At 74.7% G+C, this 53,051-nt stretch carries 58 protein-coding genes (2 of these 58 running past the window's edge); 25 read left to right on the top strand and 33 right to left on the bottom strand.

Features of this window, described 5'->3' with window-relative positions:
• From ACFVSN_RS22355 to ACFVSN_RS22370, 4 genes are all read right to left on the bottom strand, one after another.
• Positions 1-347, bottom strand: partial view of a MerR family transcriptional regulator gene (locus ACFVSN_RS22355; RefSeq protein WP_387956468.1) — the 5' end (the start) only. 415 nt of this gene lie to the left of the window's left edge; the window shows 347 of its 762 coding nt (coding positions 1-347); its start codon is at positions 345-347; its stop codon lies off the left edge, out of view.
• A 298-nt stretch (positions 348-645) separates the two neighbouring features.
• Complete coding sequence (locus ACFVSN_RS22360) at positions 646-1,020, bottom strand: hypothetical protein (protein WP_380437465.1); 375 nt, start codon at positions 1,018-1,020, stop codon at positions 646-648.
• Between the two features lie 224 nt (positions 1,021-1,244).
• Positions 1,245-2,459 carry an SUKH-4 family immunity protein gene (locus ACFVSN_RS22365; protein ID WP_387593202.1) on the bottom strand — a complete coding sequence of 405 codons (1,215 nt, stop codon included), beginning with the start codon at positions 2,457-2,459 and terminating at the stop codon, positions 1,245-1,247.
• A 93-nt stretch (positions 2,460-2,552) separates the two neighbouring features.
• The gene (locus tag ACFVSN_RS22370) at positions 2,553-3,551 is read right to left on the bottom strand and encodes a hypothetical protein (protein ID WP_387593199.1); all 999 of its coding nucleotides are present in this window, start codon (positions 3,549-3,551) and stop codon (positions 2,553-2,555) included.
• A gap of 190 nt (positions 3,552-3,741) precedes the next feature.
• On the opposite strand from ACFVSN_RS22370, the gene ACFVSN_RS22375 reads away from it, so the two are divergent.
• Together ACFVSN_RS22375 and ACFVSN_RS22380 are read left to right on the top strand one after the other, a co-directional pair.
• Positions 3,742-4,152, top strand: a complete 411-nt coding sequence (locus tag ACFVSN_RS22375; RefSeq protein WP_387593196.1) for a hypothetical protein — start codon at positions 3,742-3,744, stop codon at positions 4,150-4,152.
• A gap of 120 nt (positions 4,153-4,272) precedes the next feature.
• Positions 4,273-4,470 carry a hypothetical protein gene (locus ACFVSN_RS22380; protein WP_387593193.1) on the top strand — a complete coding sequence of 66 codons (198 nt, stop codon included), beginning with the start codon at positions 4,273-4,275 and terminating at the stop codon, positions 4,468-4,470.
• On the opposite strand, the gene ACFVSN_RS22385 is transcribed toward ACFVSN_RS22380, so the two are convergent.
• Complete coding sequence (locus ACFVSN_RS22385) at positions 4,463-5,050, bottom strand: DinB family protein (protein ID WP_387593190.1); 588 nt, start codon at positions 5,048-5,050, stop codon at positions 4,463-4,465. The two genes, ACFVSN_RS22380 and ACFVSN_RS22385, sit on opposite strands and share 8 nt — an antisense overlap.
• Positions 5,051-5,161: 111 nt before the next feature.
• Here ACFVSN_RS22385 and ACFVSN_RS22390 point away from each other — a divergent pair, with 111 nt between their 5' ends.
• The 5 genes from ACFVSN_RS22390 (at position 5,162) to ACFVSN_RS22410 (ending at position 13,308) form a co-directional block, all read left to right on the top strand.
• Positions 5,162-6,034: a class I SAM-dependent methyltransferase gene (locus ACFVSN_RS22390; RefSeq protein ID WP_387593187.1), complete on the top strand. Its 873-nt coding sequence runs from the start codon at positions 5,162-5,164 to the stop codon at positions 6,032-6,034.
• Positions 6,035-6,043: 9 nt separating this feature from the next.
• Positions 6,044-6,649 carry a hypothetical protein gene (locus ACFVSN_RS22395; RefSeq protein ID WP_387593184.1) on the top strand — a complete coding sequence of 202 codons (606 nt, stop codon included), beginning with the start codon at positions 6,044-6,046 and terminating at the stop codon, positions 6,647-6,649.
• A gap of 202 nt (positions 6,650-6,851) precedes the next feature.
• Complete coding sequence (locus ACFVSN_RS22400) at positions 6,852-7,820, top strand: hypothetical protein (RefSeq protein ID WP_387956448.1); 969 nt, start codon at positions 6,852-6,854, stop codon at positions 7,818-7,820.
• Position 7,821: 1 nt separating this feature from the next.
• Entirely contained in the window at positions 7,822-9,852 is a 2,031-nt protein-coding gene (locus tag ACFVSN_RS22405; RefSeq protein ID WP_387593178.1) for a hypothetical protein, read from the top strand.
• A gap of 312 nt (positions 9,853-10,164) precedes the next feature.
• Positions 10,165-13,308 carry an error-prone DNA polymerase gene (locus ACFVSN_RS22410; RefSeq protein ID WP_387593175.1) on the top strand — a complete coding sequence of 1,048 codons (3,144 nt, stop codon included), beginning with the start codon at positions 10,165-10,167 and terminating at the stop codon, positions 13,306-13,308.
• 22 nt (positions 13,309-13,330) lie between these two features.
• Here ACFVSN_RS22410 and ACFVSN_RS22415 read toward each other — a convergent pair whose 3' ends face one another.
• The gene (locus ACFVSN_RS22415) at positions 13,331-13,888 is read right to left on the bottom strand and encodes a Uma2 family endonuclease (protein WP_387593172.1); all 558 of its coding nucleotides are present in this window, start codon (positions 13,886-13,888) and stop codon (positions 13,331-13,333) included.
• 65 nt (positions 13,889-13,953) lie between these two features.
• The gene (locus tag ACFVSN_RS22420; RefSeq protein ID WP_387593169.1) at positions 13,954-14,838 is read right to left on the bottom strand and encodes a TIGR03084 family metal-binding protein; all 885 of its coding nucleotides are present in this window, start codon (positions 14,836-14,838) and stop codon (positions 13,954-13,956) included.
• 197 nt (positions 14,839-15,035) lie between these two features.
• On the opposite strand from ACFVSN_RS22420, the gene ACFVSN_RS22425 reads away from it, so the two are divergent.
• The gene (locus tag ACFVSN_RS22425) at positions 15,036-15,824 is read left to right on the top strand and encodes a LuxR C-terminal-related transcriptional regulator (protein ID WP_387593166.1); all 789 of its coding nucleotides are present in this window, start codon (positions 15,036-15,038) and stop codon (positions 15,822-15,824) included.
• A 94-nt stretch (positions 15,825-15,918) separates the two neighbouring features.
• Here ACFVSN_RS22425 and ACFVSN_RS22430 read toward each other — a convergent pair whose 3' ends face one another.
• From ACFVSN_RS22430 to ACFVSN_RS22440, 3 genes are read right to left on the bottom strand one after another with little or no spacing between them, the layout of a single operon-like run.
• Positions 15,919-17,454 carry an AMP-binding protein gene (locus ACFVSN_RS22430; protein ID WP_380437438.1) on the bottom strand — a complete coding sequence of 512 codons (1,536 nt, stop codon included), beginning with the start codon at positions 17,452-17,454 and terminating at the stop codon, positions 15,919-15,921.
• A gap of 51 nt (positions 17,455-17,505) precedes the next feature.
• Positions 17,506-17,973 carry a MerR family transcriptional regulator gene (locus tag ACFVSN_RS22435; RefSeq protein ID WP_387593255.1) on the bottom strand — a complete coding sequence of 156 codons (468 nt, stop codon included), beginning with the start codon at positions 17,971-17,973 and terminating at the stop codon, positions 17,506-17,508.
• A gap of 35 nt (positions 17,974-18,008) precedes the next feature.
• The gene (locus tag ACFVSN_RS22440; RefSeq protein WP_380496903.1) at positions 18,009-18,776 is read right to left on the bottom strand and encodes an SDR family NAD(P)-dependent oxidoreductase; all 768 of its coding nucleotides are present in this window, start codon (positions 18,774-18,776) and stop codon (positions 18,009-18,011) included.
• A gap of 127 nt (positions 18,777-18,903) precedes the next feature.
• On the opposite strand from ACFVSN_RS22440, the gene ACFVSN_RS22445 reads away from it, so the two are divergent.
• Genes ACFVSN_RS22445 through ACFVSN_RS22455 form a run of 3 tightly spaced genes read left to right on the top strand, consistent with a single transcriptional unit; the run spans position 18,904 to position 20,320 of the window.
• Entirely contained in the window at positions 18,904-19,365 is a 462-nt protein-coding gene (locus ACFVSN_RS22445; protein WP_380437435.1) for a group II truncated hemoglobin, read from the top strand.
• Positions 19,362-19,928: a GNAT family N-acetyltransferase gene (locus tag ACFVSN_RS22450; RefSeq protein WP_387956449.1), complete on the top strand. Its 567-nt coding sequence runs from the start codon at positions 19,362-19,364 to the stop codon at positions 19,926-19,928. Before ACFVSN_RS22445 ends, ACFVSN_RS22450 begins: the two co-directional genes overlap by 4 nt.
• A 5-nt stretch (positions 19,929-19,933) precedes the next feature.
• Entirely contained in the window at positions 19,934-20,320 is a 387-nt protein-coding gene (locus tag ACFVSN_RS22455; RefSeq protein WP_380496905.1) for a VOC family protein, read from the top strand.
• A gap of 84 nt (positions 20,321-20,404) precedes the next feature.
• On the opposite strand, the gene ACFVSN_RS22460 is transcribed toward ACFVSN_RS22455, so the two are convergent.
• On the bottom strand, positions 20,405-20,800 hold the full coding sequence (locus tag ACFVSN_RS22460) for a peptidoglycan-binding protein (protein WP_380437429.1): 396 nt from the start codon (positions 20,798-20,800) through the stop codon (positions 20,405-20,407).
• Between the two features lie 407 nt (positions 20,801-21,207).
• Between ACFVSN_RS22460 and ACFVSN_RS22465 the strand changes: the two genes are divergently transcribed.
• Positions 21,208-21,855 (top strand): NAD(P)-dependent oxidoreductase, encoded by a 648-nt coding sequence (locus ACFVSN_RS22465; RefSeq protein ID WP_380505368.1) that lies wholly within the window; start codon positions 21,208-21,210, stop codon positions 21,853-21,855.
• Positions 21,856-21,866: 11 nt separating this feature from the next.
• Here ACFVSN_RS22465 and ACFVSN_RS22470 read toward each other — a convergent pair whose 3' ends face one another.
• Complete coding sequence (locus tag ACFVSN_RS22470) at positions 21,867-22,649, bottom strand: dioxygenase (protein WP_387593156.1); 783 nt, start codon at positions 22,647-22,649, stop codon at positions 21,867-21,869.
• Positions 22,650-22,772: 123 nt separating this feature from the next.
• Between ACFVSN_RS22470 and ACFVSN_RS22475 the strand changes: the two genes are divergently transcribed.
• Complete coding sequence (locus ACFVSN_RS22475; RefSeq protein WP_380496909.1) at positions 22,773-23,249, top strand: MarR family winged helix-turn-helix transcriptional regulator; 477 nt, start codon at positions 22,773-22,775, stop codon at positions 23,247-23,249.
• On the opposite strand, the gene ACFVSN_RS22480 is transcribed toward ACFVSN_RS22475, so the two are convergent.
• Positions 23,215-24,849, bottom strand: coding sequence for a PucR family transcriptional regulator (locus ACFVSN_RS22480; protein ID WP_387593153.1), 1,635 nt, complete (start codon positions 24,847-24,849; stop codon positions 23,215-23,217). The genes ACFVSN_RS22475 and ACFVSN_RS22480 overlap by 35 nt on opposite strands.
• A 284-nt stretch (positions 24,850-25,133) precedes the next feature.
• Here ACFVSN_RS22480 and ACFVSN_RS22485 point away from each other — a divergent pair, with 284 nt between their 5' ends.
• Positions 25,134-25,586: a molybdopterin-dependent oxidoreductase gene (locus tag ACFVSN_RS22485; protein WP_380437419.1), complete on the top strand. Its 453-nt coding sequence runs from the start codon at positions 25,134-25,136 to the stop codon at positions 25,584-25,586.
• Between the two features lie 35 nt (positions 25,587-25,621).
• Here the strand turns inward: ACFVSN_RS22485 and ACFVSN_RS22490 are convergent, their stop codons facing one another.
• Both ACFVSN_RS22490 and ACFVSN_RS22495 read right to left on the bottom strand, forming a co-directional pair.
• Positions 25,622-26,041: a molybdopterin-binding protein gene (locus ACFVSN_RS22490; protein WP_380437417.1), complete on the bottom strand. Its 420-nt coding sequence runs from the start codon at positions 26,039-26,041 to the stop codon at positions 25,622-25,624.
• A gap of 226 nt (positions 26,042-26,267) precedes the next feature.
• On the bottom strand, positions 26,268-27,410 hold the full coding sequence (locus tag ACFVSN_RS22495) for a hypothetical protein (protein WP_387593148.1): 1,143 nt from the start codon (positions 27,408-27,410) through the stop codon (positions 26,268-26,270).
• Between the two features lie 89 nt (positions 27,411-27,499).
• On the opposite strand from ACFVSN_RS22495, the gene ACFVSN_RS22500 reads away from it, so the two are divergent.
• Together ACFVSN_RS22500 and ACFVSN_RS22505 are read left to right on the top strand one after the other, a co-directional pair.
• Entirely contained in the window at positions 27,500-28,018 is a 519-nt protein-coding gene (locus ACFVSN_RS22500; protein ID WP_359974278.1) for a GNAT family protein, read from the top strand.
• Positions 28,019-28,290: 272 nt separating this feature from the next.
• On the top strand, positions 28,291-29,328 hold the full coding sequence (locus tag ACFVSN_RS22505) for a sphingomyelin phosphodiesterase (protein ID WP_380496912.1): 1,038 nt from the start codon (positions 28,291-28,293) through the stop codon (positions 29,326-29,328).
• A 99-nt stretch (positions 29,329-29,427) separates the two neighbouring features.
• On the opposite strand, the gene ACFVSN_RS22510 is transcribed toward ACFVSN_RS22505, so the two are convergent.
• Complete coding sequence (locus ACFVSN_RS22510; protein ID WP_387593145.1) at positions 29,428-30,456, bottom strand: LacI family DNA-binding transcriptional regulator; 1,029 nt, start codon at positions 30,454-30,456, stop codon at positions 29,428-29,430.
• A 168-nt stretch (positions 30,457-30,624) separates the two neighbouring features.
• On the opposite strand from ACFVSN_RS22510, the gene ACFVSN_RS22515 reads away from it, so the two are divergent.
• Positions 30,625-31,575, top strand: coding sequence for a DUF4436 family protein (locus ACFVSN_RS22515; protein WP_387593143.1), 951 nt, complete (start codon positions 30,625-30,627; stop codon positions 31,573-31,575).
• A gap of 46 nt (positions 31,576-31,621) precedes the next feature.
• On the opposite strand, the gene ACFVSN_RS22520 is transcribed toward ACFVSN_RS22515, so the two are convergent.
• Complete coding sequence (locus ACFVSN_RS22520; protein ID WP_387593140.1) at positions 31,622-32,800, bottom strand: alpha-hydroxy-acid oxidizing protein; 1,179 nt, start codon at positions 32,798-32,800, stop codon at positions 31,622-31,624.
• A 111-nt stretch (positions 32,801-32,911) separates the two neighbouring features.
• On the bottom strand, positions 32,912-33,775 hold the full coding sequence (locus tag ACFVSN_RS22525) for a MurR/RpiR family transcriptional regulator (protein WP_387593137.1): 864 nt from the start codon (positions 33,773-33,775) through the stop codon (positions 32,912-32,914).
• 62 nt (positions 33,776-33,837) lie between these two features.
• Between ACFVSN_RS22525 and ACFVSN_RS22530 the strand changes: the two genes are divergently transcribed.
• Positions 33,838-34,692 (top strand): EamA family transporter, encoded by an 855-nt coding sequence (locus ACFVSN_RS22530; protein WP_387593134.1) that lies wholly within the window; start codon positions 33,838-33,840, stop codon positions 34,690-34,692.
• Positions 34,693-34,727: 35 nt separating this feature from the next.
• Here the strand turns inward: ACFVSN_RS22530 and ACFVSN_RS22535 are convergent, their stop codons facing one another.
• The 5 genes from ACFVSN_RS22535 to ACFVSN_RS22555 form a co-directional block, all read right to left on the bottom strand.
• Positions 34,728-35,501 carry a GNAT family N-acetyltransferase gene (locus ACFVSN_RS22535; RefSeq protein WP_387593131.1) on the bottom strand — a complete coding sequence of 258 codons (774 nt, stop codon included), beginning with the start codon at positions 35,499-35,501 and terminating at the stop codon, positions 34,728-34,730.
• A gap of 233 nt (positions 35,502-35,734) precedes the next feature.
• The gene (locus ACFVSN_RS22540) at positions 35,735-36,829 is read right to left on the bottom strand and encodes a WD40/YVTN/BNR-like repeat-containing protein (protein ID WP_387593128.1); all 1,095 of its coding nucleotides are present in this window, start codon (positions 36,827-36,829) and stop codon (positions 35,735-35,737) included.
• 162 nt (positions 36,830-36,991) lie between these two features.
• A complete protein-coding gene (locus ACFVSN_RS22545) occupies positions 36,992-38,434 on the bottom strand; it encodes a dihydrolipoyl dehydrogenase family protein (protein ID WP_387593125.1) in 1,443 nt (480 codons plus the stop codon).
• A complete protein-coding gene (locus ACFVSN_RS22550; RefSeq protein WP_387593122.1) occupies positions 38,431-38,877 on the bottom strand; it encodes an OsmC family protein in 447 nt (148 codons plus the stop codon). Before ACFVSN_RS22550 ends, ACFVSN_RS22545 begins: the two co-directional genes overlap by 4 nt.
• 185 nt (positions 38,878-39,062) lie before the next feature.
• A complete protein-coding gene (locus ACFVSN_RS22555) occupies positions 39,063-39,797 on the bottom strand; it encodes an alpha/beta fold hydrolase (RefSeq protein ID WP_387956450.1) in 735 nt (244 codons plus the stop codon).
• A gap of 353 nt (positions 39,798-40,150) precedes the next feature.
• Between ACFVSN_RS22555 and ACFVSN_RS22560 the strand changes: the two genes are divergently transcribed.
• Complete coding sequence (locus ACFVSN_RS22560; protein ID WP_387956469.1) at positions 40,151-41,101, top strand: helix-turn-helix transcriptional regulator; 951 nt, start codon at positions 40,151-40,153, stop codon at positions 41,099-41,101.
• Between the two features lie 8 nt (positions 41,102-41,109).
• Here the strand turns inward: ACFVSN_RS22560 and ACFVSN_RS22565 are convergent, their stop codons facing one another.
• Entirely contained in the window at positions 41,110-41,499 is a 390-nt protein-coding gene (locus ACFVSN_RS22565; RefSeq protein WP_387593117.1) for a thioredoxin family protein, read from the bottom strand.
• A gap of 198 nt (positions 41,500-41,697) precedes the next feature.
• Here ACFVSN_RS22565 and ACFVSN_RS22570 point away from each other — a divergent pair, with 198 nt between their 5' ends.
• From ACFVSN_RS22570 to ACFVSN_RS22580, 3 genes are read left to right on the top strand one after another with little or no spacing between them, the layout of a single operon-like run.
• Complete coding sequence (locus ACFVSN_RS22570; RefSeq protein ID WP_380503663.1) at positions 41,698-42,324, top strand: hypothetical protein; 627 nt, start codon at positions 41,698-41,700, stop codon at positions 42,322-42,324.
• Positions 42,325-42,357: 33 nt separating this feature from the next.
• Entirely contained in the window at positions 42,358-42,930 is a 573-nt protein-coding gene (locus ACFVSN_RS22575; protein WP_380437389.1) for a sigma-70 family RNA polymerase sigma factor, read from the top strand.
• Positions 42,927-43,658 (top strand): anti-sigma factor family protein, encoded by a 732-nt coding sequence (locus tag ACFVSN_RS22580; protein ID WP_387956451.1) that lies wholly within the window; start codon positions 42,927-42,929, stop codon positions 43,656-43,658. Before ACFVSN_RS22575 ends, ACFVSN_RS22580 begins: the two co-directional genes overlap by 4 nt.
• A gap of 44 nt (positions 43,659-43,702) precedes the next feature.
• Here the strand turns inward: ACFVSN_RS22580 and ACFVSN_RS22585 are convergent, their stop codons facing one another.
• The 4 genes from ACFVSN_RS22585 to ACFVSN_RS22600 form a co-directional block, all read right to left on the bottom strand.
• A complete protein-coding gene (locus ACFVSN_RS22585; RefSeq protein ID WP_387593111.1) occupies positions 43,703-44,365 on the bottom strand; it encodes a hypothetical protein in 663 nt (220 codons plus the stop codon).
• A gap of 25 nt (positions 44,366-44,390) precedes the next feature.
• A complete protein-coding gene (locus ACFVSN_RS22590; RefSeq protein ID WP_387593249.1) occupies positions 44,391-45,011 on the bottom strand; it encodes a hypothetical protein in 621 nt (206 codons plus the stop codon).
• A 79-nt stretch (positions 45,012-45,090) separates the two neighbouring features.
• On the bottom strand, positions 45,091-45,600 hold the full coding sequence (locus tag ACFVSN_RS22595; RefSeq protein WP_387593108.1) for a DUF1990 family protein: 510 nt from the start codon (positions 45,598-45,600) through the stop codon (positions 45,091-45,093).
• Positions 45,601-45,613: 13 nt separating this feature from the next.
• On the bottom strand, positions 45,614-46,489 hold the full coding sequence (locus ACFVSN_RS22600; protein ID WP_380503654.1) for a YndJ family protein: 876 nt from the start codon (positions 46,487-46,489) through the stop codon (positions 45,614-45,616).
• Positions 46,490-46,698: 209 nt separating this feature from the next.
• On the opposite strand from ACFVSN_RS22600, the gene ACFVSN_RS22605 reads away from it, so the two are divergent.
• Complete coding sequence (locus tag ACFVSN_RS22605; protein ID WP_380437379.1) at positions 46,699-46,968, top strand: DUF1876 domain-containing protein; 270 nt, start codon at positions 46,699-46,701, stop codon at positions 46,966-46,968.
• Between the two features lie 277 nt (positions 46,969-47,245).
• Here ACFVSN_RS22605 and ACFVSN_RS22610 read toward each other — a convergent pair whose 3' ends face one another.
• The 3 genes from ACFVSN_RS22610 to ACFVSN_RS22620 all read right to left on the bottom strand — a co-directional run bounded on the left by ACFVSN_RS22610 (position 47,246) and on the right by ACFVSN_RS22620 (position 50,326).
• Positions 47,246-47,686: a PPOX class F420-dependent oxidoreductase gene (locus ACFVSN_RS22610; protein WP_380496934.1), complete on the bottom strand. Its 441-nt coding sequence runs from the start codon at positions 47,684-47,686 to the stop codon at positions 47,246-47,248.
• 267 nt (positions 47,687-47,953) lie between these two features.
• Entirely contained in the window at positions 47,954-49,483 is a 1,530-nt protein-coding gene (locus ACFVSN_RS22615; protein WP_380503648.1) for an MFS transporter, read from the bottom strand.
• A gap of 159 nt (positions 49,484-49,642) precedes the next feature.
• Positions 49,643-50,326 (bottom strand): TetR/AcrR family transcriptional regulator, encoded by a 684-nt coding sequence (locus ACFVSN_RS22620; protein WP_380496936.1) that lies wholly within the window; start codon positions 50,324-50,326, stop codon positions 49,643-49,645.
• A gap of 152 nt (positions 50,327-50,478) precedes the next feature.
• Here ACFVSN_RS22620 and ACFVSN_RS22625 point away from each other — a divergent pair, with 152 nt between their 5' ends.
• Both ACFVSN_RS22625 and ACFVSN_RS22630 read left to right on the top strand, forming a co-directional pair.
• The gene (locus tag ACFVSN_RS22625) at positions 50,479-51,054 is read left to right on the top strand and encodes a Uma2 family endonuclease (RefSeq protein WP_387593103.1); all 576 of its coding nucleotides are present in this window, start codon (positions 50,479-50,481) and stop codon (positions 51,052-51,054) included.
• 124 nt (positions 51,055-51,178) lie between these two features.
• A complete protein-coding gene (locus ACFVSN_RS22630) occupies positions 51,179-51,967 on the top strand; it encodes a VOC family protein (RefSeq protein WP_380437371.1) in 789 nt (262 codons plus the stop codon).
• Here ACFVSN_RS22630 and ACFVSN_RS22635 read toward each other — a convergent pair.
• On the bottom strand, positions 51,951-52,424 hold the full coding sequence (locus ACFVSN_RS22635; RefSeq protein ID WP_387593100.1) for a hemerythrin domain-containing protein: 474 nt from the start codon (positions 52,422-52,424) through the stop codon (positions 51,951-51,953). The genes ACFVSN_RS22630 and ACFVSN_RS22635 overlap by 17 nt on opposite strands.
• 95 nt (positions 52,425-52,519) lie before the next feature.
• Positions 52,520-53,051 carry the 3' portion of a TIGR03086 family metal-binding protein gene (locus tag ACFVSN_RS22640; RefSeq protein WP_387593097.1) on the bottom strand. 65 nt of this gene lie beyond the right edge of the window, so only the last 532 of its 597 coding nucleotides appear in the window; its start codon lies beyond the right edge, outside the window — the gene reads right to left on this strand; its stop codon occupies positions 52,520-52,522.

Here is a 53,051-nt window from a genome sequence, read left to right on the forward strand (position 1 = left end):
GGTGTGCCGTCCTTCCTGGATCGTTCCAGTTCGGCGATCGTGCGGGAGACGGTGGTGGCCAGGCCGTCCAGCCGGTCCCGCTCGGCGACCAACCGGTGGTGGTGGCCGCGCAGGGCCTCCAGTTCGTCCACCTGCTCGCCGAGGATCCGGGCGATCTCGGTCAGCCCGACGCCCAGTGCCCGCAGCACGAGGATCTGCTGCAGATGCAGCAACTGCCGCTCCTCGTAGTAGCGGTGACCGTTGGAGCCGATCCACGCCGGGGGCAGCAGCCCGATCTCGTCGTAGTGCCGCAGGGTCCGGGCGGTGACGCCCGACATCCGGGCGACCTCCGCGATCGGCCAGGCCATGGCCGCCTCCTCCAGGTTGTGTTCCCGCACGTTCGCCGTTCCCGGGCCGGTTGCTCCGGCCCTGGTCACGACGGTAGGAGCTGCCGTTGCGGCAACTTCAAGTCGGCGACGCTGCTTCGTGGCGGCGGTGTCGTTTCAGGGCGTCGTTTCAGGGCGCCGCTTCGAGCGGTCCGCCGTCCGCACGAGTGTGGGGACCGCCTGCCGAGCCGCACCACCGGCGCACCTGGCGAGACGTCAAAAACGTTCTCCAAAACGTCTGAAGGAGGAATTCGTCCGCGCCTACCAGCTCCGTCGGCGTCTACCAGCCCCGCCCGTGTCCCACCTGCCACTCAGCCCCGGGCAGCGGGTGCGGACGGCGGACCCGCGCCAGGGCGGTCAGGGCCCACACTGCCGTCGTCAGCAGTGCGTAGAAGAGCAGCAGTGCCCAGAACGGCGTGGTGGACACACTCCCGTCCTCGAACCGGCACCACGCGTCGGGCGGGAGCCACGAGGCGCCCGTCTCCAGCAGCTGTCCGCTGCCGGTCACCAGGCCCCGCTCGCAGCGCTCCGCGAAGTCCAGTGACCGTGCGTACAGCACCCCGTACACGACGCCCGCGCCGACGAGCGACAGTGCCGCGCCGACGCCGAGCAGGACCGCCCGTCTTCGCGCGGTCGCCGTACGGATGTTCGTCACCGAGGCAGCGTACCGGCCTGCGAGCAGGCACGACCGGTTCGCCGCAGGGTGTGCCTCGGATTGTGCGGCGCAGCGTGTGGCAGGGCGCGGAGCAGGACGTGCGGCGGGGCGGCCACCCTTCGTGTTCGCACCGCCGCGGGGCCGCTCCCGCAGGGCGGCCGCGAACCCCGTGACGGCGGCCCCCAAGGCCCGGGTTCACCCCAGCCGCCGCCCAAGGCCCGGGTTCACCCCAGCAGGCCGCCCATGTGCGCGTCCTCGGCGAGCAGCCGCCACGACCGCCCGGGCGCGAACGCCTCCGGGTCGAGGGCCTCGACCACGCCGTCGACGGCGGTGCTCAGCAGCGACTGCGGGTCGAACACCGCCCAGGTGTCGCGGCCCAGGCCGTAGTCCCAGCGCTCCCACTCGGCGCGCATGCGCTCGTACGTCCACAGCGAGTAGAGCAGGGCGGAGAGGTCGCGGTTGAGGTAGGCCTCGGGTTCGCCGTCGTCGTACCAGTCGGGCAGCTCCAGCAGGCCGGTCGCGCCGTCCAGCGCGATCACGAGGTCCGTCGGCCAGTGCCCGAGGGCGACGAAGTCGCGCTGGTAGGGGCGCTCCTCCTCGCCGTCGAAGTACTCCGGGTACGCCTCGCCCATGGTGACCAGCGGTTCCTCGGACACCCCGAACATCGCCCCGCCCAGCGGCAGGCCGATCCCGGTCAGCAGCCGGCGCGTCGGCTCGTGCACGAGGCCGGGCGGCAGTTCCTCGGGACGGTAGCGGTGCACCAAGCCCTCGTCCGTCAGCGTCGCGATCTCCGCGACCAGGTCCGCGCCGATCTCGTACGCGGGCCCGTCCGGGCCGCCGGGCAGCGCGCCCCAGCCCAGGGCCCGCACCAGCAGCGTCGTGCCCCAGTGCGCGGGCGGGACGTCCGAGCGGCCGAACAGCCCGGGGTCGAGCTCCCGCAGTCGGCGGTCCGCCGCCGCCATCACCTCGGCCACGACGGCCGGACCGCGCCGCCCGTCCAGCGCGTCGGGCCGGCGGGCGGTCTCCGCCACCGACTCGACCTCCCGCACCATCGCGGCCAGCGCGGGCAGGTCGGAGGCCAGGAGGTCGCGGTCCAGGTGCTCGCCCGACGGCTTCGCGAGGAACACCTCGCCGGTGACACCGTCCAGCAGCACCGTGTTCCCGGCGCGCGCGAACGGTGCGCAGTACTCCGTCTCGCCCAGCACGAACAGCGGCCCGGCCGCCTGGGCTCCAGCGGCCGGAGCCCCGGCGGCCTCCGCCAAGGCGGACGGTTCCGCAGACGACGACAGCTCCACCGACTCCAGCGGTCCGTCCCCGAAGCGCCCGAAGTCCAGGAACGCCCCCGTCCGCGGCAGGCCCTCCCGCTCCAGGAACTCCCGGCTCCCCGTGTGCACCACCCCGGCCGGAAGCTCCCCGGCCATCACCAGCCCGTACCCCACGAGCCCACCACCCTCCCCGTACGACCCCCGACCACCCCGGCTGACCACCCCGACCCTAACGGCCGTCGCCGACACCCCCGCACCGGGCCCGCACTACACCCGTGATCCGTCGTCCACGTTCCACCGGACCGGCAGGTCGCCGTCGCAGAACACGCACACGAAGGAGCCCTCGCGGACGATGTTGACGCCCCGGCAGCCCGGGCAGCGCCGGAACACGATCCCGTGCGTGAAGCCGCCCGGGCGGCGCACGCCGATCCGCTCCAGCGCCGCGGCGACGGCAGGCCAGGACACGACGTCCGGACAGTATCCGGTGGACTGGTTGCTGACCTCCTCGGCCGTCCAGCCGTCGAAGCCCGCGTCGTCACCCCGCTCGAAACGGACCTCCCCGGCGCTCAGCACCAACTCGCCGCCCGCGCAGACCACGTGCTCACTGCGGCGCGGGGCGAGGCGCAGGAAGCCGGCGAGGTCGACGACGAAGGTGAACGGTTCCGCGAGCTCCGCGGCGGTCCGTTCGCCCAGCCAGTCGGCAAACTCGGGCTCCGTCCGCACCAGTTGCCCACCCGGTCCGCCGCCACCCCACAACTCCGGCGGTCCTACGTACCGGTACGCCCGCCCCGGGCCGGTCGACACCTCGGCCGGAACGCCGTGATCCCGCAGCAGCAGACCCAGGACGGTCATCTCGGCCTCCGTCCCGACCAGGCCGAAATCACGGAACTCGCCGAGCAGTTCACGCGCCCGACCGAGCGGGACGGCCCCGTCGCCCTCCGGGAGCGCCGGGGAAGCCCGAAAGGTCCGGAACACCCGCAGTGCCGCCACCGCATCGACCGAAGCCCCGACCGGCCGCAGCCGGAACGGCCCGTGCGCGGTCAGCAGCGCCTCCCGGACGGCCTCCGGCGCCGGCTCCGGCCCCGCGTGCTCGCACCAGGCGGCGCCGCAGTCCCGGCAGGACCCTTCGGAGTCCCACCACAGCTCCCAGTCCGGGCCTCGCCCCTGCCTAGGCCCCCGCTCCTGGACGAACTGTCGCACCCACCGCGTAGCCGTGCCCCCGCACCCGTCGCAGCGGGCGGCCAGTTCCACGCCCTGCATCGTCATGCCGGGAAGCCTAGGTGTTCTGTCCCGTGAGGTTGGGGATACGGCTGGAGGGTGGCTTGCCCGCAAGCGAGGTGCCGTGAACCCCGTCCACCTCCGTGGTCGGTGCCCCTGGGGCGTCTGGTTGCATGTGCGGCATGAATGCCATGGTCACGAGCATCATCGCGGTCCTCGGCACGCTCCTGGGTCGACGGTGACGCACGTCTTCCAGCGGCGCGCCGCACTCCGCACGGAGTACAACGCCCGCCTGGAGCGCGGTCGGCAGGAGCGGCTGGAGGCCTTCGGCTCGTACGCCGGACTGCTCGTGGAGTACCGGCAGGCCGCACTGCACCACTGGTTCTGCGTGCACGAGGGGCGTGACGCCGAGGACGAGGTCGAGTTGCGCAAGCGGTCGTTCGAGACGCGCTCCGGGGCGCAGCGGGCCCTGTTCCAGCTCCAGTTGCTCGTTGACGAGCCCGAGCTTCTGGCCGTTGCCGGGGAGGCCTTCGAGCGGATCGGCAGGATCGACCGGGCGGCGGTGGACCGGCAGGACGTCACCGCCCGGCGGGACGGCAGCCGGGAGTCGATCGACGCCTTCGTCGCGACGGCGCGCCGGTACGTGTAGCCGGTGCTCGGCGGACGTAGGCCATGGCCCATCAAATCCCGTTGCGGGCCGTCTCGTACCCGATCAGGGTGAGGACCTGCGGAAGCACACCCGCACCCATGCCCACTGATGGAGCGCCACATGACCGACGACGCCGACACCGGCACGAGCGCCGACACCAGCACCGGCACTGGCACCGGCACTGGCGCCGACGACGGCATCGACGAGAGCCATCTGGCCATGTACAGCCTGCTCGGCAGCCGGCTGCTGCGGGTGACCACGGCCCGGCGCCACGCCGCCGGCGGTCTCCGGCTCGCTGCGGACGCCGAGGTCAGCTGAGCCCGGCGTCCCGCGCGGCGCGCTCCACGCGGGCGTGGTGGGCGGCCCACCAAGGGGCGTCGCCCGGAGCCGTGTTGGCGCCGTCGGGGCGCTGGCCGGTGGCGCCGTCGACGAGTTCGCGGACGAGGTCGGCGTGGCCGGCGTGCCGGTGGGTCTCGGAGACCATGTGGACCAGGACCCGGTGGAGCGTCTGCTTCGACCGTGCGCCGAACGGCACCTGGCCGACCGCGTCGAGGGGCAGCGCCTCGATCGTCTCGTCCGCGTGCGCGCAGGCCCGGCGGTAGCGCCCGACGACGTCCTCCGTGGTCTCGTCGGCCCTGGCCCAGAGGTCGGCGTTCGGTTCGGCGGCGCCGGTGATCCAGAGCGGGGTGGGTTCGGGGAAGGGGCGGCCGAAGGTGTCGCCGAAGTAGAGCGCCTCGGCGCCGGTGAGGTGCTTGACGAGGCCGAGCAGGTTGGTGCCGGTCGGGGTGAGCGGGCGGCGGAGGTCGTACTCGGAGAGGCCGTCGAGCTTCCAGAGCAGGACGTCGCGGGCGTCCTGGAGGTAGACGCGGAGATCGGCCTTGGGGTCGGTGGCGGTCATGGGACCAGTCTGTGGACGGCCCCGGGGCTGTCCACCGGTTTTCGCCGGACGGATGTGGCGTAGCGTCACATCCGCGGATCCGAGGCGGGCGAACCCTGGAAGGCGGCGGCCATGATCGACGGCTGGACGTGGGACGAGACGCTGTTCGCGGGCACGGCCGCGTACTACGAGCGCGGCAGGCTGCCCTACGCGCCCGGCCTGGCGGACGCGCTGGCCGGGGTGCTGCGGCTGGACGGCCGGGGGCGGCTGCTCGACGTGGGCTGCGGGCCGGGGACGTTGGCGCTGCTGCTGGCGCACCGGTTCGAGGAGGTCGTCGGGGTGGATCCGGACGCCGGGATGATCGCCGCGGCCCGTCGGGCGGCGAAGGCGGCCGAAGTGGCCGGCCGCAGCACCTGGTTGCGAATCCGGGCGGAGCAACTTCCGGCCGGGCTGGGAACGTTCACGGTGGCGACGTTCGGCCAGTCCTTCCACTGGATGGACCGTGACCTGGTGGCGGCGACCGTCCGCGGCATGCTGCGTCCCGGCGGAGCGCTCGTGCACGTCTCGGACCTGAAGCCGGACCTGAAACCTGGCGCGGAGTTTCGCGACCCCCGCCCCGCCGAAGGCCTCCCGCACCCGCCCGTCCCCGACGCGGCGATCGGCGAGCTCGTCCGCCGCTACCTGGGCCCGGTCCGGCGCGCGGGCCGGGGCCTCCTGGCCGCCGGCACTCCCGGCAACGAGTCCGCCGTCCTCGCCCGGGCGGGCTTCGCGGGCCCGGAGCGCGTGGTCGTCCCCGGCGGGCTGGTGCTGGAGCGGACGGTGGACGACGTGGTGGCCGGGGTGTTCTCGATGTCCTTCTCGGCGCCGCACCTGTTCGGCCCCGGGCGGGCGGCGTTCGAGGCCGACCTGCGCCGGCTCCTGGCCCGCGCCTCCGCGGCGGGCCGCTTCTCGGTCCGTCAGCCGGCCACCGAGGTGTTCGTCTGGCGGCCCGTCGGCGTGCCCTAGCCTCGCCGCATGGGTGTTGACATCACGGTCCTGGTCGTCGACTGGGACCACCTCATGGGCATCGCGCCGGACGACCGGGCGGACGCACTCCAGGACGCGGCGTACCCGGACGACGACGACCGCGTCGTCCACGCCGGCTGGGTGTGGTTCGAGCCGGGCCCGTCGTGGCTGGGACGGTTCGAGTTCGACGGCATCAGCGGCTCGTACAAGTCGCACTTCTGCGCCGCGGACGGCTGGGACCACGCCCGGCGCGGCGTGGGACGCGAGCCGCGGGCGCTGCTGGACGACTTCCTCGGGGCGCTGATCTGGTGGGGTCCCGAGATCGAGACCGACACCGAACAGGTGGAGGCCGGCGTCTTCCCGCCCGACGACCCGGTTCTGCGGTCCGGGCCGCTGATCGCGTGGGGCCCGGCTGAAACGGCGCGGCTCAGCCGCCGCTGGCGGGAGATCGTCCCGGTCCTGCCGAGGGTGCGGGAGCCGTACGACCGCCTCGCGGCCTCCCCCGGCGGCAGGATCGAGGGCTTCGACGACTTCGCGGGGCTGCTGTCCGGGTGGGGGGAAGTGGTCGGCGAGGCCGAGCGGCGCGGGTGGGGGATCGTCGGGCTCCCGATCTGAGGCTTGCAGGGCGCGGAGGCCGTGCGCACGGCTCTCACCTCGCCTTTCGGCGCTGCTTGTCATGTCCCCAGCAATACGGAGCGTGACGGGTGGGGTGGCCCATTCGGACTTGAATCTTTGCGAACGAATGTTCGATCCTGGGGGTGTGCTCGTTATCGAACCCGTTTTCGAATCCACCGGAGGGCGGCCCACGCTCCGACCGGTGGTGCCGACGGCTGCGCCGACGGAGGCCACGGCCGCCGAACGGGGACTGCTGCCGGTGGTGCCCGCCCTGCGGGAGCTGCTGCCGGAAGGCGGGCTGCGCCGGGGCACCGCCGTGTCCGTCGCGGGCGGGGACGCCGGGCTGCTCCTGGCGCTCGCCGCCGGGGCGAAGGACACCGGAGGCGGCTGGGCGGCGGCCGTCGGCCTGCCCGACCTGGGGCTCGCCGCCGCCGAGGGGTACGGGCTGGACCTGCGGCGACTGCTGGTCGCGGACGACCCCGGGCCGCACTGGGCCGAGGTGGTGTCGGTGCTGGCCGGCGCCGTCGAACTGGTGATGCTCCGCCCGGACGGCCCCGTCCCGCCCCGCCTGGCCGCCCGGCTGGCGGCGGTCCTGCGGCGCAGCGGCTGCGTGCTGCTGGTGGCCGGACCGTGGCCGGGGGCCGCCCTGCGGCTGGGCGTGCGCTCCGGGCGCTGGTTCGGACTGGGGGACGGGTACGGGCAGCTCGCCGGGCGGCAGGTGGAGGTGGTGGCCGAGGGCCGCGGCTCGGCCGCCCCCGGCCGCACCGCCCGCCTCTGGCTCCCGGACGAGCACGGCGCGGCCCGCCCGGTCGGCGAGCCCGCGGGGGGCGCAGGGGAGACGGACGCGTTCGAAAACGGCGCGGCCGACGCCTCCGATGGGGTGCACCCGCTGGGGGAGGTGGCCGGAGCGGTCGTCGGGACGGAGCCGTTCGGACGTGTGCGCCGCCTGCCTGGCGCGTCCGGCGCCGCCGGGGCGGTGCATCCGCTCGGGGAGGCGCACCCGCGCGGGCGCCGCCGTCCCGCCGAGCCCGCCGAGCCCGTTGCTGCCCTTCAGGCCGCGCGGGTTGCCAAGGTTGCCAAGGTTGCCCAGGTCGTGCAGGTCGCGCAGTCGGCCGAGATCGGCGAGATCGGCGAGGTCGGCGAGGCCGCCGAGCGCGTGGCGGTGGTGTGAGATGGCGGGCGGAGGCACGCCGCGCGTGCTGGTGGTGTGGTGCCCGGACTGGCCGGTGGTGGCCGTCACGGGCGACGACCCGGTGGCGGTGACCGAGGGCGGGCGGATCCTCGCGTGCTCGGCGGGAGCCCGGGCGGCCGGGGTGCGGCAGGGGCAGCGGCTCAAGCTGGCGCAGCGGCTCTGCCCGGCGCTGGAGCTGCGTGACCGGGATCCGGAGGCGGAGACACGGCGGTTCGAGCCGGTGGTCGCGGCGGTGGCGGGGTTCACGCCCCGGGTGGAGGTGATCCGTCCGGGCCTGTGCGCCATCCCGGTGAAGGGGCCGGGCCGCTACTTCGGCGGCGAGGAGGCGCTGGCGTCGAAGGTCCGGACGGCGGTCGCGGCGGCGCTGGCCGAGGAGCCGGTCCCGGACGCCGTCCCCGGTGGGGACGCGGTGCCCGTGCGTCGGGACGCAGAACCCGTGCGCCGGGACGCGGAACCCGCGACGGCCACCGCCCCCCACGCCCAGGTCGGCGTGGCGGACGGCCTGTTCGCCGCCGTGCTGGCGGCCAGGGCCGGGGTGCTGGTGCCGGCCGGCCGGACGGCGGAGTTCCTCGCGCCGTACCCGGTGAGCGCGCTCGGCGACGAGGACCTGGCGGAGCTGCTGGGGCGGCTCGGGCTGCCCACCGTCGGGGCGTTCGCCGCGCTGCCGCCGGAGGCCGTCGCGGACCGGTTCGGCCCCACCGGGACGGCCGCGCACCGGCTGGCCCGGGGCCTCCACCCGCGCCCGCTGGTGCCGCGCGGAGAGGGGCCCGACCTGGCCGTCGAGCAGCGCTTCGACCCGCCGGAGACACTGGCCGAACCACTGGTGTTCGTCGCCCGCACGCTGGCCGAGCAACTGCACCGGCGACTGGCCGCGGCGGGACTGACCTGCCAGCGGGTGGCCGTCGAGGTGGAGTGTGCGGACGGCCGGACGGCGTCGCGACTGTGGCGGCACGAGGGCCGGCTTTCGGCGACGGCACTGGCCGAGCGGGTCCGCTGGCAGCTCCAGGCCTGGCAGAGCGCTGGCGCCTTCACCCCCGCACCCGGCCACGCCGCCGACCGGACCTGGCCCGATGGCACCTCCGGCACCGACCACCCCCGACGGGACAGCGGCGCGGCCGGACCCGACGGCCACGCCGCCGTTCGGGCCCGACCTGATGGCACCTCCGGCCCCGGAACCAGGCCCGGCGGTCCCGCTGACGCTCCGGCCGCCGGCGGCGCTCGCTTCGGCGGCAGCTCCGGACCTCGGCCGGGCGGCCCCGACGCCGGCCTCGCCCGCCCCGACGCCGGCCTCGCCCGCCCCGACACCGGCCGCACACGCCCCGACACCGGCCCAGTCCGGTCCGTCGGCCCCACCCGCGGGTCCGTCGGCCCCGCCCGCAGGTCGGCCGACCCCATCCGCCCCGACGGCACCGCCGACGCGGCCACCCGGCCCCCCGCCCCCGCCCCCGACACCGGCTTCGTCCTCCTCCGCCTGGCCCCCGACGGCCTGTCGCCCGACGAGGGGCGGCAGTTGGCGCTGTGGGGCCAGGCGGTCGCGGACGACCGGGTGGAGCGGGCGGTGGCGCGGGTGCAGGCGGTGCTCGGGCATGCCGGGCTGCGGCGGATCGAGCCGGGGGGCGGGCGTGGTCCGGCGGAGCAGGCGGTCAGGGTGCCGTGGGGCGAGCCGTACGAGGCGGCGGCGCCGGCCGGTGCGCCGTGGCCCGGGCGGTTGCTGGACGTGTGGCCGGCCGTGGTGCTGCGGGAGCCGGTGCCGGTGCGGGTGCTGGACGAGGACGGGCGGCCGGTGGCGGTGGACGGCCGGGCGGGGGTGTCGGGCCGGCCGGCCGTGGTCGTGGTGCGGGGGCGGGAGGAGCGGGTGGACGGCTGGACCGGGCCGTGGCCGGCGGTCGAGTACTGGTGGGACCAGTCGCTGGCCCGCCGTCGGGCGCGGTTCCAGGTGGTGGTGGGCGGCCGGGCGCTGCTGCTGACCGTGGAGGGGGGTGGGTGGTACCTGGAGGCCGGCTACGACTAGCGGCCACCGAACCGACCCGAGGGGGGAGCGAGAGCACGAGAACGAAGGCGATCCCCGATGGGCTTCACCAGCCACCCCACCGTCCCCTGGAGTGAGCTGCGCCGCCGCATGACCGGCGAAGCGTCGGACAAGGTCGTCCCGCTGCACCGCCCCACCCGGGACGGGGAGGCCCGAGACGGGGAGGCCCGAGGCAGAGAGGCCCGGAACGGAGAAGAGGCCCGGAACGGGGAGGAGGCCCGGAACGGAGAGGGACGCGACGGAGACGTTCCCCGTCCCGCCCCCCGCCCGAGCGAGCCCTGGGCCGAGTTGCACGTGCACTCCGCCTTCAGCTTCCTCGACGGCGCGAGCGACCCGGAGGATCTGGTCGCCGAGGCGCTGCGGCTGGGCGTGGAGACGCTGGCGCTCACCGACCACGACGGTCTGTACGGTGCCGTCCGGCTCGCCGAGGCCGCCCGGGGGACGGGGCTGGCCACCGCCTTCGGCGCAGAACTGACGATCCGTCACGAGGGGGGCCGTGCCGAGCACCTGCTCATCCTCGCCCGCGACCCCGAGGGCTACCGCCGCCTCTCCGCCGCGATCGCCGCCGCACAGATGGCCGGTGGCGCGAAGGGCCGGCCGGCGTACGACGTGGAGGCGCTGGCCGGGGCGCACGACGGCCACTGGGCGGTGCTCACCGGCTGCCGCCTCGGCCGGGTGCCCGCCGCCCTGTCCGCCACTCCGCCGGCGAATCCGCCCACCACCCCGTTCAGGCCTTCGCTCGCGCCACCGCCCGCCACCCCGTCCGCGCCTCCGCCCGCCCCCGGCAGCCCGGCACGCCAACTCCACACCCTCACCGAGCTGTTCGGCCGCGAGAACGTCCACGTCGAGCTGATCGACCAGCGCCTGCCCGGCGACGACCGGCGCAACGACGCCCTCGCCGCGCTCGCGGCCCGGCTGCGCCTGCCCGTCGTCGCGTCCACGAACGCGCACCACGCCGGCCCGGCCCAGGGCCGCCTCGCGCAGAGCCTGGCCGCGCTGCACGAGCGCCGCACGCTGCAGGACGCGGCCGGCTGGACGCAGGCGTCCGGCACCGCGCACCTGCGCTCGGGGCGGGAGATGGCGGCCCGCCTGGCGCGTTTCCCCGGGGTGCAGCGGGCGACCGCCGAGCTCGGCCGGAGCTGCGCCTTCGACTTCGCGAAGCTGGATCCGGAGCTGCCCGGCTACCCCGTCCCCGAGGGCGGGAGCGAGATCGGCCACTTGCGCGCCCTGGTCGCGGCCGGCGGCCCGGCCCGATTCGGAGCGGGCAACGCCGCCGCCCGGCGCCAGCTCGCCAAGGAGCTGGACGTCATCGAGGACCTCGACCTGGCCGGCTACTTCCTGATCGTGCACGACATCGTGGACTTCTGCCGCCGCGAGGACATCTGGTGCCAGGGCCGGGGGTCGGCGGCCAACTCGGCGGTCTGCTTCGCCCTCGGGATCACCGCCGTCGACCCGATCCACTACAAGCTGCTGTTCGAGCGCTTCCTGTCCACCGCCCGGGACGGGCCTCCCGACATCGACCTGGACATCGAGAACCGCCGCCGCGAGGAGGTCATCCAGTACGTCTACCGCCGTTACGGGCGCGAGCACGCCGCCCAGGTGGCCAATGTGATCACCTACCGGCCCCGCCTGGCGATCCGCGACGCGGCCCGGGTGCTCGGCTACCCGCAGGGGCAGGTGGACGCGTTCAGCCGGCAGACCGACTTCCGCTCGGCGCCCGGCGCGGACGCCGTCATCCCGGCCGACGTGCTGTCGCTGGCTGAGCAACTCCACGGATTGCCCCGCCACTTGGGCATCCACTCGGGCGGCATGGTGCTCACGAAGGAGCCGATCGGCCAGATCTGCCCGACCGAGTGGGCCCGGATGCCCGGGCGTTCGGTCCTGCAGTGGGACAAGGAGTCGACGGCCGGGGCCGGACTGGTGAAGATCGACCTGCTCGGGCTCGGCATGCTCGCCGCGCTGCACGACGCGTGCGACCTCATCGCCGAACACCACGGCCTGCGCTACGACTTGGCGTCCATCCCGGACGACGACAAGGGCGTGTACGCGATGCTGCGGCGGGCCGACACCGTCGGGGTGTTCCAGGTCGAGTCGCGGGCGCAGATGGCGACGCTGCCCCGGCTCAAGCCGGACCACTTCTACGACCTGGTGGTCGAGGTGGCGCTGATCCGCCCCGGCCCGATCCAGGGCGGTTCCGTCCACCCGTACCTGCGCCGGCGGGCCGGGGCCGAACCGGCGGGCTGCCCGCACCCGTTGATGGAGAACGCGCTCGGCAAGACGCTCGGGGTGCCGCTGTTCCAGGAGCAGATGATGCAACTCGCCATCGACTGCGCCGGGTTCACGCCCGCGGAGGCGGACCTGCTGCGGCAGGCGATGGGGGCCAAGCGGTCGCACGAGCGGGTCGCCCGGCTGCGCGAGCGGCTGCTGACCGGCATGGCGGAGCGCGGCATCCCGCCCGAGGTGGCCGAGGACGTCTACGGCAAGATCGAGGCGTTCTCCAACTACGGCTTCCCGGAGAGCCACGCGATCAGCTTTGCCTACCTGGTGTACGCGAGCGCCTGGCTCAAGTACCACTTCCCGGCGGCCTTCGCCTGCGCCCTGCTGGCCAACCAGCCGATGGGCTTCTACTCGCCGCTCAGCCTGGTCTCGGACGCGCGGCGGCACGGGGTGCGGGTGCGCGGGGTGGACGTCAACGCGAGCGGGGCGCGGCCCGGCCTGGAGCCGTACCGGGGGCCGACGCCGGCGCCGCCGCTGACGGCGGGCCGTCCCCAGCCGGCGATCCGGCTCGGGCTGGAGACCGTCCGCGGCATCGGTTCCCCGCAGGCCGAGGCGATCGTGGCCGGGCAGCCGTACGCCGGCCTGGAGGACTTCGCCCGCCGGACGGGTCTGACCGCGCCCGTGCTGGAGGCGCTGGCGACGGCCGGTGCGTTCGACTGCTTCGGGCTGACGCGACGTCAGGCTCTGTGGTCGGCGGGCGCGTTCGCCGGAATCTCGGCCGATCTGCTGCCCGGCACCACCCCCGGCACGGAGGCGCCGGAGCTGCCCGGCCTGAGCCCGGTCGAGGAGACCATCGCGGACCTGTGGGCCACCGGCACCTCCGCCACCAGCCACCCGCTCCAGCACCTGCGCGCCCACCTGGAGCGCGGCGGCGCGCTCTCCGCGGCCCAACTCCCGGACGTCCCACCGGGGACGGCGGTGGTGGTCGGCGGCCTGGTCACCCACCGGCAGCGGCCGCCGACGGCCGGCGGGGTGCTGTTCCTCAGCCTGGAGGACGAGACCGGTCTGATCAACGTGATCTGCAACCGCCCGGTCTGGGAGTCCCAGCGCCGCACCGCCCTCGACCGGGCCGGCCTCCTCGTCCACGGCCACATCGAACGCGACCGCGGCGCCACCAACCTGATCGCCACCCGGCTCACACCACTGCGGATCGGCCTCTGAGGCCTCAGAGCCCTCGGGTCACTCAGTCGGGGTAGCGCACGAGCCCGCTCAGGTCCAGATCGAAGCCGAAGGGATCGGGGATGCGCATGCTGTCGCCGAACTTCCGGTCGTGCCGTGCGTGGTAGCGGTCGTGGTTCGGTTCGGAGAACAGCGTGACCGTGCCCTCCCGCGGATCGATGATCAGGTAGAGCGGAATGCCCATCACCGCGTAGTCGCGGAGCTTGTCCACCCAGTCGTTCCCCGCATTGGACGGCGAGACCACCTCGACCGCGATGAGGGCTTCCTCAGCGGGAGTGGTGTTGCCCTCCCGAGCGAAGGAGGCGATCGGAAGATAGGTCAGATCGGGGGAGCGCTCCTTCGTCACGTCGGGGGTGGTCAGCGCGCTGTTGCCGCTGAAACCGTAGTCGTCCGGGACGTGGCGCTCGAACTGCCGCTGGACGAGCATGATGCTCAGCTGGTGAATGTTGGGCGGAGCCGCCTGCATGATCAGCGTGTCGCCGGACCATTCGACGCGGACGCCGTCGGGGGCCGTGCGCAGCACCTCCTCGACGAATTCGCGGTGCCGCTCGTAGAAGCTCATGGTGCCTCCTCCGGTAGGTGCGTTCGGCGGCCTCGCAGTCTATGCGCGAAACCACCCCGGGCCGTTCAGGCGCCGGAGGCCGGCCCGCGTCCCTTGCCCGGGGGGCCGGCGAAGACCTGGGCGATGGGGAGCCAGGCGGTGGCGGTCGGGCCGGTGGCGGTGAGGGCGAGGTCGTCGTGGTGGCGGCGCTGGGTGACCAGGAGGCAGAAGTCCAGTGCCGGGCCGCGCACCACGTCGGTGGCGTCGGCCGGGCCGAAGGTCCACGACGTGCCGTCGGGGGCGGTCAGTTCGAGGCGGACCGGGCTCTGCGGGGCGGGGCGGCCGTGCAGGGTGAAGGCGAAGCCGAGCGTGCGCAGGCCCAGGTGGGCGATGTGCCGCAGGCGGGCCGAGGGCTCGCGGGTCACCCCGAGGGCGTCGGCGACGTCCTGGCCGTGCGCCCAGGTCTCCATCAGGCGGGCGGTGGCCATCGAGGCGGGCTTCATCGGCGGGCCGAACCAGGGCAGCTTGACGTCGGCCGGGGTGGCGGCGAGCGCGGTGTGCACCGCGTCGCGTCCGGTGCGCCAGCGGGCGAGCAGGGCGGTGGGCTCTTCGGCGGCGCCCGCGACCGCGCCCTCGTCGACCGGGTCGCGGCCGGCCGCGAGGAGGTCGCCGAAAGCGGCGCCGGCGGCCGCGGTGAAGGCCTCGCCGTCGTGGGCGGCGCGGACCGTCCAGTCGTCGGTCCAGGCGAGGTGGGCGATCTGGTGCGCGACCGTCCAGCCCTCGGCGGGTGTGGGGCGGGCCCAGTCGGCCGCGGGGAGGTCGGCCACGAGCGCGTCCAGGACGGCGCTCTCGGCGCCGAGGTCGGCGAGCAGGCCGCGCAGGACGTCCTGCGGGCCGTCCTGTGGGCCGTCCTGCGCGGCGTCCTGTGGGCCGTCCTGCGCGGCGTCCTGCGGGGCGTTCGGATCCGTCATCGGTTCCCCTTCCTCCGGTCCCGGCGCATTACCCGCCGGTAATCCACGGCCACGGCCGCACCCTACGCCGGGCGCGGCCGCCACGCCCGCCACTCCGCCGAATCAACGCTGCCGGACCCGCACACCGGAACCCTCGCCAGCGCCCGTGCCGCGTGTGACAATCTCGCGATGCACGCGATGCGAAGGGCAGTCTCGCGATGACAGGGGCCGCGGAGATCCTCACCGCCGCGCCCCCGGACGACCCCGGGCTCGGGGCGCGCGCCGCCGAGTTGGTCAGGGACGCCGTGCTCGGCGACCTCGCCCGCCGGGTGGTGGCGGAGTGCGGTGCCGACGTCGGCCTGGTGGGCGTGCCGGAGCCGTTGCCGGTGGCGCTGCCGGGGCACCGGGCGGGCGAGGACGGACTGGTGCTGCGGCACTGGGCCGGCACCAGGGCGGACCTGCTGCACGACCGTCCCGTCCCGGCCGGCACCGGACTGGGCGGGCGGGCGCTCGCCGAGCGGGCTCCCAGCTGGGTGCCCGACTACCGGGCCGCCACCACCATTTCGCACCACCACGACGCGGCCGTCAGCGCCGAGGGCCTGTACGCCATGCTCACGGTGCCCCTGCTGCACGGCGGCACCGTGCACGGCGTGGTGTACGCCTCGCTGCGCGCCGTCGTGCCGTTCGGGGACGTCAGGATCGCGGCCGTCGGCGAGCTGGCGGCGACCGCCACCCGGGCACTCGCCGGCGCCGCCGCCTGGAGCCGCGCGGAGCCCGGCCCCGCCGGGAAGGACCGGGCCGCCGCCCCCGCACGACCCCTGACCCCGCGCGAGCACGAGGTGCTGCGCTGGGCGGCGACCGGCCGGACGAACCCGGAGATCGCCGCCCGGCTGGGGCTGACCTGCAACACCGTGACGGGCTACCTGAAGTCCGCCATGCACAAGCTCGGCGTCCGCAACCGGACCGAACTCGCCGTGGCGGCCAGGGAGTCGGGACTGCTCGGCTGACCCGGACCGCCCGCGGCCCCGCCGACTCGGTCGACCTGCCCGCCCGGTCGACCAGCCTGCTCGGTCGGCCTGCCTGCTCAGTCGGCCTGCCCGCTCAGTTGACCTGCCGCTCCTGCCCGCTCCAGTACGGCTCGCGCAGCCGGAACTTCTGCAGCTTCCCGGTGGCGGTGCGCGGCAGTTCGTCCCGGAACTCCACGGAGGTGGGCGACTTGTAGCCGGCCAGCCGCTGCTTGCAGTGCGCGATCAGCTCGGCCGCGGTGACGCCGCCGTGCCCTTCCCGGAGCACCACCAGCGCCTTGACGGTCTCGCCCCACTTCTCGTCCGGCACGCCGATCACCGCGGCCTCGGCCACCGCCGGGTGGGCGTAGAGGCAGTCCTCCACCTCGATCGAGGAGACGTTCTCCCCGCCGCTGATGATGACGTCCTTCTTGCGGTCGGAGATGGTGAGGTAGCCGTCGGTGAGGAAGCCGCCGTCGCCGGTGTGGAACCACTCGTCCCGCAGGGCCTCGGCGGTCGCCTCGGGCTGCTGCCAGTAGCCGTCCAGGACGGTGTTGGAGCGGACGAGCACCTCGCCGGACGGGTCGACCCGCAGCTGGGTGCCGAGGGAGGGGGCGCCGGCCTGCACGAGCTTCTCCGCCCGTTCGGCGGCGGGCAGGGCGTCCCACTCGGCGCGGGTGCGGTTGACGGTGACCACCGGGGAGGTCTCGGTCAGGCCGTAGAGCTGCATGAACTCCCAGCCCAGTTCGGCCTCGACGCGCTGGACGACGGAGGTGGGCGGCGGGGCGCCGGCCACGATCATCCGCACCCGGTCGCGTCCTGGCACCGGGCCGTCCCAGTCGGCCGCCGCGTCCAGCACCATCTGGACGACCGCGGGCGCGCCGCACAGGAAGGTCACGCCGTGCCGGTCGATGCGGCGCAGGATCTCGGCGCCGTCGACCTTGCGGAGCACGATGTGCTGCGCGCCCAGGCCGGTGAGGGCGAACGGCAGCCCCCAGCCGTTGGCGTGGAACATCGGCAGGGTGTGGAGGTAGACGTCGCGGTCGCTCGCGCCGTAGTGCAGGCCCATGGTCGTCGCGTTGAGCCAGATGTTGCGGTGGGTGAGCTGAACGCCCTTGGGGCGGGCGGTGGTTCCGCTGGTGTAGTTGATGGTGGCGGTGTCGTTCTCGGAGATCGCGTACCGGCGGGGGGAGTTGTCGAAGTCGTAGAGGACGGCGTCGCTGTCGGCCCCGATCACGAACTTGTGCTTGGCCACCACCCCGTGCAGCGCATCGGCGAGTTCGGGGTCGACGAGCAGGACGGAGGCGCCGCTCTGCTCGACGATGTACGCCACCTCCTCGGCCTTGAGCCGGAAGTTCACCGGCACCAGTACCCGGCCGTACCCGCTCACCCCGAAGAAGGAGGTGAGCAGCCGGGCGGAGTTGTGGGACACGATCGCGACCCGCTCGCCCGGCCCGACGCCGAGCCGGTCCAGCCCGGCGGCCTGGGCCCGGGCCAGCTCGGCGATCCGGCGGTAGTCGAGCTCGCCCCAGGGGGCGGCCGGCTGCACGGGTTCGTCGACGATCCCGACCCGGTCGCCGTAGACGAGCTCGGCCCGGTCGAGGAAGTCCATCACGGAGAGTGGAATCTGCATGCGCCCACTGTCCTCTCCGGACCGCTCCCTGCACACCCCCGATCGGGGGTGTCACCCGTCCGAACGCGGCCCCGCGGCCGTGGTGCTGGCAGCAGCGTTGCCCGTGGCCGCGTACCCCGTGACCGCCTTCCCCGTCACCGCGTTCCCCGTGACCGCCTTGCCCGCCACCGCGTTCCCCGCCGCCTCCAGCGCGGCGAGCAGCCGGTCCCTGGCCTCGGTCTGGGCGGCGATCCGCCGTTCCAGGACGGCCAGCCGGTCGCGGGCGATCCCGAGGACCCGCGCGGACGGCGGCTGTGCCATGACGTCGCCGTCCAGGCAGCCCAGGAGGGGCCGGAGGTCGTCCAGGGTGAGCCCCGCGCCGAGCAGTGCACGGATGTTGCGCACCCGGACGGCGTCGGCCTCCCCGTACTCGCGGTAGCCGTTCGGCGCGCGCCCGGCGGTGAGCAGCCCGGCCTGTTCGTAGTGCCGCAGCGCGCGGGCCGTCGCGCCGGTCAGCTCGGCCAGTTCCCCGATCCGCACCACGCACCGCCCCCGATGGCTCCGCCCGTCGCGCGTCATCCCACGAGCGCGCCCCCGTCGACCGACAACACTACTCCGGTGACGAACGACGCCTGCGGCTCGGCCAGTTGAACGATCGCCCAGGCCACCTCCGCCGGTCGGCCGATCCGGCCCAGCGGGGTGTGCGCGATCTGCCACGCGCGGACGGCGGCGCGCTGCTCGGGGCCGAACGCCGCGTGCTCGCCGATCGGCGTGTCGATCGCCCCGGGCGCCACCGCCACGACCCGGATGCCGCGCGGCGCCAGTTCGACCGCCCAGCTTCGGGTCACCGTCTCCAGCGCGGCCTTGCTCGCCGCGTACACCGCGTTGGACGGCCACCCGCGCTGCCCGACGGCGGTGCTGACGTTGACCACGACGCCCCGGCTCGCCGCCAGCGCCGGCACCGCGGCCCGCCCGAGCAGGACGGGGGCGACGAGGTTGGTGGCGAGCAGCGCCTCGACGCCCGCCCTGTCGTGGTCGCCGACGGCCTGCCCGGCGCGCACGATCCCGGCGTTGTTGACCAGGACGTCCAGCCGACCGTACCGCTCCACCGTCTCCGCGACGATCGCCTCCGGCGCGTCCGGGCCGGTGATGTCGGCGGCCAGCGGCCGGATCAGCCCGGGGTGGGTCGCGGCGGTCCCGGCGAGCGGCTCCGGCCGCCGTCCGACCGCGACCACCCGCGCGCCCCGGGCGGCGAACGCCCGCGCCGTCTCCCGTCCGATCCCCGTTCCGGCCCCGGTGACGAGGACGACGCGCCGCTCCACTGCTTCCTCTTCGGTGTTCATGCGCCCACCCTCCGACCCTGACGCCAACGACAACGTCAAGCGCGGAATGCGGAGAACCGCCGAGGAGTTGTGCCGGACCTGCTAGGAAAGTCCCGACGCACGGTCACCACCACAACGGGGAGCACCAATGAGCGACGACCAGCGGCCCGACAGCCTCTACGAGGCCGTCGGCGGCATCGAAGCGCTGCGCAGACTCAGCAACACCTTCTACGAGGGGGTCCTCGCCGACCCCCTCCTCGCACCCGTCTTCGAGCACTTCACCACCACGCACATCGAGCACGTCGCCGTGTGGCTGGCGGAGGTCTTCGGCGGCCCGGTCCGCTACACCGAGGAGCTCGGCGGCCACCAGTCGCTGCTCCGCGCCCACCTCGGCCTCGCCATCACCGAGGAGCAGCGCCTGCGCTGGATGGAGCTGATGGCCGCCGCCGTCGGCAAGGAGCTCCCGGACGACGAACTGCTGCGCCGGCGGGTGCTGGAGTACTTCGACTGGGGCACGAGGATCGCCGAGGACGTCTCGGCCTCTCCGGCCGGCACCGACCTCGGCGACCCGGGCCCGACGCCCCGCTGGGGCTGGGAGGGACTGCGGTGACCCTCGCCCCCACCGCCCTCCCGGCGGCGGGCGGCCTGCTGCTGCGCCCCTTCGAGGACGGGGACGCCCCCGCGCTGGTCGAGGCCTACCGGGACGAGACGCTGCGCCGCTTCACCCGCGTCCCGGTGGACGACGCCGACCAGGCCGCGCGCTGGCTGGAGCTGCAGCACCGCGGCTGGTCGGAGGGCACCCGCTACAGTTTCGCGGTCCTGGACGCGGACGGGGCCGACCTGGTCGCCAACGTGGTGCTCAAGCGCGGCACCCCGGGCGGCGAGGGGGCGGAGGTCGGCTACTGGACGGCCGCCGCCGCCCGCGGCCGGGGCGTCGCACCGCGCGCGGTGGAGGCGCTGACGGCCTGGGCGTTCGCCGCGTTCGCCGACGAGGGCCTGGCCAGGATCGACCTGCTGCACCAGGTGGACAACGCCGCCTCGTGCCGCGTGGCGGAGAAGAGCGGGTACGCGTTCCGGGAGGTGCTGACGGCTCTGCCCCCGGAGTTCCCGCTCGACGGCCACCGGCACTCCAGGAATCGGCTGGACGGATTCGAACGGCCGGGGCCAGAGTAGGGGGCATGGCTTCTCTGGTACGACACGTGACGATCGATTGTGCTGACCCGTACGCTCTGGCGGGCTTCTGGGCCGAGGTGCTGGACGGCACCCTCGGCAAGGACGACAACCCCGGGGACCCGGAGGTGCTGGTGGAGTCCGCGGGGGCTGCGCTGCTGTTCATCCGGGTGCCGGACGGCAAGTCGGTGAAGAACCGGATCCACTTCGACCTCCAGCCGCAGGACCGCTCCCGGGAGGAGGAGGTCGAGCGACTGCTGGCCCTGGGCGCGCGGATGGTCGACGACCGCCGCACGGCGGACGGGCGCGGCTGGGCCGTCCTGTCCGACCCCGAGGGCAACGAGTTCTGCGTCGAGCGCAGCCAGGCCCAGCGCGTCGCCACCGGCGAGGCCTGATACCGGTCGAGGCTGGTTCCGCACCGTGCGCACGGTGCGGAACCAGCCTCGGTCAGCCGCTCATCGCCGGGGAAGTGGCGACGGTCAGCCGGGGATCTGGCTGTTGCAGTTGCTCATCCACGAGCCCAGGACCTGCTGGGTGTTGTAGTCGCCCGAGCCGTGCGCCGCACGGTAGGAGTTGTAGATGTCGGCCTTGATGTCGCCGCCGGTCAGCGGGCCGACCTGGCCGTCCTGCTGCAGGTTGCTCTTCGAGCCCTGGTACGCGTACACGGCGTTGTAGGTGTTCTGGCCGAACTGGCCGTCGACCGACAGGCCGGCGTTGTCGAGGTAGTTCATGGCCTGCTGGACGCACACCACCGGCTGACCGGTGGAGCCCCACTGGATCAGGGACGCGGCGTTGGCCGTGCCGACCGCGAGGCCGAGCGCGGCGCCGGCGCCGATGGTGAGGGTAGCCGCACGAAGTGCCCACTTCTTCTGCATGTCGAGTCTCCTCAGTCGCACAAGTCGCATGGGTAACAGGAGCGTTGTCGCATCGCTCCGGTCCCTTCGATCGTGCGCCGTCACGTCCGTGCGGACCAGGCCTTGCGGCGGGGTTGGCCGAAAGCCCGCAAGGCGGCGGGGAGTTCCCGTGCGGCGTCGCGTCCGGCTCGGTGGAAGGGCACCGACCGGCCGACCGGTCGGTTAATTTCGACAGTGGTCGACGTATTGGCCTGGAGCCATCCGAAGTCTTTACCGACCGCCCGGCCGGGTTCGGGTCCGTGGCGGAATTCCGGCCTCCGCCCGGGCTGTCGCGACGCTCCCCGGCGACCGGTTGGCCGATAATCGCCGGTGCTTGACGGAATGTCAGGACACCGCACACCGCCACCGAACGGACAGGCAGGTACCCCATGGCCACAATCGCCGTGATCGGCGCGAACGGCACCATCGGCAGCGCCGTCGTCGCGGAGGCGCGGGCGCGCGGGCACGAGGTCGCGGCGGTGGTGCGCGATCCGGGTCGGTACCGGGGCGACGCGGCGGCCGTCGAGCGCGGCGACGTACTGGACCCGGCGGACGTGGCCCGGGTCGCGGCCGGGCGGGACGTCCTGGTGAGCGCCGTGGGCGGCGGCGACGGGCCGGGGCACGCCGCGCTGATCGAGCCCGCCGCCCGGTCGCTGGTCGAGGGCCTGCGCGCGCTCGGCGGCGCCGCGCCGCGGCTGATCGCGGTCGGCGGGGCGGGCAGCCTGGAGACCGCGCCGGGCGTGCGGGTCTGGGACGCCCCGGGCCTGCCGGGGCCGGTCCTGCAGATCATGCACGCGCACGGCGAGGCCCTGGACTACTACCGGACGGTCTCCGACGTCCGCTGGACGGTGCTCAGCCCGGCCGCCGAGATCGGCCCGGGGGAGCGGACCGGCCGCTACCGGACGGGCCTGGAGCAGCTGCTCGCCGACGCGGCCGGCCGCAGCCGGATCTCGGTGCCGGACTACGCGGTCGCCCTGGTCGACGAGATCGAACAGCCCGAGCACATCGGCGAGCGCTTCACCTGCTGCGCGCTGTGAGACCCCGGCGGCTACCCGAGCTGGATCGAGCGCTTCGCGAGCCCCATCCAGAAGCCGTCGATCACGCTGCGCTGGCTGTCGAGGTCGGCCTCGCCGGCGCCGAGCGTGACGAACAGCGGCGCGAAGTGCTCGGTGCGCGGGTGCGCCAGCTTCCCGGCCGGGGCCTTGTGCTCGAAGTCGAGCAGCGCGTCGAGGTCGTGCGCGGCGAGCGCGCGCCGGCCCCAGTCGTCGAACTCGGCCATGACCGAGCTGATCCGTCCGTCGCTGCTGAGCGCCCGCAGGTTGTGGGTGAAGAAGCCGCTGCCGACGATCAGCACGCCCTCGTCGCGCAGCGGGGCGAGCCGGCGGCCGATCTCCATCAGCCGCTGCGGGTCGAGCGTGGGCAGGGAGACCTGGAGAACGGGGACGTCCGCCTCGGGGTACATCTCGACGAGCGGGACGTAGGCGCCGTGGTCGAGGCCGCGGTCCGGGATGTCCTGGACGGGCGTGCCGGGGGCGCGCAGCAGCTTGCGCACGCGCTCGGCGAGCTTCGGTGCGCCGGGCGCGGCGTACTGGACCCGGTAGTAGTGCTCGGGGAACCCCCAGAAGTCGTAGACCAGCGGCACGGTGTCGACGGCGCCGAGCGCGAGCGGGGCCTCCTCCCAGTGCGCGGAGACCATCAGGATCGCCTCGGGGCGGGGGAGGTCGACCGACCAGGCGGCGAGCTGGTCGGGCCAGACCGGGTCGTCGGCGAGCGGCGGCGCGCCGTGCGAGAGGTACAGGGCGGGCATGCGCTCGGGGGCCGCGGTGCTCATGGCGACTTCCTCTTCCTCGATCCGGCTCGATCCGGCTCGATCCGGGATAGTTCAAATTTGAACCTCTATCGACCGACGGTACACCTTCGTTCGAATTTGAACAACGGGAGTAGGCTGAGCCCCATGTCCGCACCCCGTGAGCCCCGCTGGCTCGACGAGCACGAGATGGCCGCCTGGCGGGGTTTCGTCGTCGCGAGCAACCTGCTCAACCGCCGCCTGGAGCGCCAGCTCAAGGAGGACTCCGGTCTCTCGCACACCCAGTACGAGATCCTGGTGCACCTCTCCGCCGCCCCGGCCGGCTCGCTGCGGATGACCGAGCTGGCCGAGAAGCTGGTCACCTCCAAGAGTGGCCTCACCTACCAGGTCACCCAGCTGGAGCGGATGGGCCTGGTCGGCCGCCGCTCCTGCCCGAGCGACGTGCGCGGCGTGATGGCCGAACTCACCGACCGGGGGCGCGAGGCGGTCCGCCAGGCCGCACCCGGACACGTCGCCCTGGTCCGCGAGCTGCTGATCGACGTGCTCACCCACGAGCAGCTCGCCGTCCTCGCGGAGGGGCTGGGCGAGGTCAGCGCCCGGCTGCGGCTCGATGACGTCCCGTAACCACCGGACCGGAGCCCCGGGCCGCGCGGGTGCCGGCACCCGCGCCCACGGCAGTCCCCGCCCCTGACCCCGTCCCCGATCCCTGTGCCGGGACCGTGGCCGGCTCCGGGGCGCACAGCAGCGCCGCCCGCAGGTCGAGCCGGTCGTGGAGGCGGGCCAGGTTGCGCCCGGTCAGCTCCTCGATCCGGCGGATCCGGTAGTGGACGGTGTTCACGTGGATGTGGAGCTGTTCCGCCGTCCGCGCCCACGAGCCGTCGTGGTCCAGGAACACCGCGAGCGTGCCCAGCAGGGAGACGCCGTTCTCCCGGTCGTGGGCGGCCAACGGTGCCAGCAGCCGGGTGTGGAAGGCCGCCGTCACCTCCGCCGGGATGCCGCGCAGCAGCCCGGCCAGCGAATCGAGCTCGACCGCGCTGGCGACCGGTCCGGCCGAGCCCTCCAGCACGTAGCGGGCCTGCACCAGGGCCGCCCGCAGGGCCGCGGGGTCGGGCGGCGCGGCCGGGCCGACCCCGACCCGCAGGGCGCGCCGCCCGGTGAGCCGGGCCTGGAGGCCCGGCCGGGCCCGGCGCAGCCGCTCGGCGACCCGCTCGGCCGGCGCGGCCACCAGCGCGGCGGCCCGGCCGGCCCGGTCCGTCCCGGCCGCGAACGGCACGCCGAGCGGGTGCAGCGCCTCGGCCAGCGCGTGTGCGGCCCAGGCGGCCGGTGCGCTGCCGTCGCCGTCCGGTTCGGCCCGTGCGTCGTCGATGCGGGCGGTGACCGTCACCAGCGCCCGGGCGTCGCCCAGCTCGCAGGCCGCGAGCGGCTCGGCGAGGCCGCCGTCCCCGGCGAGGGCGTCCAGCAGCCGTCCGGCGGCCCTGTGCCGGGCGTCGGCGGCGGCGCGGTCGCGCACGGCGAGCGGGGCGAGCAGGTCGGCCAGCGCGCGCAGCATCGGTTCGGCCGCCGCGGCCCGGGTGTGCGGGCGCAGCCGCCAGCCGTCGAACGGCGAGCCGTCCTGCGGGCCGACCGGCAGTCCGGCGTCGCCGCGCACGACGGACGGCACCGGGGTGGCGGTGGCGGCGACGGGCCGGCCGCCCGCGGTGGCGATCGAGCAGTCCGGCACGCCGAGCCGGCCGACCGCGTGCGCCAGCACCTCGCCGGGTTCGGCGCCCGCGTGGATGAGGTCGAGCAGGTCGTGCCGGACGGTCTCCGGGATGGCCGCGGTGTCCTGCGAACCGGCCCGCAGGTCGCCCCAGAGCCGCAGGTAGACGCGGTCGGTGACGGCGCGGAAGCTGGTCCCCGCGGGCACCGCGAGCAGCGGGATGCCGTGCGTGCGGCAGGCCTCGGCGAGGCTGTCGGGGATGCTGCCGTGGGTGCCCTCGCCGGCCAGCAGGGCGGCCACGCCGGCGCTTCGCAGCGCGGTCGCGAAGCGCAGCGCGCCGGTGGCATCGGCGGGCCGCCACCAGACCAGGCCGGTGAGCACGAGCTCGCCGGGCTGGAGGTAGCGGGCCGGGTCCTGGAGGTCGGTGGAGCTGATGCCGGTGACCGGGCGGTCGAGGAGGTCCGGCGTGCCCCAGGCCAGCCGGATGTCGAGGTCGTCGAGGTGCAGCAGGTCACCGACGATCATTTTTCGCCGCCTCTCGCATTTGCAAGGTTCACATTCGCATGGGCATCGTAAATGCAAGTGGCGGAGGGGGGGTTCTTCTCGTGGGATCATCCAGTGCGGGCGGTGGCGGCAGGGTGTGGAACCGGCCGTCCGGACGATTGCAGTTGCTGGCCCTGAGGCGCATCATCCATCGCAGATGCGGCTGAAAGGTTCCTTTCATCGCCGCATGTGCGAATGCCGTGGATCCCGTTCGGGTACTCCTCCTCCCGGGCTGCGGCGGCGCGGCCCGGGAGGAGGGCGAGCACATGACCCCGGCGAGACCCACCGTCCGGCTGCACGGGCACCTGGACCGGCCCGCCGAGCTGACCGTCGACGAGCTGCGCACCCTCCCCGCGCACCGCGTCGAGGTGAGCTTCGACTGCCGGACGGAGGGCGAGCAGCGCCACGGCTACGAGGGCCCGGCCCTGTGGGACGTGCTGCGCGCGGCCCGGCCCCGGATCGACTTCAGCGGCCGCAAGCAGCGGCTGCGCTTCCTGCTGTCGGTCGGCGGCGCGGACGGGCACCGGGCGGTCGTCTCGTGGGCCGAGATCGACCCGGACTTCGGCGGCCAGGAGATCCTGCTGGCCACCAGCATGGACGGCGCCCCACTGGACGCCGCGGGCCCGCAGCTGGTCGTCCCGGACGACCACTGCGGAGCCCGCTACGTCAGCGGGGTCACCGACGTCTGGCTGGGCCCGCTGGGCGAGTCCGCGTCCTGAGGAAGCGCCGGACGGTTGCCCCGGGTGGCGGCCGCTCAGGCGGTCGCGAGCGAGATCTCGGTCGACTTGATCAGGGCCACGACCGACGAGCCGGCCGCGAGGCCCAGGTCGGCGGCGGCGTCGGCGGTGATCGCGGCGGTCAGCGCGCCGCCCGCGACGTCGACCTTGACCCCGGCCATCGCGCCGCCGGTGGCGACCTCGGTGACCGTGCCGGGGATCTGGTTGCGGATGCTCAGTCCGGCGACCGGACCGGTGGCCAGGGCGACCTCGGTGGACTTCACGAGGGCCTGGACGGAGCTGCCCGCACCCAGCCCGAGGTCCTTGACGGCGTCCACGGTGACCGCGGCGGTGAGCTCCTGGCCGGAGTCGAGGCGGACCTTGACGGTGGCCATCACCTCGCCGGTCGTGACGGAGCTGACGGTGCCGGGCAGCTGGTTGCGGATGCTGAGGCTCATGAGGGGTGCCTTCCGATCGTGCCCCCCGGGCGGGGGCGGGGGAGTTTCCGGCCGTGTCCAATCCCCACCTTACCGATCGGAAAACCGCAGGTCAGGCCGGGTTTGACGGTCCCTCTGGCGGCCCGTCGCAGCTGCCAGGACGATCACCTCCGAGCCCTCGCATCCGCCGCCCCGGGCCCGGTTCGGCGTTCGAACCGGGCCCGGGGCGACAACGGTGCGTCGCGCGCTACATGACCTGCTTCCGCGCCGCCTTCGGCCGGAGCTCCGGCGCCAGCGGCTGTGCGCCGGAGCGCTGGACGGCCGTGCCGCGGGCGAGGTCGAAGGCCGCCACCGGGTCCTCGGCGTCGGTCCACGGCGTGCTGCCGCACCACGGGCCGATCGCCCGGAACTGCTCCAGGGCGACGTCGTACAGCTCCGCCTGCATCGCGTAGTGCGCGAGCCGGTGCCGCAGCACCGGCATGCGCTCGTCGTCCGGCCGCACCTGAGCCAGGGCCTGAGCGACCCGCCGCAACCGGGCCTTGCCGTCGCCGCTCGCCAGCACCGGCGCGTGGGTCTCGCGCTTCTCCAGCTCGCTCAGCGCGTGCAGGTAGATGCCGGGCAGCGGGCTGCCGGCCGGGGCGGTGTCCATCGCGCGCTCGGCGAAGGCCGTCATCCGCTCGTCCGAGCCGAACCACTTGGCGCACCAGTACTGCATGCCCTGCCAGTGGGCCTCGTAGTGGTGCGGAGCCCGCTCGGCCAGTCCGCGCCACAGCTCCTCGAACTGCTCCGGCTCGTACTGCGCACCGCGCGCGGTGGTCACCATGACCACCCAGGGCGCCGGGTTGGCCGGGTCGAGCAGCGAGGCCCGCTTGGCCGCCTCGATGGCGGCGGGCAGTATCGAGCGGAAGGCGTTCATGTCCTCCTCGGGCACCTCGTGCGCGTACTTGGTGCCGCGGATCGCCCACGCCGCGTGGACCATCCGGTTGGCCTCCAGCGTCGCCGCGTCGCAGTTGCCCGGGTCGGCCGCGCGCCAGGCCTTCAGCCAGCCGTCGTCCTCGCCGGCGATGGAGTCCAGCAGCGACAGCCGGGTCCAGCGTTCGTCCCAGTCCTGCCCGGCGGCCGCGACGTACGCGGCGGCCGGCTTCCAGTTGCCGCTCCAGGCGGCGTCGGCTATCGCCTGGGACTCCTTGCGGAGGTGCGGGGCGCGCGGCGGGCCCGAGCGCCGGGGGTCGAGCCGGTCGCGCGGGACGAGTCCGTAGGCCGCCGCGTCGTAGTCGATCCGTGCCGGTGCCGGTGCCGCGGCCTCGGGCCGCGCGGTCCGGGACTTCAGGGCCTTGCTGATCACCGTGGAGACGGCGATGACCAGCAGGAGGAGGATGAGGTGTGTCACGGCGGAGCATCATCCCTGGTCGCGGGGGGTGCGGGCAACGCCCTTCAAACCACTCGCCCGACGCCCGTTTCCGTGCCAACATGCCGCATATGGGGACGATCCTGCACGGCACCCTCGTCACGCTCAGGCCCGCCACCGGGGACGACATCCCGGCGCTGGCGGCGATCCGCGGCACGCCCGAGGTCTACGCCCGCTGGCGCGGTGGCGAGGACCTCGTGGACGAGGTCGCCACCGACCTCGAATCGCCCGACACCGAGACCCTCGCCGTCGAGCTGGGCGGCAAGGTGGTCGGGGCCATCCAGTGGTACGCGAACAACGACGACGACTACCGCCACGCCGGCATGGACCTCTACCTCGACCCGGGTGTCCACGGCCTCGGCCTCGGCACGGACGCGGTCCGCACCCTCGCCCGGCACCTCGTGCGCGACCACCACTACCACCGGCTGATCATCGATCCGGCCGCCGACAACGCCGCCGCGATCCGCTGTTACGAGAAGGTCGGCTTCCGGCCCGTCGGCACCATGCGCCGCTACGAGCGCGGCCCGGACGGCACCTGGCACGACAACCTCCTGATGGACCTGCTGGCGGAGGAACTCGTCGACGGCTGACGGGCCGTGCGGCCGTCGACGGGGCGTCAGCCGGCGGTGGTGCAGCGGGCGGCGCGGCTCGGCGGACGTGCAGGAGCCGCAAGGGTGTGACGTGCAGGAGCCCCAAGGATGTACAGACATCTCGTCGTACATCTGGTCAGGGCTGTACAGACATCTCGCGTTCTTCCCGATGTACCGGGCAGTAGCTACCGTTCCGCTGCCATCCCCGAGCGGCCGTGACCCCTTCGGCCGCCGGGATCCGCAGGGTAGACGAATCCCCCAGGAGAACGCCCATGCTCTCGCGTCGCACGGCCACCGCCCTCACCTCGGCGGCCGCCGCCGCACTGCTGCTCGGCGGCACCGCCCCGACGGCCGTCGCCGGCACCCAGGCGGCCCCGGCCACGCTGTCCGTCTTCGCCTTCAACGTCGACCTCGGCACCGCCGTCGTCGACAGCACCCAGAACGAGCAGGCCGCCCGCCGCACCCCGGTGATCGAGCAGATCGTCCGTCAGCACGACGCGGACGTCGTGATCCTGGACGAGCAGTTCAACAACAGCTCGACCGCCGACATCAACGCCAAGCTCGCCGACCTCTACCCCTACCGCACCCCGGTGGTCGGCCAGACCTGCTCCGGCGGCGGCTGGACCGGCATCAGCGGCAACTGCTCCAGCTCGTGGTTCGTCATCAACGGCGGCACGATGATCCTCTCCAAGTACCCGATCACCGCCCAGTACGCCCACGTCTTCAGCAACTCGACCTACGGCACCTGGGACTACCACGCCAACAAGGGCGCCGCGCTGGTCCGGGTGAACAAGAACGGCTCCACCGCGTGGGTCGTCGGCACCCACCTCCAGGCCGACGAGTCGGACACCTCCACCGACACCACCCAGGCCACCCGGCTCGGCCAGCTCGGCGAGATCCGCAGCTGGGTCAACGGCATCGCCGGCACCGGCGCGCCGGTCCTGATCGGCGGCGACCTCAACGTCGAGTACTTCCACGGCCAGGCCCGCGGCGACTACGCCAACGCCCAGTACGCGGTGGACGGCGTCCTCGGCACCCCGGCCACCGACCCGAACCAGACGCTGAACACCATGGACTGCCCGGCCTCGGCCTGGTGCCAGTACATGTCCGGCGTCGAGACCTTCCCGAAGGACTACCGGGACGACCTCGACTACATCGGGTACCTCAACGCCCCCGGCCGTCCGGTGCCGTCCGCGATGTCCACCGTGCGGGTCGACTTCGACCCGCAGGCGGGCTGGACCCCGGGCCAGGTCGACACCAACGCGCCGAGCGACCACTACCCGGTCGAGGCCACCTTCCAGCTGAACTGACCACCGCGCCTCGGGAGTTCCCCGCCCGCACGCCCCCTCCGGCGGTCGCCCATCGGCCGCCGGACGGGCTCGGGCCGGACGGGCTCAGGTCGGACGGGCTCAGGCCGGGCCGGACGGGTTCGGGCAGCCGCACGAGCGGCGCAGCACCAGCCGGGCCGGGAACGTCCGCGCGCCGGTGACCCGCCCCTCGGCGCCGCCGAGCACCAGGTCCACCGCGGCCCGGGCCATCTCCTCTTGTGCCGTCCCGACGGTGGTCAGCGCCGGGCCGGCGATCACCGCCTCCGCGATGTCGTCGAACCCGGCCACCGCGAGCTCCTCCGGCACCCGTATCCCGAGGTCGTCGGCGGCCCGCAGCAGGCCTATCGCCTGGTCGTCCGTCGCGCAGAACACGGCGGACGGACGGTCCGGCCGGGCCAGCAGCCGCAGCGCCTCGGCGTGCGCGCGCACCCGGTCGAAGGGCGCGGGGACGAGTCGGCCCTCGGCGGGGATCCCGGCGTCGGCCAGTGCGGCGGCCCACCCGACGGTGCGGGCGGAGACGGGGTCGGCCGGGCTGAGCGAGAAGGTGCCGCCGAAGCAGTGCACCCCGGGGTGCCCGTGGCCGAGCAGGTGGCGGACCACCTCGGCGGCGCCGCCCTCGTCGTCCGCGACCACGGCCACGCCGCGGGCCGTCTCGGCGCGGTGGTGCAGGAGCACGACGGGCGTCCCGTCGGTCGCGTCGAAGCCGCTGACGCCGGGGCCGGCCGGGTCCTGGGTGACCAGGACCAGGCCGTCCACCTGCATGCCGAGGAAGGCGCGGATGTAGTGCGCCTCGCGCTCGTCCGCGTAGTCCGAGTTGCCGATCAGCAGCAGCCGGCCGCGCTCGGCGGCGGCCTGCTCGACCTGGTGGGCGAGGCCCGCGAAGAAGGGCTGGCGGGCGTCCGGGACGACCATCCCGATCAGGTCGGTGCGCTGGCGCGCCATGGCCTGCGCGACCCGGTTGGGCCGGTACCCCAGCTCCTCGACGGCCGCGAGCACCTTCGCGCGCGTGGCCGGTGCCACCGGACGCGGCCCGTTGTTGATCACATAACTCACGACGGCCGTGGACGTCCCCGCCGCCCTCGCCACATCGTCCCGCGTCACCCTCGCCATGCCAGCGAGCCTACACACCGCCTCGGACAGTGACCTTTCCGTGATCGGGGGGAGATCCGCCCGCCCCGGTAGGGTGAATTCCGCTTGCGGGCCGTGACGCCCGGCGCCGACGGTGGCGGGACGGGGGCGTCCGCCCCCGCGCCACTCGACCGCCCCGCGAGGAGGCCGATGAACGCGTCGCCGCGCCTTCCGGGCCGTCCGCGGCGACCGGGCCGGCCCCGGGTGCGGATCCACGCCCGGTCCCGGGCCGCCGTCGAGCCGCCGGCCCGGACCCCGCGGGTGCGGCCGTGGCGGCCGGTCGTCGTCGTGGCGCTGATCGCGGCGCTGGTGGCGGCCGGGATCGGCCTCTACTTCGACGAGCGGTCGAGCCGTGAGCAGCCGCAGGCCGTCGGCAGCGCTACCACGCAGGACTTCCTGGAGCTGGACGTCGTCCTGCAGCGCGTCGACGCGACCGCCCTGACGCTGGCCGCCAAGGTCCTCGTCCAGCCGCACGGCGGCCTGGCGGCGCCGAACGGCCCGCTCGTGCCCGCGCAGGACGTGGTCGTCGAGACGACCTCCCTGGAGCAGGCCGCGCTGAAGTACCCGGCGAACCAGCAGATCAGCTTCAGCACGGTGGCGTTCAACCTGACCGACGGGCGGCTCTCGGACTACCCCTTCGACAGCTACCGCGCGCCGATCGGCTTCCGGGCGACCGTCGGCGGTCGTCAGGTGCCCGTCGTGCTGAACGTCCAGGAGGCGGACCCGTTCTTCGCCCTGCGCCGGAGCGGCCAGGAGAGCGAGGACGGCGCCGTGGAGGTCACCGAGCGGATCAGCCGCTCGCGCAGCACCTTCATCCTGGCCTGGTTCATGATCATCGCGATGTGGGCGCTGGGCCTGTCCGCGCTGGTCGCCGCCTTCCTGATCGTGCGGCAGCGGCGCGGGCTGGTCTGGCCCGCCCTGGGCTGGATGGCGGCGACGCTGTTCGCCCTCGTCGGCATGCGCAACGCGGCGCCGGGCGGTCCGCCGATCGGCTCGCTGCTGGACTACTCGGCCTTCTTCTGGGCCGAGGCGCTGGTCACCGCGAGCCTGACGATGGTGGTGGTCCGGGGGGTCCGGGTGGAGGGCCGGCACCCCACCTGACCGGCGCACCCCACCTGACCGGCCCCGCGCCCGCCGCGGCCGGGCCTCACAGCGGCCGCAGCGCCCCCTCTGCCCGCAGGTCGGCGATCGTGGGGTAGCCGTCCACCGCCATGATCAGGTCGGCCTCGGCGAGGATCGAGCGCAGCACGTGCACGATGCCGTCCGTGCCGCCGAGCGCGAGCCCGTAGGCGTACGGGCGGCCGACGGCGACCGCGGTGGCGCCCAGCGCGAGCGCCTTGACCACGTCGGCGCCGGTCCGGACGCCGGAGTCGAACAGCACCGGCAGCCCGTCGGCGGCCTCGACGACGCCGGGCAGCGCGGCGAGCGCCGGCAGTCCGCCGTTGGCCTGCCGGCCGCCGTGGTTGGAGCAGTAGACCGCGTCCGCGCCGCCGTCCTTCGCGCGGCGGACGTCCTCGGGGTGGCAGATGCCCTTGAGCACGATCGGCAGCTCGGTGATCGAGCGCAGCCAGGGAAGGTCGTCCCAGGTCAGCGGGTTGCCGAAGCCCTGCGTCCACTCCAGGACGGCGGCCCGCGGATCGGCCTCGGGCGGATTCGCCAGCCGGGCGCGGAAGACCGGGTCGGAGGTGTAGTTGGCGAGGCAGTGGCCGCGCAGCTGCGGGAAGTTGCCCGTCGCGAGGTCGCGGGGGCGCCAGCCGGTGATCCAGGTGTCGAGGGTGACGACGATGGCCTTGAACCCGGCGGCCTCGGCCCGGTGCACGAGGCTCTCGGCGAGCGCGCGGTCGGTCGGGGTGTAGAGCTGGAAGAAGCCCGGGGTGTCGCCGAACCCGGCGGCGACGTCCTCCATCGGGTCGACGGACAGCGTGGAGGCGATCATCGGCACACCGGTGCGGGCGGCGGCGCGGGCGGTGGCGAGGTCGCCGTGGCCGTCCTGGGCGCACAGGCCTATCACCCCGACCGGGGCCAGCAGCAGCGGCGACGGCAGGGTGAGGCCGAACAGGTCCACCGTGAGGTCCCGCCGGGCGGCGCCGACCATCATGCGGGGGACGAGCCCGTAGCGCTCGAACGCGGCGGTGTTCGCCCGCTGCGTGGTCTCGTCGCCGGCGCCGCCCGCGACGTAGGAGCGCACCGAGGGCGCCAGCGCGGCCTGCCCGCGCTCCTCCAGGTCGGAGGGGGACAGGGGCAGGGCGGGGAGGACGCCGAAGAGGCCGTCGAAGTAGATCTCGTTCTGGTAGTCGCCGAACTGCGCCTTGGCGTTCACGTCCACGCGCTCTGCCGTCCTCTCGGAACCGGGGCAAGGGGCCGGGGCCGGCCACCCGCTCACCGTGCCCGGGTGGCGGCCGGATTTCCAGACCCCCGGGTGCGCGTGGCCGGACGCTCAGTACAGCTGGCGCCCCATGACGTCGGCCGACAGCTCCAGCGCCCGCTCGGCGCGCGGGCCGCGCACCGCGAGCAGGGCCGCGGTGAGGGCGTCGACGACGGCCAGGTGGGCGATCCGGCTGGCGGTCATCTCCAGCCCGAACACCAGGTCCTGCCCGCCCGCGAGGAGGATGTGGGTGGCGGTTTCGGTGAGCGGGGAGCGGGCGTAGCTGGTCAGGGCCAGCACGGCGGCGCCGGCCTCGCGGGCGCGGCGGGCCGCCTCGACGACGACGGGCGTGGCGCCGCCGTGGCTGACGACCAGGCAGACGCCGGTGGGCGTGAGCTGGGCCGCGGCGATCTGGGCGGTGAGCGAATCGGCCGGGGCGTCGACCGCCAGGCCGAGCGCGCGCAGCCGGTAGGCGAGGTCGAGCGCGATGGCGCCGGAGATCCCGGAGCCGGCCAGGAGCACCCGGTCGGCGCCGTCCAGCAGCTCGGCGGCGGCCCGCAGGTCGGCCGGGGTGACGGTGGCGGCCACGCCGTCCAGGGCCTCCCGGGCCGCGCCCAGGGCGTCGGCGAGCGCGCGGGCGGCCGGGTCCCGCCGGTCGGCCGGGGCGGGGGCCGGGCGCGGGGCCTGCCGGGCGGCGGCGATCTTCAGCTCCTGGAATCCGCGGAAGCCGAGCCGCTGGCACGCCCGCACCACCGAGGACGGCGCGGTGCCGGCCAGCTCGGCGACGTCGCTCACGCTGAGGTGCACGAGGTCGGCGCCGCGGTCGAGGACGACCCGGGCGACGCGTGCCTCGGTGCCGCGCAGGTCGCCGAGCCGGGTGCGGACCAGTGCGGCCAGCTGGGACTCCAGCGGAGAAAATTCGGAACGCTCTTCCATGGATCCAGTGTACCGTGGAATTCCGTTCCAAGCCTGATGCTTCGTCGGAGGGGAGTCCCGCCATGCCGGAATCCGCGTCGGCCGTGCCCGTCGTCGTGCTCGCCGCGGCACTGCTGCACGCCGTCTGGAACGGTCTCGCGCACCGGATCCCGGACAAGCTGGTCGGCTTCGCGCTGATCAACCTGACGTACACCGCGTGCGCCGTCGTCCTGGTGCTGCTCAACCCGCTGCCGGCCGCCGCCAGTTGGCCCTACCTGCTGGCCTCGACGGTGGTCCAGACGGTGTCGACGGTGCTGCTCCTGCGGGCCTACCAGCTGGGGGACTTCGGGCAGATGTACCCGGTCGCGCGCGGATCGGCGCCGCTGCTGGTGGCGCTGATATCCGTGGCGGTGCTGGGCCGGCACCCGGGCGCGGGCGAGCTGTCGGGAGTCGCGGTGATCTCCTGCGGCCTGATCGGGCTGGCCTTCGCCAAGGGGGTGCCGGGGCGGGCGCAGCTGCCCGCGCTGGGGGCCGCGGCGGGCACCGGGGTGATGATCGCGCTCTACACGGTGCTGGACGGCAGCGGGGTCCGGCACGCCGGCACCGTCGGCGGCTACGTGGCCTGGCTGTTCCTGCTCCAGGGGCCGGCGCTCGTGCTGGTCGTGTGGCTGCGGCGCGGCCGCTCGCTGCTGGTCGGGGTCGGCCGGGTGGCGCCGCTCGGCATCGTGGGCGGCGTGCTCTCGCTGACGGCCTACGGGCTGGTGGTGTGGGCGCAGTCCCGGGGGGACCTCGCGACGATCGCGGCGCTGCGGGAGACGAGCATCGTGATCGCCGCGCTGATCGCCACGACGGTGTTCCGCGAGCGCCTGGGCCGGCTGCGGCTGACGGCCAGCGTCACCGTGCTGGCCGGGATCGTGGTGCTGGAGCTGGCCCGGTGACGGGTCGCCGGGGGCACGGCGGCTGCCGGTGGCGGTCAGCCGGCCGCCGGGGCGCCGCCCGGCACGATCACGGTCAGGGCCGTGTGCACCAGGGCGAAGCCGAGCCGCTCGTACACCCGGCGGGCCGGGTTGCCCTCGGTCACGGTCAGCTGCACCTCGGCGAGCCCGCGGCGGGCGCAGTCCGCGACGGCCCGGCGCAGCAGGTCGGTGCCGAGCCCGGGGTAGCCGCGCCCGGGGTGGCGGAAGACCTCGCCGACCCACGGCACACCGGCCCGGTCGGTGAGCACGACGCCGCCCACCACCCAGTCGTCCGCGTCCACGGCGAGCAGGCTGGCGGGCAGCACGGGCCCGATGGCCGTGCCGGCGAGCAGCGGGGCGAGCCGTTCGGCCAGCGCCCGGCGGTCGTCGCCCGCGAACCGGTCCACGTGTCCGGGGGCGAACGCGGCCCGCCACGCGTCGAACAGCTCCTCGGGCGCGCGGTCGCAGGGCGCCGCCCGCAGGCCGTCCCGCAGTGGCGCGTCCGTCCAGTCGGCGGGCGGCGGGTCGGCCACCAGGTCGCGCCGCAGCGAGTGGGCGTGCCGCAGCGGCGTGGCGCCGCGCGCCAGCAACTCCCGGCCGAACTCGGCGGATCCGGAGACCGCCCACCCCGGCATGGTGTCGCGCACGAACTCCACCGGGTCCACCCCGCCGGATCCGTCGAGGACTTCGAGCAGGTCGGCCCACGGCAGGCCCTCCCGCTCGCCCCGCCGGTACCGCACCACCGGCACCCCGTCGGAGGTCCGCCCGATCACCCAGTCCGTCTCCGCCACGCCTGCCCCATCGTCGAGATCGTTCGTGTTCCGGCCATACTGACCAGCCCGGACGACCGGGGGCAACGGTTTGTTCCGAATACAGGCTTCGTGCAGGCCCTCTGTCGGCCTCGTACCGGCCTCGTACCGGCCTCGTACCGGCCCCGTTCCGGCCGCGTGCCGGCCGCGTGCCGGCCCCGTTCCGGCCGCGTGCCGGCCGCGTGCCGGTGTTCCGGGCCGACGGCGGCCCTGCGTCAGGAGATCACGGCCGCGCGCACGCACAGCACGTCGGGCAGGTGGGACTTGAGCAGCGTCCAGCTGTCGCCCTCGTCGTGGCTGGCGTACACGTCACCGGTGCGGTTGCCGAAGTAGATGCCGGCCGGGTCGGCGTCGTCGGTGCGCAGGGCGTCGCGCAGCACGATGCCGTAGTGGTCCTCGCCGGGCAGGCCGTCGGCGAGCGGCTGCCAGCTGTCGCCGGCGTCCTCGGTGCGGAAGACCCGGCAGCGGCGGCCGGGCGGGATGCGGTCGCCGGAGCCGCCGAGCGGGAACAGGTAGGCGGTGTCGCCGCGGCGCGGGTGCGCGGCGATCGCGAAGCCGAATTCGGCGGGCAGCCCGTCGACGATCGTCCGCCAGCTCGCGCCCCAGTCGTCGCTGCGGTACACGCCGCCGTGGTTCTGCAGGTAGAGGCGGTCGGGGTGGACCGGGTCCGGGGCGATCTTGTGGACGCACTGGCCGAACTCCGGGTACTGGCTCTCCTCGGGGAAGAACTCTGCGCGCAGACCGGTGTTGGACGGCTCCCAGCTCTCGCCGCCGTCCTTGCTGCGGTAGACGCCGCCGCTGGAGACGGCGACCAGGAGCCGCTGCGGGTCGCGCGGGTCGGTGAGGATGGTGTGCAGGCCCTGGCCGCCGTAGCCGGCGCCCCACTGGGAGCGCTGCGGGTGGTCCCACAGGGCCCGGACGAGGGCGAAGGTCTCGCCCCCGTCCTCGGAGCGGAACAGCGCGGCCGGTTCGGTGCCCGCGTACACGACGCCGGGCGCCTCGGGCCCGGCGGGCTGGAGCTGCCAGACCCTGGTGAGCGAGGCGCCGGTGCCCTCGGGGAAGCGGATCGCGGGCTCGGCGGGCTCCTTCCAGCTGGTGCCGAGGTCGTCGGAGCGCCACACCGACGGGCCCCAGTGGCTGCTGTCGGCGCCCACCAGCAGCCGGGCGCGGCCCTCGCGGCGGTCCACGGAGACGGAGTAGATCGCGTTCATCGGGAAGTGCGGCCCGCTGAACTCCCAGCTCAGCCGGTCGCGGCTGCGGCCGAGAAAGAGGCCCTTCTCGGTTCCGACGGCCAACAGCACCTCGGTCATGCCAACACACCACCTGGTCACGAGAAACCGCCCCCCGGGACGTCCCCCGACTGCCAGTCTCCCGCCGTCCACCCGAGGTCACATCTCGCCGCGCCGAGCAGCGCCGAGCAGCGCCGAGCCGGTGACCTCGGGGGACGGCGGACGGAGGACGGGATCAGGCGCTCAGCCCCGGCAGCCCTCCAGGAGCCGCAGCCACACCTCGCTGATCGTCGGGTACGCGGGCACGGCGTGCCAGAGCCGGTCGATCGGCACCTCGCCGACCACCGCGACGGTCGCCGAGTGCAGCAGTTCGGCGACCGCGGGGCCGACCAGGCAGGCGCCGACCAGCACCTGACGATCCAGGTCGAACACCACCCGGGCCCGGCCGCGGTAGTCGTCTCCGTACAGCGAGGCCCCGGCCACGGCGCCGAGGTCGTGGTCGACGGCCTTGACCCGCAGCCCGGCCCGCTCGGCCGCCGCCAGGGTCAGGCCGACGGCGGCGACTTCCGGTTGCGTGAAGACGACCTGCGGCGCGCCGGCGCTGTCGGCCGACGCGGCGTGCGCGCCCCAGCGCGCGGTGTCCAGCTCGCGCCCCTGGGCCCGGGCCGCGATGGCCGCGCCGGTGATCCGCGCCTGGTACTTGCCCTGGTGGGTGAGCAGCGCCCGGTGGTTGACGTCCCCGGCGGCGTAGAGCCACTCGCCGGGCACACCGAGCACCGTGCAGCTGTCGTCCACCTCCAGCCAGTCGCCCGGCTTCAGCCCGACCTGCTCCAGGCCGATGTCCGCGGTCCGCGGGGCCCGCCCGGTCGCGTACAGCACCTCGTCGACGCTCAGCCGCTCGCGGTCCGAGAGCGTCAGCACGACCGGTCCGGAGTCGTCCGCCCGTTCCAGCGCGGTGACCTCCACCCCGAACCGGACGTCCACCCCGGCCTCGCGCAGGCCGTCGCCGACGAGCTCGCCCGCGAACGGCTCCATCCGCGGCAGCAGCCCGCCGCCGCGCACCAGCAGGACGACCTCCGCACCCAGCGCCCGCCACGCCGTCGCCATCTCCACGCCGACCACCCCGCCGCCGACCACCGCGAGCCGCCCGGGGACGGCGGGGGCCCCGGTGGCCTCCCGGTTGGTCCACGCCCGGGCCTCCGCCAGCCCCGGCACCCCGGCCGGCAGCACCGGGCGGCTGCCGGTGCACACGGCGACGGCGTGCCGGGCGGTCAGCACCCGCTCGCCGCCGTCCTCCGCCTCGACCGTCACGGTCCGTGCGCCGGCCAGCCGGCCGTGGCCGCGCACCAGCTCGATGCCGGTGTCGCGCAGCCACTTCACCTGGCCGTCGTCCCGCCAGTGCGAGGTGAAGGAGTCCCGCCGGGCCAGCACCGCGGCCGCGTCGAGCCGCCCCTCGCCGACGGCCTCGCGCGAGCCTGCCACCGCGCGGGCGTCGGCGAGCGCCGCCGCCGGGCGCAGCAGTGCCTTGCTCGGCATGCAGGCCCAGTACGAGCACTCGCCGCCGACCAGTTCGGCCTCGACGATCACCGTGCGCAGTCCGGCCGCGACCGTCCGGTCGGCCACGTTCTCGCCGGTCGGCCCGGCGCCCAGGACGATGACGTCGAACTCCTCGGGCGTGGTGGTCATGCGCGGTCCTCCGTCGTGTCGATGGTCACCCCGGACCCCAGGGCCAGCGTGACGGGCGTGCGCTCGCAGATGTCGAGCAGCCGGGCGCGCTGCGCTTCGTCGAGCGCCCCGGAGAGCGCGACCCTGCGGGTGATCCGCCCGCGCGCTCCGTTCGTCTCGTACCCGAGCCTGACTCGGACCGCATCCAGCGGCCACTCCTTGCGTTCGGCGTACATCCGCAGGGTGATCGCCGTGCACGAGCCGAGCGAGGCGAGGAGGAGGGCGAACGGTTCCGGGCCGCTGTCCGAGCCGCCGCGCCGCGCCGGCTCGTCGGCGGTCAGCGGGTGGGTGCCGGCCTTGACGTCGACGTGGTACGGCGCGTCGGTGGCGCTCCCGGTGACGACGGTGGTGGTGACCCGCTTGAACTCCGGCTCGGTGGTGGTGCCGGCGGGCTGTTCGCTCATGGGCGGTGCTCGCTCTCCGTTCGGGTCCGGTCTCCCTGCCGGACCGGCGCCGGACCGCGTGCCCGGCGCCGTGCCCATCCTGCGCCGACGCCCGCCGTCCGCGCAGGCGAACACGCGGACGGCGGGCGATCGAGCAGACGTTCAGCAGGTGGACGCGCGGCGCCGGGGGCGGCTCGGAGCGTCGCTCAGAGCGCCGCGAGTTCCGCCAGCACCGTGGCCGTGTCGGCCGGCCGGGAGAACATCGGCCAGTGCCCGGTGGGCAGTTCGCGCAGCTCCCAGTTCGGCCCGTCCAGCCCCGCGAACCACGGGTGGCCCGCCTCGATCATCGCGCGCACCTGGGCGAGCGGGAACGAGCAGGCCACCAGCGCCTGCGGCAGCGCGGCCCCGGCGCCGGTGAGCCGGAGCCGGTCCAGGTAGGCGCCGACGGGGTGCGGGGTGGTCCGCGCGCCGATCCGGGCGAGCATCGCCTCGTCCAGGCCCTCCGTGCTCGCGCCGTGCTCGGCGATGGCGCCCCAGGACGGCATCGGCAGCCGGCCGTCGACCACCGAGGCGTCGGCCCAGGCGCGGTAGTCGGGCTGCCACAGGTCGTACACCGAACTGCCGTCGACCATCGGCCCGCTGTCCAGGTAGACCACCCGGCGCACGCGTTCCGGCATCCGGTCGGCGATCCCGCCGACCGGGGCGCAGGCGCCGCTGTGCGCGACCAGCACCACGTCGTGCAGGTCCTCCCGAACCAGCAGGCCGGCCAGGTCGGCGATGTGGTCCTCCAGTCCGAAGTCGCCCTCCTCTCCGGCGCGTTCGGCGAGCCCGGGCAGGCTCACCGCGTACACCGCGTGCCCGGCCGCGCGCAGCGGCGCCGCGACCTCGTCCCACGCCCAGGCACCGAGCCAGAAACCGGGGACCAGTACGAACGTGCTCATGGTGGATCGCTCCTTCGCGTCGGCGGGAACCCGGGGGCCTGCCCCCGGCGCCGACGACTCTAGGATCGAATCCGGACAGAACCCGCCCGGATAAGAACGGGGGAACCGATGGACCACCCGGTCAGTCGCGTACCAAGGGCCTGTCGTCAGACTCCCGCCTGCCGGGCGACGCCGGGGCACGCGCCTCGCCGCGTTGTCGTCGGTCGCCCGATGTCCCCCAGCCTGGCGGCCGGGAGGTGCCCCCACCGCATCGCCTCCCTCCTCCGCCTTGCGATGCACGCACCCCAACGCCGCCCGGCCCGCCCTACGGGCGGACGACGGGAGTCTGACGACAGGCCCTGGCCCTGCTGGAACTGCTCCAGGACCACCCGGGCCTTACCGCCGCCGAACTCGCCGCCCGCCTGGACGTCGACGAGCGCACCGTCCGCCGCTACACCGCCCGCCTGGCCGACCTCGGCATTCCCGTGCGCGCCGACCGCGGCCGCTACGGCGGCTACCGCCTGCTGCCCGGCTACCGCCTCCCTCCCCTCATGCTCACCGCCGACGAGGCCGCCTCCGTCGTGCTGGGCCTCCTGGCCGGGCGCAGCACGGGCCTGACGGTGGGGGAGCGGGCCGCCGGGACGGCGCTCGCGAAGATCCGGCGGGTGCTGCCGCCCGCCCTGCGCGAGCGGATCGACACCGTCGAGCAGACCCTCGGCCTGACCGCCGCGCCCGCCGCCGGGCCGGGTCCGGCGGCCGCCGCACTGTTCACGCTGGCCGACGCGGCCCGCTGCCGGCGTCGGGTGCTGCTCGTCTACCGGGACCGCGAGGACCGGCCCAGCGAGCGGGAGTTCGACCCGTACGGCCTGGTCTTCCACTCGGGCCGCTGGTACACCACCGGGCTCGACCACCGCAGCGGCGAGGAGCGGACGTTCCGCCTGGACCGGATCGTCCGGGCCGAGCCGCGCGGGACCGGGTTCGAGCCGCCGGCCGACGTCGACCCGGTGCAGCGCGTCGTCGAGTCGCTGGCGGGGGTGCCGTGGACGCACCGGGTGGAGGTGGAGCTCGGGATGACGCTCGAAGAGGCGCGCAAGCGCCTGCCGCGCGCCGTCGGGACGGTCACCGAGCTGGCCGAGGGGCGCGTGCTGCTGCGCGCCCGGGCGCAGAACCTGGACGGCGTCGCCGTGCTGCTCGCGGGCCTCGGCCGCCCGTTCACCGTCCGCACGCCGGACGCGCTGCGCGACGAAGTGCGGGCGCTGGCGGCCCGGCTGGCAGCGTGGAGCGGGCCCGGGGAGGACGACTCCCCGGGCCCGCCCGGGAGTTGATCAGCAGGTCACGCCGTGCCCTGCGCCGCCTGCTCCTCGGCGACCTTGCGCTTCACCTCGGCCATGTCCAGCTTCCTGGCCTGGCCGATCAGGTCCTCGAACACCGCCTCCGGCATTGCGCCGGCCTGCGAGAAGACGAGCACGCCCTCGCGGATGATCGCCAGCGTCGGGATCGACTGGATCCCGAACGCGGACGCCAGCTCCTGCTGGGCCTCGGTGTCCACCTTGGCGAACACGAGGTCCTGGTGGCGCTCGGCGGCCATCTCGTACACCGGGGCGAACTGGCGGCACGGCCCGCACCACCCGGCCCAGAAGTCGATGAAGACGAAGTCCTTGCCCTCGGGGCCGGGGACGATGTCGTCGAAGTTCTCCTTGGTCAGCTCGACCGTGTTGCTCATCTCGCGATTCCTTCCCTTCCGGAGGAGGCGGTTCGGACCTGTGCACGCCACAACGGCACGCCGGCACGGCCTATTCCACCGCCCACTTCCACCGTTCTCTTCCACCGTCCTCCCCCGGTGCGGCGCCCCGGTGAGCAGCGCGCCGCCACCGTCCGTACAGAAGGGTGTCCACTCCGCCCCCGACCACGGGAGCCCACCATGCGCAGCAACCCCCGCACGCGGCGGGCCGCGCTGCTCGCCGCCTCCGGCCTCGCCGTGACCGCCCTCGTGGCCGGCTGCGGGTCCTCCGGCTCCGGTTCGAGCGCCAAGCCCAGCACCCCGAGCACCCCGAGCGCGCCGGCCGCGCCGAGCACCCCGGCCCCGGGCACACCGGCCCCGAGCCAGCCCCCGGCCGCCGGCGGCACGACCCTGCAGACCGCGACGGACCCCAAGCTCGGGACGATCATCACCGACGGCTCCGGCTTCACGCTCTACCGCTTCGACAAGGACGAGAGCAGCCCGCCGGACTCGTACTGCAACACCGGCTGCTCCTCGCTCTGGCCGCCCGAGCAGTCCACCGGAAACGTCACCGTCAAGGGCATCGACAGCAAGCTCGTCGGCTCCTTCACCCGCGACGACGGCACCAAGCAGGTCACCGTCAACGGCTGGCCGGTCTACCGGTACGCACCGGACACCAAGCCCGGTGACACGATGGGCCAGGGCTTCGGCGGCATCTGGCACGCGCTGACCCCGACCGGCGACAAGGCGGGCGTCGCGACCGGCACCACCCCGATGCCGAGCGCCCCGGCGACCCCGAAGCCCACCGCGCCGAGCAGCGGCTACTGACCCGTGACGACGTGACTCGCTCGGGAGGCAGGGGTGCGCAACGATGAAGTGGTGACCGAGGAGCACCCCCGCGGTGAGGCCGCCGCACGCGGGCCGGGGGCGTCGGACGAGGAGCTGATGCGCGCCCTGTACCGCGAGCACGCCGGTCCGCTCTACGGCTTCGTGCTCCACCTGGTCGCCGGCGACCGCCAGCGCGCCGAGGACGTCGTGCAGGAGACGCTCGTCCGGGCCTGGCGCAACATCCACAGGCTCGACCCGGCGGCCCGCTCGCTGCGCCCCTGGCTGGTCACGGTCGCGCGGCGGATCGTCATCGACGACCACCGCAGCGCGCTCGCCCGGCCCCGCGAGGTGGACGCCGCGCCGCTGGAGCTGATGCCCGCCGACGACGAACTCGACCGGGCCCTGCGGATGATGACCATCGCGGACGCCCTCGGCGACCTCTCGCCCGCCCACCGGGAGATCATCGTCGAGACCTATCTCAAGGGCCGCACCGCCAAGGAGGCGGCCGCCGAACTCGGCATCCCGGCCGGGACCGTCCGGTCGCGGGTGTTCTACGCACTGCGCTCGCTCAGGCTCGCACTGGAGGAACGGGGAGTGACATCGTGACCGACCGCCCCGACCCCGCCCCCGGCGGAGCCGACCACGTCGACGCCGGCGCGTACGTCCTCGGCCTGCTGGAGCCCGCCGAGCGCGCCGCGTTCGAGGAGCACCTGGCCGGGTGCCCGCAGTGCGCGGCGCAGGTCGCGGAGCTCGGCCCGGTCGAGCCCGTGCTGGCCGACTACGCTGCCTCGGCCGCGGCGCTCGGCCTCGATCCGGCCGGGCCGGCCCCGGGCCCCGACCCCGCCCTCCTGGACCGGCTGGTCGCCGAGGTCTCGGCCGGCCGGCGGCGGGGCCGGGTGCGGCGGCTGGTGCTGGCGCTGGCCGCGAGTGCGATGGTGGCCGCGGGCCCGGTGGTCACGGCTGCGGTGGTCAGCGGCAGCGCCACGCCCGCGGTGGTCGCCGTCGCGCAGCAGTTCTCCGCGACCGACCCGCAGACCGGTGCCCAGGCCGTCGTCGGAGTGGACGGCGTCACCTGGGGCAGCCGGGTGAGTCTCCAACTGTCCAATGTCCAGGGCCCGTTGACGTGCACCCTGGTCGCGGTCTCGCACGGTGGGGAGCGCCAGACGGTCACCACCTGGAACGTTCCGGCGGACGGCTACGGCGAGCCGGACAGCGGGGACACGCTGCACACCGGTGGGGGCACCGCGCTCCAGCCGGGCCAGATCGACCACTTCGAGGTGCGTGTCCAGGGCACCGGCGCCGTGCTCGTCTCCGTCCCGGCCCACCGGGCCTGAGCCCGTCGCACGCCAGGCCCGCCGCGATTCGGGCCCGTGGCGGTTCAGGCCCGCCGAGGCCAGTGCGGGCTGGGCGTGCCCTCGTCGGTCATGTGCGAGCGCCGCCAGATCCCGCGCCAGGCGCGCGGCGCGGACGGCAGGAGCTCCCGGTGCCGCTGCCCGCACGCACCGCACGGCCGGAGCACCAGCGCGCACGCCGGGCACACCTCGGCCGTGCCGTGCCCGGTCGGGACCGCCACCGCGGCCCCCTCGTCCCCGCAGGCCGGGCACCCGGGCAGCTCGGCACCGTCCAGCAGCGCGTTCTGCCGGCGGACGTAGTCGGGCAGCCGCAGCGCCGGATGGCGGAACGGGTCGTCGTACCAGGCCTCGTTCCCGACGCTGTCGTACCTCCGCAGCCACCACGGCCGCGGAGCCGGCACGGACCTGCGCCCGGCCCGCTTCTGCGCCCGGCGCTGCGCCGCGAACTCCGCCGCGCGCGCGAGCCATAGCGTCCGCGCCTCGTGCAGTTCCTCGACCGCGCGGACGAGCGCGTCCGGATCCGCCTCCAGTCGTCGCGGGATCCGGGCGCTCAGCGTGAGGTGGTGGTACGTCGCCCTGAACCCGTACGGCGCGAAGCAGGTGACGCACGTGCGCAGCGCCGCGTGCCGCCGCCGGACGGGGAGCCGGGCGTCGTGCACGAGGGCCCGGTGGGTGTGGAAGCTGGTCACGTCCTCGGTCCTCGGTTTTCGGTGTTCAGTCCTCCGTCACCGGGTCGGGTATCCGCGCGAGCGCGGTGGCGATCCCGGCGGCGTGCTCCGGGAGGTACCGCTCGGCCCAGCGCTCGGCGAGCCCGACGAAGTCGCGCAGGTCCTGCTCGGCGCGCACGACCAGGGCGCGGAGCTCGTCGACGGGCACCTCGATGACCGGGCTGTCCTGCTTGAGGCCCATGTCGACGGTCAGCCGGACGACGTCGCCGAGGCGCTGGGCCAGCGGGGTCGGGCCGTGGCCGAAGCCGCCGGTGCCCTCGCCGTCGAGCACCTCCAGCCACTCGCGCCACTCTTCGAGGCCGTTGCAGCAGCCGGGGTCGAAGACCGTCCCGGTGGCGGTGTCGGTGACGCGGAAGCCGCCGGGTGCGTACGGGTACGGGCTGTTGAGCAGGCCGAACAGGAACGCGGCGACCGGGTCGTCCGCGTCGTCCGGGTCGGGGGCGTCGCCCTCCCAGGGCGTGGTGCCGTCGGCGATGCTCGCGAGCGCCGTGCCGACGTCGGTGGGCGCCGTCCGGCCGTCCACGACGATGAACCCGTAGGGCGTGGACGTGCCGATCGGCCACAGGTCGAAGTCGTCGAGGGCGGCGGCTTCCAGCACGGGCTGCATCAGGATCACCCCGGCATGATGGCGAATCGGCGGCCCGCCGCGCCATGGCTTTTCGCGGCCGCGCCACGGCCGGGCACCGTCACCCGGCGTCGGCGGCGATGTGCGCGAGCACCCGCCCGCACCGCCGGGCGAAGGCCTGCTGGGCGAGCGGCAGGACGGGCCCGGCCAGGCGGGCGTACAGGGCCACCGGGCGGCTGAACGCGGTGACCGTGAACCAGACCGCCCCGTCCGGCCCCAGCTCCACCCGGAACGTCTCCTCGCCGCTGGCCAGGTGGCCGCTGCGGGTGCCGTACGTGAGGCCGTAGCGGTCCGGGCCGGTCTCGGTGCGCAGGACCCGGTTCGGGGCGCCCGCGCGCAGCGGGCCGACGCCGATCGCGCACCGCACGGCGAGGCCGGGCACGGCGTCGGCGTCCGCGTCGATCCGCACGCCGGCCAGGCGGTGCATGCGCCAGCCGAGGATCGCGGCGCCGGCCACCTCCAGGGCGGCCCGGCCGTGGCCGATCCGCACACGGTGCGTCAAGTGGTTGTACCCGTCGGGCAGTTGACCGGTCGAGCTGGCGCCGGCTTCGGGGTAGCTGAGGTCGTCCACGGGAGGCCCTCGTTCATCGGTGGGTGGTGAGCGGGAGGTCGGTGCGCAGCGGCGGTGGTGTCTCCGCCTGCAGCCGGCGCCAGGCGAGCAGCGAGCACAGGGCGAAGCCCAGCGCGTTGCCGACGCCGTGGGTGGCGGCCATCCAGGTGAGCGTGGGGTGGGGCAGCCCGGACGCCTGGCCGAGGGCCCACCACAGGGCGAGCAGCATCGTGAGCGCGAGGACCGCCGAGGACACGGCGAGCAGGCGGGCGGTGACCGGGTCGGCCGTGCGGGTGCGCAGTTCGCGCCAGGTGAGGAGGCCGACGAGCCACATGCCGGTGGTGAGGACGACGGCGCCGGCGAACTGCATCCAGGCGCCGAGGAAGTAGCCGGCGAGGACCAGCAGCGTGCCCGCCGGGACGCTGAGCGCGGCGGCGCGGGCCGCCACGGAGTCCGGCGCGGCGGCCCGGCAGACGAGCCCGGCGACCAGGGCGGCGGTGAACCCGGCGAAGTGGAAGTGCGGGACGGTCAGCGCCAGGACGTGCGGCTCGAAGCCGAACAGCGGGTACCCGGCGCGCTCGGCGACCAGGGCCGTCCCGGCCACCGAGGGCGTGGCGAGCGCCATCAGGACGGCGATCTCGCGCGGTGCGAGCGAACGCGTGCGGGCCAGCCGCAGCGGCGCGTGGGCGGCGACGGCGAGCGTGCCGAGCAGGTACAGCACGGCGCACCCGGCCGCGAACCCGCCGCGCGGGAGCCAGAGCGACAGGGCCCCGGGGACGGCGGCGAGCGGCCAGAGCCGGCGGACGCGGGCGAGCCCGGGTCCGCCGATCAGGCCGAGGCCGAGCGGGACGACCGCGCCCATGCCGAGCAGGATCACCAGGTCGACCAGCTCGGTCGTGCCCCTCCCCATCCCTGACATCCCCGTCCCGGACAACCGGGCACCTCCTTGAACGTGTTCAAACTTACTCGCAGCCGCGACTCTACGCCGCCGACTTGAACGTGTTCAACTCGCCCCCCGGATCGCTCCGGACCGCTCCGGCCGGGTGCGGACCGCTCTGGCCTGGTGCGGACGCCGGGTGCGGCGCACTCTGGAGGAGTAACCGATGGAGGTGATCCGCCATGCAGACTCTGGTCGGTTGGCACATCGAGATGGAGTTCCGCGAGGAGGGCCCGCGGACGACCGCCGCCGCCCTGCTCCGGCTGAGCGACGGCAGCGAGGTGCGCGCCCACGGCTACAGCAGCCGCCACCCCTCGGACCCGGAACAGCTGCGGGTCGGCGAGGAGATCGCGGGGGCCCGGGCGCTCAACGACCTCGCGTCGCAGCTCCTGACCAAGGCCCACGGCGAGATCCAGGACGTCAGCCCGATCCCGACCCACCCGCTGACGTGACCGGCCCCGGCGGCGGCCCGGGTCCCCGCGGAGACGCGCGGGGGCACGCCCGGGAAGGCGAACGGGATCCGAACCGGCCGCGCATCCCGCTGATCTGTCCGCGCTGCGGGCACGAGCAACGGGTCGTGCCGGGCGGTCCCGAGCGGGCGGTCCGGGTCGTGCACGTGGCGACCGGCCGGGAGGCCTGCGAGCCCGGGGACCTGGCCCGGGCGCCGGACGACGGGGACTGAACCCGGGCCCTCGCGAGGGGGCGGCCGAAGGCGTGTCCGCCGCGGGTTCAGTTCGGGCAGTACGTCGTCGGCAGCTGCCACTCCGGCCCGACCAGCCGCTGCTCCAGCTCGTCGATCGTGATCCGGATGCCGACCGTCCCCGCGAGTCCGACCCGGAAGCGGCTGCGGGCCAGTACGAGCAGGGCCGTCAGGCCGTACTTGTTGATCAGCGAGGTGCGGTAGCGCGCGGTGGAGTCCGCGTCGCAGACCCGCGCCCGGGCCGGGATCCGGCGGCCGGTCGGGCGCCCGTGGGCGTCGCAGGGGCCTACCAGCACCCTGGGGTGGTGCCGGATCCGCTCGGCCGCGCCCGAGTGGGCCGGCGTCCAGACCCCGAGGGCCGGGCCGTCGGCGACCACCCAGATCTGCGACTCCAGGCGGCTGCCGTCGTCGCCGAACGTGGTGAGCAGCAGGTACCTGCTGTCGGAGAGCTGCTCGGTGCGGTCGTGCACGATGTCCTCCCGCTGGCGTGGGGGACCGGGGGCCGGACCGGTGACGGCGGCCCGCGGACATCTCGCGGTACCCGTCATTCTCGTCGATCGGGGCCGCCGCTTCGAGGGGGCGGGGGCTGCCCGGGTGCACCGGGCGCCCGGTCGGCCCGGAACGGCGAGAAGGACGGCGAACGGCCCGCCCGGAAAACGGCGAACGGCCCGCCCGGTGCCGTGAGACACCGGACGGGCCGCGTACGCACCCGGAGTTCCGCCCGTCGGGGCCGGGGGTCAGTGCGCCAGCACCGGCACCTCGACGGCCTCCTCGGCACCGGCGGCCGAGCCGCTCGTCGCGCCGGGACGGCCCGCGTTGACGAAGGTGAAGGCCACGGCCGAGGCCGCCACCAGGATCCCGAAGGACACCCAGATCGCGGTCGAGAAGCCGTGCACCATGCCCTGGAACTGCAGCACCTTGGCGGCGGCCGGGTCGGCCGCGGCGGCGGCGGTCAGGTGCGAGGCCAGCCAGCCCGTGGTGGCGCTGGCCGCGATGGTGTTCAGCAGCGCGGTGCCGATCGCGCCGCCGACCTGCTGCGAGGTGTTGACCATCGCCGAGGCCACGCCCGCGTCGCGCGGCTGCACGCCGTGCGTGGCGAGGCTCATGGCCGGCATGAACGCGGTGCCCATGCCGAGGCCCATCAGGATCAGGCCGGGCAGGATGTGGACCGGGTAGGAGGAGTCCAGGCCGATCTGGGTGAGGATCAGCATGCCGATCGAGGCGACCAGGAAGCCGGGCGCCATCAGGAAGCGCGCCGGGACCCGGGTCATCAGCCGGGCGCCGATCTGGGTCGAGCCGGTGATCATGCCCGCCACCATCGGCAGGAACGCGACGCCGGTCAGGACCGGGCTGTAGCCCAGCACGATCTGCAGGTAGTAGGTCAGGAACAGGAACAGGCCGAACATGCCGATCACGGCCATGCCGAGCGACAGGTAGACCCCGCCGCGGTTGCGGTCGAGCACCACGCGCAGCGGCAGCAGCGGGGCCTTCACCCGGCGCTCGACCACGACGAACGCGGTCAGCAGCAGGGCGGCGGCGACGAACAGGCCCAGCGTGCTGCCGGCCGTCCAGCCGCTCGTCTCGGCGCGGGTGAAGCCGTAGACCAAGGAGACCAGGCCGGTGGTCACCAGCAGCACGCCCGGGACGTCCAGGCGGTTGCGGTTGCGGCCCTCGGCGGGCTCGCGGATCACCAGGACGGCGCCCGCGGCGGCGATGATCGCGAACGGGATGTTGACGAAGAAGGTCCAGCGCCAGTTCATGTACTCGGTGAGCAGGCCGCCGAGGATCAGACCGATGGCGCCGCCGCCGCCGGCGATCGCGCCGTAGATGCCGAAGGCCTTGGCGCGCTCCTTGGCCTCGGTGAAGGTCACCGCGAGCAGGGACAGCGCGGCGGGCGCGAGCAGCGCGCCGAACGCGCCCTGGAGGGCGCGGGCGCCGAGCAGCATCGCGGTGTTGGCCGCGGCGCCGCCGAGTGCGGAGGCGAGGGCGAAGCCGGTCAGGCCGACGATGAAGGTGCGCTTGCGGCCCCACAGGTCGGCGATCCGGCCGCCGAACAGCAGGAGGCCGCCGAAGGCCAGCGCGTAGGCGGTGATGACCCACTGGCGGTTGCCGTCGGATATGCCGAGGTCGCGCTGGGCGGACGGCAGGGCGATGTTCACGATGGTCGCGTCGAGGACGACCATCAGCTGGGCGAGGCCGATGAAGATCAGCGCCTTCCAGCGCCTGGGATCGGGCAGCGTCGCCGGGCGGGCGTCGGTTTCGGGCATGGCGGTACTCACTTCACGGGTGCGTGCGGGGCGGGAGAGGGGTCGACGGGCTTACGGCGCGCGCGAGTCGGCGCCGTACGCGGGCATGCCGGGGTCAGGCCTCGCGGCCTGGGGGGCTCCGGTCGGTCGGGGGCGTGGGGCTCTGGGGGTCGGAACGGATCAGTGGTGGGCGGCCTGGAAGTCCTCGAAGGTGGCGGGCCGGCCGGGCAGGACCGAACGGGCGGGTGCCCGCAGGCCGTCCAGGAAGAGCTGGAGGTGCCGGTGCACGAAGTCGTCGAGCATCCGGCAAGAGGTGTTCGGCAGGGGACGGGAGAGCTGGGCGATCGCGATGAACAGGTCGCCGTGGTCGACGTCCGGCCGCAGCTCGCCCGCCGCGCGGGCCCGCTCCAGCAGGCCGCCGACGGCCGCGCGCATCCGGTCGCGGATCTCGACGACGTCCGGGTCGAACGGGTCCACCCGGGTGCCGAAGACCGTGCACAGCGCGCCGACCTTCTCCTCGACGGTCGCGTGCGCGAACCGCTGGAGCGCGTCGAACGGGCCGGTGCCGCCGTCCGCGTCCGCCTCGGCCGCCGCCGTCTCGGCGAGGGCCAGGATGCGGCCCTTGACGAGCAGCGCCACGGCCTTGATCAGCGACGTGCGGTCCGGGAAGTTCCGGTACAGCGTGGCGTTGCCGACCCCCGCCCGCTTCGCGATCTCGTCCAGCGGCACCTCGGCACCGTGCTCGACGAACGCGTCCCGGGCCGCCAGCACGATCCGCTCCCGGTTCCGGGTGGCATCGGCACGCAACTTGGGCGCCCGGACGCTCTCCGCGGAACGGGCCGGCTTGGTGGCGGCGGTGGTCACGACGACTGCTCCTCATCAGGATACCGGGGAACTTCTCCCCGCTTCTGCCTACAAGAGTCCAAACGGGGATTCCGTCCCCGGATATTTCGCCATCGAATGTGACCTGCATCACGATGCACTGTGTGTCGGGCTCGTGTCCTAGAGTCACCGCCATGAGCGTCGATCGGCCCCACATGCTGCCCGAAGAGTTCGATGAACTCGCCCGAATCGCTCCTCGTGCGGTCGAGGGCATCCGTCTGGAATTCCTCGGCGGGCGGCTGCGGGTGAAACCGTGGGCGGACGGCAATCACGGCTGCGTGCGGGAATGGCTGACCCGGCTGTTCCTCCGCGAGCGTCCGGACCTCTTCCTGCACGGTCAGGGCCTCAAGGTTCAGGAGGACCGCTGCGGGCGCGCCCTTCCGGACGGGGTGCTTGCTCCCAGCGAGGGGTTCGTCGGGCAGGGGGAGTGGGCCGAAGCCGGAAACGTGCTGATGGCCGTGGAGGTGACCCTCTATGACGTTGATGCCGATCGACACGCTCGCGTCGACAAGCCCGGGGCGTATGCCGGTGCCGGCATCCCCGTCTTTCTGCTGATCGACCGGGACAGCGCCGAGGTCAAGGTCTACAGCCAGCCCGACGGCGTCCGCTACGAGACCGTCCAGATCCTCCCCTTCGGCAAGACCGTGGATCTGCCCGAGCCCGTCGGCATCTCCCTGGACACCGAGCCGCTCAAGAACTGGGTGCGCTGAACGCGGCCGTGTCGGGCCGGGCGGGGGTACGTCCGTCGGCCTAGGCTGTGGGCGTCCCGGGCGGCCGGTGGGCCGCGGGTGTCGGGAGGGGCCCGGCGGCCGGGTGGTGGCGAGGAGGTCCGCGATGGGCAGCGGTGAGACCGCCCGGGTGCGCTGCGTGGCGGCCGTTCCGTGCTGGGTGAGCCTGACGGCCCGGGACCTGGGGGACGCGCAGGCGTTCTACGGGCCGCTGCTGGGCTGGGAGTTCGAGCCCGGGCCGGACCGCTTCGGCCCCTACGTGCACGCGGTGGTCGGCGGCGAGGCGGTGGCCGGGCTGGGTGTCGCGGGCGGCGGCTGGGCGATCCCGGTCGCGTGGACGAGCTACTTCGGGACGGAGAGCGCCGACGCCGCCGCCGACGCGGTGCGCGAGCGCGGGGCCACGCTGGCCGTCGGGCCGCTGGCCTTCGACGTCGGGCGGATCGCGTTCGCCGCGGACCCGGCCGGCGCCGCGTTCGGCATCTGGGAGGGCCCGCCGGGCCGGGCCCGGCGGCTGGACCTGCCGGGCGCCCCGGTCTGGATCGAGCTGCGCACCCCGGACCCGTTCGCCGCGGCCCTGTTCTACGGCGAGGTGTTCCGCTGGGACGGCCGCGACCCGGAGCGGTTCGACGTGCGCTGGGAGCACGACCGGGTGGTGCTGCGGGCGGAGGGCCACAGCGTCGCGGCGCTCGCCAAGGAGCAGGCGGGCGGCCCGGCGGGTGCGCCGCCGCACTGGGAGGTGTCGTTCTCCGTCGAGGACACCGACCGGGCGATCGTGATGGCCGAAGAGCTGGGCGGTTCGGCGCTCGGCCCCGCCTTCGACTCCCCGTACGGGCGGGTGGCCCGCCTCCAGGACCCGGCGGGCGGCCGGTTCGCGGTGATCAGCCCGAAGGGCTAGCCGGGCCGGCCTCGGCGATCTCCTCGCGGTCGGCCCGCAGCCGCTCGCCGAGCGCCGCGCGGGCCGCCGCGGGCAGGGCCTTGCGGGCGGCGGGGAAGAGCTGCTTCTCCTCGGTCGCGTGGTGCCGCCGGACGGTGTCGGCGAGTCCGCCGAGGAGGGTGGCGAAGGCGGGGTCGCCGGGGGAGAGCCCCTGCAGGTCGGACAGGTACTGCCCGATCGCCAGGTGGTCGTGGATGCAGCCGAAGACCAGCGCCCCGCCGTCGGGCACGTCGTGCTGGACGACCGGGAAGAGGTGCTCCTCCTCGGCGGCGCAGTGGGTGAACAGCAGGTCGGTGAGCGTCGCCAGCAGGTCGGTGCGCTCGGCGGTGCTGTCGGGCGCGGACTCGATCCGGGTGAGCAGCTCGGCGACCGCCCGGTGGTCGGCGGTGAACTCGCCGAGGATGTCCGGCCTGCGCATGGCACGCCCGCCTCTCGCACGGAAACGTCCCCCTGGCTACCTCCAGTGTCCGGCATCGGCTGGCGTGGACGGCGAATCCGCAGGTCATCGGCCTCCTAGGGGTGGTCGCGGCGCCCGGTGAGGGCGAGCAGGCGGGTCTGGGGGTCCGCGTCGTCCGGGACGGGGACGGGCGGGGCGAACGCGCCGGTGCCCGACAGGTCGCCGTAGCCGCCGAGCGCGGCGAGGGCGAAGTCGACGAGGCCGGCGGGCAGCCGGGTCGGGTGGCCGACGCCCTCGGCGAGGTCCCAGGCGTGGATGACGAGGTCGGTGGTGACCTGGTCCAGGTAGTACTGCCCGGAGACGTCCCCGAACGACAGGTGGACGGTGAGCCCGGTGGCGCCGGGGACGGCGAAGGCGTGCCTGGCGGCGTCGGCGGCGGCCGTCCACGCGGCGACCGGGTCGTCGCCGAGGACGTCGCCGTCGAAGCGGCCGCCGACCTCCGCGACGGTGGCGCCCATCAGCAGTTCGGGGATCCACAGTTGCTCGCCGGTGAGGTGGTTGACGAGGTCGCGGACGGACCAGTCGGTGCACGGGGTGGGGGCGTCCCACTGGCCGGGGCCGATCAGCCGGACCTGCTCGCCGAAGGCG

The organism is Kitasatospora sp. NPDC057904, assembly GCF_042887925.1.
Classification (GTDB): domain Bacteria; phylum Actinomycetota; class Actinomycetes; order Streptomycetales; family Streptomycetaceae; genus Kitasatospora.

What these genes read in the sequence shown, in the direction of transcription:
- ACFVSN_RS22465 (WP_380505368.1), top strand. Translation starts at nt 21,208, where the DNA reads ATGGCCACAATCGCCGTGATCGGCGCGAACGGCACCATCGGCAGCGCC.
- ACFVSN_RS22625 (WP_387593103.1), top strand. Translation starts at nt 50,479, where the DNA reads ATGAGCGTCGATCGGCCCCACATGCTGCCCGAAGAGTTCGATGAACTC.
- ACFVSN_RS22445 (WP_380437435.1), top strand. Translation starts at nt 18,904, where the DNA reads ATGAGCGACGACCAGCGGCCCGACAGCCTCTACGAGGCCGTCGGCGGC.
- ACFVSN_RS22550 (WP_387593122.1), bottom strand. Translation starts at nt 38,877, where the DNA reads ATGAGCGAACAGCCCGCCGGCACCACCACCGAGCCGGAGTTCAAGCGG.
- ACFVSN_RS22590 (WP_387593249.1), bottom strand. Translation starts at nt 45,011, where the DNA reads ATGCAGCCCGTGCTGGAAGCCGCCGCCCTCGACGACTTCGACCTGTGG.
- ACFVSN_RS22395 (WP_387593184.1), top strand. Translation starts at nt 6,044, where the DNA reads ATGGGTGTTGACATCACGGTCCTGGTCGTCGACTGGGACCACCTCATG.
- ACFVSN_RS22525 (WP_387593137.1), bottom strand. Translation starts at nt 33,775, where the DNA reads ATGGAAGAGCGTTCCGAATTTTCTCCGCTGGAGTCCCAGCTGGCCGCA.
- ACFVSN_RS22475 (WP_380496909.1), top strand. Translation starts at nt 22,773, where the DNA reads ATGTCCGCACCCCGTGAGCCCCGCTGGCTCGACGAGCACGAGATGGCC.
- ACFVSN_RS22510 (WP_387593145.1), bottom strand. Translation starts at nt 30,456, where the DNA reads ATGGCGAGGGTGACGCGGGACGATGTGGCGAGGGCGGCGGGGACGTCC.
- ACFVSN_RS22555 (WP_387956450.1), bottom strand. Translation starts at nt 39,797, where the DNA reads ATGAGCACGTTCGTACTGGTCCCCGGTTTCTGGCTCGGTGCCTGGGCG.
- ACFVSN_RS22600 (WP_380503654.1), bottom strand. Translation starts at nt 46,489, where the DNA reads ATGGGGAGGGGCACGACCGAGCTGGTCGACCTGGTGATCCTGCTCGGC.
- ACFVSN_RS22370 (WP_387593199.1), bottom strand. Translation starts at nt 3,551, where the DNA reads ATGACGATGCAGGGCGTGGAACTGGCCGCCCGCTGCGACGGGTGCGGG.
- ACFVSN_RS22635 (WP_387593100.1), bottom strand. Translation starts at nt 52,424, where the DNA reads ATGCGCAGGCCGGACATCCTCGGCGAGTTCACCGCCGACCACCGGGCG.
- ACFVSN_RS22485 (WP_380437419.1), top strand. Translation starts at nt 25,134, where the DNA reads ATGACCCCGGCGAGACCCACCGTCCGGCTGCACGGGCACCTGGACCGG.
- ACFVSN_RS22545 (WP_387593125.1), bottom strand. Translation starts at nt 38,434, where the DNA reads ATGACCACCACGCCCGAGGAGTTCGACGTCATCGTCCTGGGCGCCGGG.
- ACFVSN_RS22385 (WP_387593190.1), bottom strand. Translation starts at nt 5,050, where the DNA reads ATGACCGCCACCGACCCCAAGGCCGATCTCCGCGTCTACCTCCAGGAC.
- ACFVSN_RS22440 (WP_380496903.1), bottom strand. Translation starts at nt 18,776, where the DNA reads ATGAACACCGAAGAGGAAGCAGTGGAGCGGCGCGTCGTCCTCGTCACC.
- ACFVSN_RS22615 (WP_380503648.1), bottom strand. Translation starts at nt 49,483, where the DNA reads ATGCCCGAAACCGACGCCCGCCCGGCGACGCTGCCCGATCCCAGGCGC.
- ACFVSN_RS22505 (WP_380496912.1), top strand. Translation starts at nt 28,291, where the DNA reads ATGCTCTCGCGTCGCACGGCCACCGCCCTCACCTCGGCGGCCGCCGCC.
- ACFVSN_RS22470 (WP_387593156.1), bottom strand. Translation starts at nt 22,649, where the DNA reads ATGAGCACCGCGGCCCCCGAGCGCATGCCCGCCCTGTACCTCTCGCAC.
- ACFVSN_RS22420 (WP_387593169.1), bottom strand. Translation starts at nt 14,838, where the DNA reads ATGACGGATCCGAACGCCCCGCAGGACGCCGCGCAGGACGGCCCACAG.
- ACFVSN_RS22390 (WP_387593187.1), top strand. Translation starts at nt 5,162, where the DNA reads ATGATCGACGGCTGGACGTGGGACGAGACGCTGTTCGCGGGCACGGCC.
- ACFVSN_RS22530 (WP_387593134.1), top strand. Translation starts at nt 33,838, where the DNA reads ATGCCGGAATCCGCGTCGGCCGTGCCCGTCGTCGTGCTCGCCGCGGCA.
- ACFVSN_RS22500 (WP_359974278.1), top strand. Translation starts at nt 27,500, where the DNA reads ATGGGGACGATCCTGCACGGCACCCTCGTCACGCTCAGGCCCGCCACC.
- ACFVSN_RS22415 (WP_387593172.1), bottom strand. Translation starts at nt 13,888, where the DNA reads ATGAGCTTCTACGAGCGGCACCGCGAATTCGTCGAGGAGGTGCTGCGC.
- ACFVSN_RS22480 (WP_387593153.1), bottom strand. Translation starts at nt 24,849, where the DNA reads ATGATCGTCGGTGACCTGCTGCACCTCGACGACCTCGACATCCGGCTG.
- ACFVSN_RS22460 (WP_380437429.1), bottom strand. Translation starts at nt 20,800, where the DNA reads ATGCAGAAGAAGTGGGCACTTCGTGCGGCTACCCTCACCATCGGCGCC.
- ACFVSN_RS22515 (WP_387593143.1), top strand. Translation starts at nt 30,625, where the DNA reads ATGAACGCGTCGCCGCGCCTTCCGGGCCGTCCGCGGCGACCGGGCCGG.
- ACFVSN_RS22605 (WP_380437379.1), top strand. Translation starts at nt 46,699, where the DNA reads ATGCAGACTCTGGTCGGTTGGCACATCGAGATGGAGTTCCGCGAGGAG.
- ACFVSN_RS22380 (WP_387593193.1), top strand. Translation starts at nt 4,273, where the DNA reads ATGACCGACGACGCCGACACCGGCACGAGCGCCGACACCAGCACCGGC.
- ACFVSN_RS22425 (WP_387593166.1), top strand. Translation starts at nt 15,036, where the DNA reads ATGACAGGGGCCGCGGAGATCCTCACCGCCGCGCCCCCGGACGACCCC.
- ACFVSN_RS22630 (WP_380437371.1), top strand. Translation starts at nt 51,179, where the DNA reads ATGGGCAGCGGTGAGACCGCCCGGGTGCGCTGCGTGGCGGCCGTTCCG.
- ACFVSN_RS22405 (WP_387593178.1), top strand. Translation starts at nt 7,822, where the DNA reads ATGGCGGGCGGAGGCACGCCGCGCGTGCTGGTGGTGTGGTGCCCGGAC.
- ACFVSN_RS22565 (WP_387593117.1), bottom strand. Translation starts at nt 41,499, where the DNA reads ATGAGCAACACGGTCGAGCTGACCAAGGAGAACTTCGACGACATCGTC.
- ACFVSN_RS22570 (WP_380503663.1), top strand. Translation starts at nt 41,698, where the DNA reads ATGCGCAGCAACCCCCGCACGCGGCGGGCCGCGCTGCTCGCCGCCTCC.
- ACFVSN_RS22455 (WP_380496905.1), top strand. Translation starts at nt 19,934, where the DNA reads ATGGCTTCTCTGGTACGACACGTGACGATCGATTGTGCTGACCCGTAC.
- ACFVSN_RS22430 (WP_380437438.1), bottom strand. Translation starts at nt 17,454, where the DNA reads ATGCAGATTCCACTCTCCGTGATGGACTTCCTCGACCGGGCCGAGCTC.
- ACFVSN_RS22540 (WP_387593128.1), bottom strand. Translation starts at nt 36,829, where the DNA reads ATGACCGAGGTGCTGTTGGCCGTCGGAACCGAGAAGGGCCTCTTTCTC.
- ACFVSN_RS22490 (WP_380437417.1), bottom strand. Translation starts at nt 26,041, where the DNA reads ATGAGCCTCAGCATCCGCAACCAGCTGCCCGGCACCGTCAGCTCCGTC.